Raw genomic sequence first — 57671 nt, forward strand, 5'->3', positions numbered from 1 at the left:
AGAGCCGCAATCATTCCGGAGACAATAAACGTAAACACCATATCCGGTCGCTGCATCACGTACTTGACGTAATACATGGTCGCCGACCCGCGTGTAACGACAGCCGTTAATAATAAAATGTTAAACACGAAGATGATTCGCCACTGGCTATTGCCGGCCAGCAGTTTGAGGTCTTTTACTAATGAGCCGGAGGTATCGTGCGGCGGGGTGAAGCGTTCGCGAGTGAGGAAAAAGCAGCTAAAGAAAAGCACGATGCCAAGTAGCCCCATCAGGCTCATGGCATAAAAATAGCCTTTCTGCGCATTCCCGCCCCCCAGATGAGCCACCAGCGGCAGCGCAATCACGGTGACAATCAGACCGCCGATAAACGATAACGCAAAGCGCCACGATTGCAGCGAATGCCGTTCGTGCGGGTCCATGGTCAGGGAGCCAGGCATCGCGCAGTACGGAACGTTAATCGCCGAATAGATAAAGCTCAGAATGGTGTAGGTCAGGCAGGCGTAAATGATTTTTCCGGTTTCGCCGACGTCCGGCACGTAGAAGGTGATGATGCAGCTGACCCCAAAAGGGATCGCAAACCACAGCAGCCAGGGACGAAAGCGTCCGTGACGAGTCTGGGTACGGTCCACCAGCGCACCGATGCAGGGATCGACCACGGCATCCACCACCCGCACGACTAAAAACATCGTGCCCATAATCGCGGCAGGCAGACCAAATACGTCGGTATAAAAATAGGCCAGAAACAGCGTGGCAGTTTGCCACACCAGCGCGCTGGCCATATCGCCAAGGCCGTAACCAATTTTATTTTTTATCGTCAATACAGAGGAGATAGTCATTATTATCCTTACACGCAAGATAGCGTTTATCACTAAGTCGTTAGTATCAGAATCCGATGACGCGGTATCAGTATTGAGAATGTCCGGCGAGGCAACAATTGTCGAAATTCACTGCGTGATTACGATATTTTGTTTTTTTCTGTTTATGTGACTGACTGCAAATATGCGGTTGAGCATCAGGAAAAGAAAATAAAAAAAATCCCCGTCATTACTGACGGGGATTTTGTGGTTTTAACGCCGGGCTTATTTATTCAGTTCAGCCAGGCCAAGCCAGGTTTGCACGACGGTGTCCGGGTTGAGGGACAGACTGTCGATCCCCTCATCCATCAGCCACGCGGCAAAATCTTCATGGTCTGACGGGCCCTGCCCGCAAATACCGACATATTTACCCTGTTTCTTCGCTGCGCGAATCGCCATCGACAGCAGCGCTTTCACCGCCTCGTTGCGCTCATCAAACAGCTCAGAAACCACGCCGGAATCGCGGTCGAGACCCAACGCCAGCTGCGTCATGTCGTTCGAACCGATAGAGAAGCCGTCAAAATACTCAAGGAACTGATCGGCCAGTAACGCATTCGATGGGATTTCGCACATCATAATGATTTTCAGGCCATTTTCACCGCGCTTAAGTCCCTGACGCTCCAGCTCTTCAACCACCGCTTTCGCCTGAGCAACGGTACGTACGAACGGCACCATGATCTCGACGTTGCTCAGCCCCATATCGTTACGCACGCGCTTAACCGCATCACACTCCAGGGCGAAGCAATCGCGGAAGCTGTCGGAGACGTAACGACCGGCGCCGCGGAAGCCAAGCATCGGGTTCTCTTCTTCCGGCTCATAACGCTCGCCGCCGACCAGGTTGGCGTATTCGTTAGATTTAAAGTCAGAGAGACGAACAATTACGCGCTTCGGATAGAACGCCGCGCCGAGGGTAGCGATCCCTTCGGTCAGGCGACCGACGTAGAACTCTCTCGGTGAGTCGTAGCCTTTCATCAGCTCGCGGATTTCGTTCTGCAGCGCAGGCTCCTGGTCATCAAACTCCAGCAGCGCGCGCGGGTGTACGCCAATCATCCGATTGATGATAAATTCCAGACGCGCCAGACCCACGCCTTCGTTCGGCAGACAGGCGAAATCGAATGCACGGTCCGGGTTACCGACGTTCATCATGATTTTCAGCGGCAGATCCGGCATTTCACCGACGCTGGAGCTCTTGATGCTGAAATCGAGCAGCTCGGCGTACACGTAGCCGGTATCACCTTCGGCGCAGGAGACGGTCACGTTCTGGTTTTCCTGAATGCGATCCGTCGCGTCGCCGCAACCAACCACCGCCGGGATCCCCAGCTCACGGGCAATAATCGCCGCGTGACAGGTACGCCCGCCACGGTTGGTGACGATCGCCGCAGCTTTCTTCATGATCGGTTCCCAGTCCGGGTCGGTCATGTCGGTCACCAGCACGTCGCCCGGCTCGATACGGTTCATTTCACTGATATCGTGAATCACCTTAACCGGACCCGCCCCGATGCGATGGCCGATGGCGCGGCCTTCAGCCACTACCTGACCTTGCGCATGCAGGGTATAGCGTTCCATCACCTGACCGCGGGAACGGACGGTTTCCGGACGCGCCTGCACGATAAACAGCTCACCGGTGTGGCCGTCTTTCGCCCATTCGATATCCATCGGACGGCCGTAGTGCTTCTCGATCTGTACCGCCTGGACGGCCAGCGCCTGCACTTCGTCATCGGTTAACGAGAAAATGTCGCGCTGTTCCTGCGGCACGTCTTCGATACGTACCTGCTTGCCATGCTCCTGGGTCGGCGCATAGATCATGCGGATCTTTTTCGACCCCATGGTGCGGCGCACGATCGCCGGGCGGCCAGCGGCCAGCGTCGGTTTGTGGACATAGAACTCATCCGGGTTCACCGCCCCCTGCACCACCATTTCGCCGAGGCCCCAGGCGGAGGTAATAAACACCACCTGGTCAAAACCGGACTCGGTATCGATGGAGAACATGACGCCGGATGAGGCGAGGTCGGAGCGCACCATCCGTTGAACCCCGGCGGATAACGCCACGCCGCGATGGTCATAACCCTGATGCACGCGATAGGAGATCGCGCGATCGTTAAACAGCGAAGCAAACACGTGCTTCACGGCGACGAGCACGGCATCAAAGCCCTGCACGTTGAGGAATGTCTCTTGCTGCCCGGCGAAGGAGGCGTCCGGCATATCTTCCGCGGTGGCGGAGGAGCGCACGGCAAAGGAGGCCTCGGCATTGTCAGCGGACAGCTGTCGATAAGCATCACGAATGGCGTCTTCCAGTTCGCTCTGGAACGGCGTGTCAATGATCCACTGACGGATCTGGGCGCCCGCTTTCGCTAATGCGGAAACGTCGTCAATGTCGGTTTCATCCAGCAGCTCATAGATGCGCTGGTTAACACCGCTTTGGTCCAGGAACTGATTAAAAGCATCAGCGGTGGTGGCAAAGCCGTTCGGTACGGAAACACCCATACCGGACAGATTCGTAATCATTTCACCAAGGGAGGCATTTTTGCCCCCAACTCTGTCTACATCATTCATGCCGAGTTGGTTATACCAAAGCACCAGCGGTGACGAGCCATTGTTGGACATCGAGACAATCCTTTTGTGATTTAATACCAGTGATAAAAAACTCACGATCAACTACGGGATTTATCCTGACATATTTATGCGGCTTAAAAAAACGGTGAATCGTTCAAGCAAATTATTTTTCCTGTTTTAGGACAGTTCCAGCAATATACCTAAGCCAATGATTCTGCTGAAATCTGCTGCAATTTGATACAGAATCCAGAAAGAACAGAAAACTGAACCATCCTTTTCATTAAAAATAAAAATACCGTTTCATTTTTAAAATGAGACAAGCCGAGGGGGGATATGCTTAAATTTAATATCTGCTTTCAGGTAATTAAACTCATTATACCGGATGGTCAAAAATGGAAAGTGCTGTAGATCGCCACGTATTTTATATTTCTGACGGTACTGCCATTACGGCAGAAGTGCTGGGGCATGCGGTGATGTCGCAATTTCCTGTTGCCATCAGCAGCTTTACCCTGCCGTTTGTCGAAAATGTCAGTCGCGCGCGGGCCGTCAAGGAGCAGATTGACACCATCTACCAGCAGACCGGCATCCGTCCGCTGGTGTTCTACTCCATCGTGATCCCGGAAATCCGCGATATCATCGTGCAAAGTGAGGGATTTTGTCAGGATATCGTGCAGGCGCTGGTGGCCCCGCTACAGCAAGAGTTGCGTCTCGACCCGACGCCCATCGCCCATCGGACCCACGGCCTGACGCCGGGTAACCTCAATAAATACGATGCCCGTATTGCGGCCATCGACTACACCCTCGCCCACGATGACGGTATTTCGTTGCGTAACCTCGATCAGGCACAGGTGATTCTGCTCGGGGTGTCCCGTTGCGGTAAAACCCCTACCAGCCTCTACCTGGCCATGCAGTACGGCATCCGCGCGGCGAACTATCCGTTTATCGCCGACGATATGGATAATTTAATCCTGCCGGCCTCCCTTAAGCCGTTGCAGCATAAGCTGTTCGGACTGACCATTAACCCGGAGCGCCTCGCCGCTATCCGCGAGGAACGTCGCGAAAACAGCCGCTATGCTTCGATGCGCCAGTGCCGGATGGAAGTCACCGAGGTGGAAGCGCTGTACCGCAAGAATAAAATTCCCTGCCTGAATAGTACCAATTATTCGGTTGAAGAAATTGCCACTAAAATCATGGACATCATGGGGCTGAATCGAAGAATGTACTAATGAGCTAGTGCATTGGATAAAATATGTTTATGCTATCACCCGTGGCCTATACAGGATCATGACCTGCTCTTGCAATAAGCAGAGATTGGTTTATCGTGATGCGCATCACTTCCCGGCATTTTCGCCGCGGAAGAAACAGATTTTTGAGACTCCAATGAATAAAACAGACGAATTGCGTACCGCGCGCATTGAAAGCCTGGTGACGCCCGCGGAACTGGCGCAGCGCCACCCGGTGTCTGCCGATGTTGCGGCGCACGTCGCCGCCTCCCGCCGTCGGATAGAAAAGATCCTTAATGGTGAAGATCGCCGCCTGCTGGTGATTATCGGCCCGTGCTCCATTCACGATACCGACGCGGCGATGGACTATGCCCGCCGCCTGCAGGAGATGCGTGAGCGTTACCAGCCGCAGCTGGAAATCGTGATGCGCACCTACTTTGAAAAACCGCGTACCGTGGTGGGCTGGAAAGGGTTAATTTCCGATCCTGACCTCAATGGCAGCTACCGGGTAAACCATGGTATCGAACTGGCACGCCAGCTGCTGCTGCAGGTGAACGAGCTGGGCGTCCCCACCGCAACCGAGTTTCTCGATATGGTGACCGGACAGTTTATTGCCGACCTGATTAGCTGGGGCGCCATCGGCGCGCGTACTACCGAAAGCCAGATCCACCGTGAAATGGCCTCGGCGCTCTCCTGCCCGGTAGGCTTCAAAAACGGTACCGATGGCAACACCCGCATCGCTGTTGACGCCATTCGCGCCTCCCGCGCCAGCCATATGTTCCTGTCGCCGGATAAACAGGGACAGATGACGATCTATCAGACCAGCGGCAACCCGTATGGCCATATCATCATGCGCGGCGGGAAACGGCCGAATTATCACGCGGAAGATCTTGCCGCGGCCTGCGAGGCGCTGCGCGAGTTTGCGCTTCCGGAACAGCTAGTGGTGGATTTCAGCCACGGCAACTGCCAGAAGCAGCACCGTCGTCAGCTGGAGGTGTGTGCCGATATCTGCCAGCAGATCCGTGCAGGCTCCACCGCCATTGCCGGCATCATGGCGGAAAGCTTCCTGCTGGAAGGGACCCAGAAGGTGGTTGCCGGTCAGCCGCTGACGCGTGGGCAGTCGATTACCGACCCTTGCCTGAGCTGGGAAGACAGCGAGCGACTGCTGGCCGAACTGGCCGCCGCTACCGCTACCCGCCTGTAGTTAGTGTATTGCCCTGTCTCTGCCACTCTGTGGCAGGGCTGTTTCATCCCTTCGTTGTACGCTATTCCCCCGCTAACACCCCCAAAATCCAGGGTTTTCACAAATAACGCTTGCCGTAAAAATTAACATTACTGATAATGATTATCATTGTTGCTTTTATTTTTATTTTGGTGCTATGACGCGAATGGATAACACTGCCACAGCAGAAAAAACAAAAGACAATGCCCCTTACCCCGTGCCGACGGATCGTAAGATAAACAGCCGCACCCTGCTCGGGCCGGAAGGCCGGGTGGTGATTGAACACGGCGGCCAGCACTATCTGCTGCGCCAGACCCATGCGGGCAAACTGATCCTCACCAAATAAGCCCTCTCCAGCCACCGGGCGGAGAAGGCACTTAGCGTGGCATCAGCTCGAGCAGCTGACCTCCAGATGCCTTCCCCAGTCGGGAGGACGATTAACATAATCGTCCTGGCGGTCGCTAAACGGCTGGGTTAATACCTGATGCAGACGCGCCAGTTCAGCCATATCGCCCTGCTCTGCTTGCTCAATGGCGCGCTGCGCCAGCCAGTTTCGCAACACCAGCGCCGGGTTGACGCTCTGCATCTGCTGCTGACGCTGAGCATCATCAATCTGCTCGTCACGCAAACGCGCACGATAGCGGTCGAACCAGCTATCAAAGGCTGCCCGGTCGATAAACTCGTCGCGCAGCGGCGATGCGGCACTGTGCTGCTCGCTGACGCTGAGCATCCGGAAGGTGCGGGTATAGTCGCTGCCTTCGTGGATCATCAGGGCAAACAGGCCATCCAGCAGGTCGTTATCGCCTTTCTGTTGGCTAAACAGGCCCAGTTTGTCGCGCATACGGCGGCCATATACCGTCAGCAAAGCATGCTGATAGCCATCTAATGCCGCATTCAGCGCCTCAACCGGAATAAACGGTGACAGCGACTGCGCCAGGCGCTGGAGGTTCCACAGGCCAACAGCCGGTTGATTTTCGAAGCTGTAGCGCCCCTGATAATCGGAGTGGTTGCAGATAAAGTCAGGTTTGAAGTCATCGAGGAAGCCATAAGGACCGTAGTCCATGGTCAGGCCAAGAATCGACATGTTATCGGTATTCATCACCCCATGGGCAAAGCCCACCGTCTGCCAGCTGGCGATCATCGTCGCCGTCCGCGTGACAACGTCACGGAACCACAGCACGTACTTATCCGCTTCATCGTTCAGTTCTGGCCAGTGGTGGCGGATCACATAATCCGCCAGCTGCTGGACCTTCTCCGGCTCGCGGCGGTAGTAGAAGTGCTCAAAATGGCCGAAACGCACGTGGCTCTCGGCAATACGCATCAGCATCGCCCCGCTCTCGAGGGTTTCACGTTGTACCGGGGTGTCGCTGGTGACCATGGCTAAGGCGCGGGTGGTCGGGATCCCTAACGCATGCATCGCTTCCGATGCCAGACTTTCACGAATCGTTGAACGCAGTACGGCCCGCCCGTCTCCCATTCGTGAATAAGGTGTCAGCCCGGCGCCTTTCAGATGCCAGTCTACGCGACGACCATCGGGCAATTGCTGCTCGCCGAGCAGGATCCCCCGGCCATCGCCCAGTTGCCCGGCCCAGCTGCCAAACTGGTGGCCGCTGTAGACCTGCGCCAGCGGCGACATGCCGGGCAGTAACGTTTCGCCGCCCCACACGCCAGCGCCCTGCGCCGGGTGGAACAGTGTGTCAGGGACGCCCAGGGTTTGCGCCAGCGCCGGGTTATGCCAGATAAGCCGGGCATTGTGCAGCGGTGTGGGCGCGAGCGCAGTATAGAAATCCGGCAGTTCATCACGCCAGTGGGTAGTAAAAGACAGGGTCATGGTTCCTCCTGTCTCCAGTGTAGTGCCTTCAACAAGGTATTAACACGGGTGAACCGCAGGGTTATCAACATAAAAAAAGGGAAGCCCGCGCTTCCCCTTTCATTGCATCTACAGTACCTACCCGATGCTATATTCTGCGCGCCTGCCAGAATTTCTTATTCCAGTAGACGTTATCCAGCGAAGAGCGTGTCACGCCCTGGCTGGTTGAGGCGTGGATAAACTGATTATCGGTATCGTAGATCCCTACGTGCAACCCGCTCTCACCGGACCCGGTTTTGAAGAACACCAGATCCCCCGGCAGCAGGTCGCTTTTATCAATTTTGGTGCCGACTTCCGCCTGTTCGCGCGTTTCGCGCGGCAGCTGCATCGAGAACTTGTCGCGGAAGGTCATCACCACGAAGCCGGAACAGTCCACGCCGCGCGGCGACATGCCGCCGTAGCGGTACGGTGCGCCACGCCAGTTGCGCAGCTGCTCGTTGAGGTTGGCGATAACGGTGATGGAATCTGCCAGCCGCGGATTCGGCGGCGGCGCCCGGTGGTGGCTACAGCCAGCCAGAAATAGCGCCGTCAATAAAATGAACCACAAACGCATCTCAGACGATTCCTCTGTTCCCTATGATTTCGTCAGGATAATTTAGCTGGTTTATCAATGCACTGGCAAGGTAGCATCGTGCTACTGTGATGCAACGAGCATAAAATGACCAGCAACCGCAATACGCTCAAAGGGAATGTCGTAAGCGGCGATTAAATTCTCTTCGGTTAATACCGCGCATGTATCGCCACAGGCGATCGCCTGCCCGCGACAGATCAGCCACGCCCGCTGCGCGTGCCGCAGGGTATGGTTTAGATCGTGACTGCTCATCACCACCGCTACGCCCGCCTCGCACAGCCCGGCCAGGACGCGATCGAGAGCCGCCTGTTGCGCGACGTCAAGGCTGTTCATCGGTTCATCCAGCAGCAGCAACTGCCCCGCCGGATTGGCTCGCGGATGAACCTGCAGGATCACCGCGGCCAGGCGCACGCGTTGCCACTCCCCGCCCGACAGCTGGCCGACCTGACGCCCGAGCTTGTCGCTCAGGCCCAGCTGCGCGGCCACCGTGCCGAGCAGTTCGTTTTGCACACCGTTTTGCAGATGCAGCGACAGATAATGCCAGACCGGCATGGCGAAAGGCGGCGCCTGATGCTGACTCAGATAGGCCCGGTGCCGGGAGAGTTCCTGCGCCGGCCACTGCGTCAGCGGGCGTTCATTGAAGAGAACCTGTCCGGGGCCGCTGCTCAGCCCCGCCATGCGCATCAGTAAGGTGCTTTTGCCAGCGCCGTTTGGCCCCACCAGATGCACCATTTCGCCCGGGCGGACCTGCGCGCTAAACGGCGCCAGCCGCCCGGCCTCTTCGACATCTGCAAGCTGCATCAAAAACGGCATTATTTCGCGAGCGCCCCTTTAATGGCGGCAACCAGCTGCGGATCGTCCGGGGTCATATCCGGCGAGAAGCGCTGGATAACCTGGCCATCTTTGCCGATCAGGAATTTTTCGAAATTCCACAAAATGTCGTTGCTGTTGACCGGCGCGCGGCCTTTGCTGGCCATTCGCTCGTAGAAACCGCTGCCTTCCGGCGCCACGGCCTGCGGCGCCGCATCGACCAGTTTCTGATACAGCGGGTGACGATGTTCGCCGTTGACATCAATTTTGCTGAACAGCGGGAAAGTCACGCCGTAGGTAGTGCTGCAGAAGGTTTTAATCTCGTCTTCGCTCCCCGGCTCCTGGCCCAGGAACTGGTTGCACGGGAAACCAAGCACGGTAAACCCGTCGTTTTCGAGATCCTTTTGCAAGGTTTCCAGCTGCTCATACTGCGGCGTCAGACCACATTTTGATGCTACGTTCACGATCAGCAGTACCTGACCCGCGTAGCCCGCCAATGTCGTTTTTTCGCCATCGATAGTGGTGACTTCCGTATTCAGAATATCGTGTTGCATAGCCTTCCCTCAGTCGATAAAACCGGTTGTTGTTTAAGGTGATCCCTATCTACTGTAGCGGATTCACAGCGCGCTATTGTACTTTGAATCCGCTATCGGTTACACCGCACCGGCCCTCTGGCAACATGAATTCCTCTCAATATGGTCGAAGGGCAATTCAGTGTAGAGTGTTAAATGGATGTAATAGCATTTTCTTATGGACTAATTTGAGAGAGTTTTTGAGATGAAAAAGTTGTTAAGTTCGGTGTTAATCGCCACATCGGTGGTGTTGTTATCGGCCTGCTCTCCTGACGATAACAACAAGGTGAAAGTTGCGATCAACACCGGCCCGGATGAAGCTATCTGGAAGGTGGTTGAGCAGGTTGCAAAGGAAAAATATAACCTCGATGTCGAGGTGATCTCCTTCAATGATTACGTGCTGCCTAACGAAGCGTTAAATAATAAAGACGTGGATGCTAACGCCTTCCAGACGCTGCCCTACCTTGAAGCACAGTCAAAAGAGCGTGGCTACAAGTTTGCTGTCGTCGGCAAGACCTTTGTCTTCCCGATCGCCGCCTACTCGCGCAAAATTAAAAACCTCAACGAGCTCCCGGATGGCGCGACGGTGTCCATCTCCAACGAAACCACTACGCTGGGCCGCAGCCTGCTGCTGTTACAGGCGCAGGGCTTAATTAAGCTCAAAGACGGCGTCGGCTATCTGCCAACCTCGCTGGATATCATCGACAACCCGAAACATTTAAAAATTGTTGAAGTGGACACCCCGCAGCTGACCCGCACGCTGGACGACCCGAACGTCGCGCTGTCGATTATCAACACCAACTTCTCGGCGCAGGCGGGGCTTTCGGCCGCCCGTGACGGCCTGTTTATGGAAGGACCGGACTCGCCGTATGTCAATGCTATCGTCGCTCGCGATGACAACAAAGACAGCAAGAAGATTCAGGAACTGACCGCAGCCTTCCAGACCAAAGAAGTCGCGGATAAAGCGATGGAAGTCTATAAAGGCGATGCCATCAAAGGTTGGTAATCCCTGTGCTGGCGCGGCGGCCTACGCTGCGCCAGCTTATTACTCAAGCGTTGTCGCTTAGTGCGAATGGACAGATTTCAGTAACAGCCAGATAAACACCGGCGCCCCCAGCGTCGCGGTGACCACCCCGATCGGCAGTTCCGCCGCCGACAGCGCCAGGCGGGCAATAATATCCGCCCCCAACAGCGCGCTGGCGCCGCCGAGCACGCAGGCAGGCAGCAGGACGCGGTGATCGCTTAATCCACAGAGCCGCAGAATATGAGGGATAACCAGGCCAATGAAGCCAATGGCCCCCGCCAGCGCCACGCTCACCCCCACCAGCCAGCCGGTCGCGACCACCAGCAGCCGCCGCCATAACCACAGCGGCAGACCCAGCTGACGGGCCGAGACTTCACCCAGCGCCAGAAGATTCAGCGCTTGCGACTGCAGGCATCCCCAGACCAGCACAGGCAGCAGCGCCAGCATCAGCCAGAGCTGCTGCCAGTCCACGCCGCCAAACCCGCCCATCATCCAGTACATCAGCTGACGCAGGTCGAAGGAGGTTGAAAAGTAGACCGCCCAGGTCATCAGCGCGCTACAGATGATCCCCAGCGCCACGCCCGCCAGCAGCAGACGGCTGGTTGAGAGATGGCGGCGGGCAAAACGCAGCAGAATAAAGGTGATCAGCAGCGCGCCGGCAATGGCGCATAGCCCCAGCGCCCAACCCGGCAGATAGCCTTTCCCCAGCAATACCGCGGCAATCAGCCCGACTCCGGCGCCGTTAGAGACCCCGAGCAGCCCCGGCTCCGCCAGCGGATTGTCGAAAAGCGCCTGCATAATGGCCCCGGAGAGCGCCAGCGCGCCGCCCACCAACAGCACCGCGACGGTGCGCGGCAGGCGAATCTGCCAGATAAACAGCTGCCCTTTGGCGCTGAACCACTCTTGCGGGCCGATCCATTGTTCTCCGGCGCAGAGGCTGACCACGACCATGGCGAGGAGCAACAGCAGTAAAGCGATAAGCCAGCGCCGGCTGCGGCGCTGTTGAATCTGAGCAAAGGTCAGCATAATTTCCGTGACGCAAGAAAGAGATGCCGTTGATTTTACGGTGGGGATCCGGGGGAGAAAAGCAAAACCTCCGTCGACAGCATTTATCGCGGAGGGTTCAGGAAGCGCGGCGCCAGAGATTCCGGGCACCGCGCGACGGCTGAAGAGCGCTTACACCAGCACCTGGAACAATAGCGCAAAGAGAATAATGTTGGCGATGACGATAGCCCAGCCGTTATAAAGCATATATTTGAGATGCGTCGACTGCGCCAGCCCCATCTGACCAAACATATCCGAGGACGGGAACGGGCCAAACCAGTCTACCTGCGATGAGGCCAGCAGCACCGCGGTGGTTCCCTGCGGCGGCACCCCGGCGGCCATCAGCATCGGGCCAAAAATTTTGTGGGTGAAGGTCATCTGCGCCACCGCTGCGCCAGGCACGTGGCCGATAATATTGAACGCAAAGATACAGAAGCACAGCCAGGCCGGCGAGATCCCCTCCAGCAGCGGCTGGGTATAATCCAGCAGGCCCTGATAGGCATGGAGCCCGTCCATCAGCTCAAGAATCGGGTTATACAGCCAGTAGAGGATAAACATCCACACCAGACGACCGCAGCCATGATACAGCGCCTGCAAAATCTGCGTGGGCCGCAGTCCCCCGACCAGCCCGGTGATCAGCGCCACCAGCAGCATCACAATAATCGCGAAGCTAAAGCCGGCTTTAATCACCACCCCAATCACCGCCATCACGATAATGGTTGCCGCAAAGGCCAGGGCGCTCAGCTTCTTGCGGCGAGACACCGCAGGGCTCTCTTCCTGCTGAACCTTTTCCGACAGGTCAACCTCATAACACAGTTTACCTTCGGTCATTTTCTGAATCCGCCCCGCCATCACCCAACCGGCCAGCAGGGTGACGGCGCTCATTGGCAGCCCGACATACAGCAGGTAATCCGGGTAGCTCAGCCCCCCGAGTTTAAGGATGGTCACGGTGCTGGGAGTAAACGGCCCGGTAAAAAGACCGATCGAACCGGCGGTCATCATCAGCGCGGCGACCGTCGGCGGCGTCAGCCTGACCGCAGCAGCAACGGGAATAATAACCGCCACAATGATCGCGTTTCCGCCGGCCATCGTGCCCAGCGCCCCGCAGATCAGGATCGACGAGATGACGATGCCAAATTTAACCCGGGTCTGGCTGGACAGGCCGATGCGATGCACCACAAATTTCACCAGTTCCACTGCCGCACCGGTGCGGGTGGCCACTTCGCCGACCCCGGCGCCGAGCATGATAATCAGACCAACGGTGGCGATAAAAGAACCGGTGGACTTCGCCAGCATCGTGCCCATTTCAGGCAGGCCGGTAGAGGTCATGATCATCGCGATAATAATGGAAGAGATCACCGCCAGCACAATATCCACGCCGACAATCGACAGCACCGCTAATGCAACCAGCGGCGTAAAACTCAGCAAGCCTAATTCCGCGACGGGCTGGTTGTGACACCAGAGCGCGGTCAATAAAAACACCCCTAACAGCAGGCCAATAAAAATATTTTTTCTGGTGATATTTTGTCTGGATATCGGGTTGCCAGAGAGCGTTGAGTCACTCATATAACTCCTTATTGCCAATCAAACCGGCCGTTATTTCAGGGCGGCGTTTTCGGACCTGCTCAGAAAATATCCCCCCTCGTTATCATTGTTGGCTCTGTCGCCTGAGGGGTGTGTAGGGTTTACAGATCATGTTCTGAGAATCGGATTATCCGCCTGACGGCGGCGCAGCCAGCGCAATATGTGAACGGTGCGCTGAACGCGGATTAAATTTATGTTAACTTACTGTTATTAGAAAATGACTTTTTATCTGATCTCTATAACCCTGAGTTAACTCGTCATGAAACTGCGTCACCTGGAAATCTTCCACGCCGTGATGACCTGCGGCACACTTTCTCGCGCGGCGGAATCGCTGAATATCTCTCAACCTGCCGCCAGCAAAGCGCTGAAAAACGCCGAGCAGAAGCTCGGTTTTCAACTCTTCCAGCGAGTTCGCGGTAAGCTGCTGCCGAGCAGCGAAGCGCTGACGCTGTTCGAAAAAGCCCAGAATATCTACCAGGATCTGGATAACCTGCGGCTGCTGGCCGATAACCTTGCCCGCGACCCGAGAGCGAAAATCAGCCTTGGCTGCCTGCCGAGTCTCGGCCTGAGTCTGGTTCCGGAACTGGTTACCGATTTCTATCAGCAAAACAGCAATCTGGTGATGACCCTCAGTACCGAACATACTGAGACCCTGGTCAAAAAACTGGACCTGCGCGAGATCGATCTGGCCCTGACGTTACAGCCTGTTCAGCAAGGGGAGATCACATCCACCGTGATTGCCGAGGTTCCGCTGGTCTATATCGACCGGGATTTCCGTCAGGGTGCGGTGGCGATTGATGAGATTGACCAGCAGCGCTGGATCTCGCCCGGCCCTCATTCGCTCTCCGCCGCCATCGCCACCCGCCGTGATTTTTTAACCACCCGCCTGAACGTGCAAACCTATTACATGGCCACCGAGTTCGTGAAACGCGGAATGGGATGCAGCATTACCGATATTTTTTCCGCCCGGCATAACCTCGACCCGGCGCTGATTCACCCTATCGAGCCGCCGATGCTGCTCCCCCTGTGCCTGCTGCGACGGGCGGATGTTTCGCTCAGTCCCATTAGCCAGAAACTGGTCGATTTTCTCTGCAAGCAACTTCGCCACCAGCTGCAGGAGATTAACCTGGAGTTATACCCTGAAAATAAAAAGTCAATTGCGCCACACCGGTAAATGCTTTGACATAAAGCGCAGGTATTTATCAGTGGCGGATATATCAGGATATGAAAAAGCGCATTGTCATTATCGGCGGCGGAGTGATTGGGCTGGCAACGGCCTATGAGTTAATTAAAGGCGGCCACCAGGTTCAATTGCTGGAGCGTCAGGCACAACCCGGTATGGCGACCAGTTTCGCCAATGGCGGACAGCTTAGCTACCGTTATGTGGCACCGCTGGCCGACCGCGGCGTTCCCCTGCAGGGAATAAAGTGGATGGGGAAAAGCGACTCTCCGCTGAATATGCGTTTGAAAATGGCGCCGGATCAATGGCGCTGGCTGCTGCAGTTTCTCCTCGCCTGTAACAGCCAGACCAATAAGGTCAACGGCGACCATATTCTGCGTCTGTCATTATTGAGCCGTCAGGTGATGCAGGAATGGCTGAATGAGGATAATCTGAGCGACTTTCACTGGCGACGTTCCGGGAAATTAATTGTTCATCGCCGGGCATATGATTTCAATAAAGCCGCAAAAGGTATCAACCCGCAATATCAGCAGGCGCTGAATGCCGATGAGTGTATTCAGCTTGAGCCGGCATTGAAATACATTCACTCCGCGCTGCAAGGCGGTATTTATTCCCCTGGCGATGAAACCGCCGACTGCCAAAAATTCTGTCAGGCGCTGCTTCGCAAGCTGAACGCCAGCCCCAGCTTTACGCTGACCAGCCATTGCGAAGTGCAGCAGTTGAATAAACAAGCCGGCCGCATTCACTCCGTCGACACCAGCCAGGGAATCATCGTCGGCGATGAGTACATCGTGGCGGCGGGTAACGGCAGCGCGCCCTTACTGGCAACGACCGGGGTGCGCGTGCCGCTGTGTGCGCTAAAAGGCTACAGTCTGACCCTGCCCTTCCCGACAGCGCCCGGTATCGCCCCGGACCTCAGCGTCACCGACTACGGCCATAAGGTGGTCTACGCTCGCCTGGGCGACCGCCTGCGCATTGCGGCGATGGTCGACATCGGCTACGACGGCGATGAACTGCGCCCGGAGCGGATCCAGGCGCTCAAAAAGATCGTCGCCCGTAGTTTTCCGGAGTTACAGGGTATTGAGGATGCTGAAGCCTGGTGCGGCATGCGCCCTTCAACACCGGCCGGGCCGCCGCTGCTTGGCCGTGCCGGCTATCAGAATCTGTGGATGAACCTCGGTCAGGGGAGCCTTGGCTTCACCCTGGCTGCCGGCAGCGCGGTAGTCCTTGCCGCCCTGCTCAATGATGATAACCCTGCAATTTCTTTAGCAGGCCTGACATGGGAACACGCCGTATGACCATCCAACGTAACCACCCGCAACCCCGTCTTTCCGCCAGCGTCGGGTATGGCGATCTGATTTTTTTATCCGGGCAAACCCCGATTAGCAGCGACCAGGATATCCGGCTGCAGACCCGGGAGGTGTTAGCGAAAGTTGATGCATTGCTGGCAGAGGCCGGGAGCGATAATCGCCACCTGCTTTCCGCGCAGGTGTGGCTAAAGAATATGGCGCAAGATTTTGCCGGATTTAATGAGGAGTGGGTTGCGTGGTTGCCGGAAGGTCACAGCCCGGCACGAGCGGCGGTGCAGGCCGAGATGGCGCGCCCGGACATTCTGGTCGAAGTGATGATAACGGCCGTAAAGTCTTAACGTTCAATACAAAAAATGCCAAAGAAAAAGGCCGCAGAAGCGGCCTTTTTAGTTAGTTCAGATTATTTTTCTCTGGGCGAAGCGTTTTCGACACGGCTTTTCAGTTTCTGACCGGGTCTGAAGGTCACCACACGCCGGGCTGTAATGGGAATATCTTCCCCCGTTTTCGGGTTACGACCCGGGCGTTGGTTTTTATCCCGCAAATCGAAGTTGCCGAACCCGGAGAGTTTAACCTGTTCTCCGTTTTCCAAAGCACGACGAACCTCTTCGAAAAACAACTCTACCAGTTCTTTGGCATCCCGCTTGCTAAGCCCAAGCTTATCAAACAGATATTCTGACATTTCAGCTTTTGTAAGCGCCATAGGTTCAATCCCTCAATGATGCCTGGAATCGCTCTTTTAATGCCTCTACACATTTGGCGACGGTAGCGGCAATCTCCTCTTCTTCGAGTGTACGGCTGGTATCCTGAAGGATTAGGCTAATCGCAAGGCTTTTACTGCCTTCCGCCACACCTTTACCGCGGTACACGTCAAATAAGTTTACGCCAACTACCTGATTTACGCCAACTTTCTTACACTCGGTCAAAACATCAGCTGCAGGTACGTTTTCAGCGACTACAACAGCGATATCACGGCGGTTCGCCGGGAAACGTGAAACCTCGCGCGCCTGAGGCACCACGCGGTCTGCGAGCTTGTTCCACTCCAGTTCGAAGGCTAAAGTGCGGCCGTTCAAATCCAGTTTACGTTCCAGCTCAGGGTGAACAACCCCAATGAAACCAATACGTTCACCTTTCAGATAAATCGCTGCTGACTGGCCCGGATGCAGGGCGCTGTGCGTTTCTGCACGGAACTCGATGTCGGCTAATTTACCGGTCAGGTCCAGAACGGATTCCAGATCGCCTTTTAAATCATAGAAATCGACGGTCTCTTTTGCCAGATTCCAGTGCTCATCATTGCGGTTACCGCAGATAACACCGCCCAGCATCACGTCCTGGCGAATCCCCAGCGGCGCCTGAGTATCAGGTACGAAGCGTAAACCGCTCTCAAAGATACGCACACGGCTTTGCTGACGGTTCTGGTTATACACAACCGTACCCAGCAAGCCGGTCAGCAGCGACAGGCGCATGGCCGACATTTCGCTGGAGATCGGGCTCGGCAGAATCAGCGCTTCTTCACCCGCGTGAACCAGTTGCTGTATTTTCGGATCAACGAAGCTGTAGGTGATCACTTCCTGATAGCCTTTGTCGTTGAGCATCGTTTTTACACGTTTCAGCGACAGATTGGCTTCACGGTGGGTGCCCATAATCAGCCCCGCCTGCACCGGCCGATCGGGAATATTGTTATAGCCGTAAACGCGGGCGACTTCTTCCACCAGATCTTCTTCGATTTCCATATCGAAACGCCAGCTCGGTGCCACCGCCTGCCATTCGCCATTACCTACCGTCACTTCGCAGCCCAGACGGGTAAGGATGTCGCTGACCTGCGCATCATCAATATGATGGCCAATCAGACGATCGAGCTTGCTACGGCGCAACGTGATGGTTGCAGCTTTCGGCAAGGTCGCTTCGTTGCTCACGTCGATGACCGGGCCGGCTTCGCCGCCGCAGATATCGATCAGCAGACGGGTTGCACGTTCCATCGCTTTGTATTGCAGCGCGGAATCAACGCCACGCTCATAGCGATGAGAGGCATCGGTGTGCAGGCCGTGACGACGTGCGCGACCAGTGATTGACAGCGGGCTGAAGAAAGCACATTCCAGCAGCACGTTCTGGGTTTCATCATTGACGCCAGAGTGTTCGCCGCCAAAGATGCCGCCCATTGCCAGCGCTTTGTGATGGTCGGCAATCACCAGGGTGTCGGTATCGAGTTTGGCTTCACTGCCATCCAGCAGAACCAGCTTCTCGCCCTCTTTCGCCATACGCACGACGATGCCGCCGTCAATACGGTCGCAGTCGAACGCGTGCATCGGCTGACCCAGCTCAAGCAGCACATAGTTGGTCACGTCAACGACCGCATCGATCGAACGAATGCCGCAGCGACGCAGCTTCTCTTTCATCCACAGCGGCGTCGGCGCTTTGACGTTGATGCCTTTGACCACTCGGCCCAGATAGCGCGGACAGGCGTCCGGCGCTTCAACGCTGATAGGCAGCGTATCGGCAATGGTCGCCGCGACCGGTGCGATCTCCGGCGCATTCAGCGGAGATTTGTTCAGCACCGCCACATCACGGGCCACGCCGATGATACCTAAGCAGTCAGCGCGGTTCGGGGTGACGCTGATTTCGATGGTGTTATCGTCCAGCTTCAGGTATTCACGGATATCGGTGCCAATCGGCGCATCCGCCGGCAGTTCGATAATACCGCTATGATCGTCGGAAACTCCGAGTTCGGAGAACGAGCACAGCATCCCTTCAGACGGCTCGCCACGCAGTTTAGCCGCTTTAATTTTGAAGTCGCCCGGCAGTACGGCACCGATCGTCGCGACCGCAACTTTCAGACCCTGACGGCAGTTTGGCGCGCCGCAGACGATGTCCAGCAGACGTTCGCCACCGACGTTGACTTTGGTCACCCGCAGTTTGTCAGCGTTCGGGTGCTGGCCGCACTCAACCACTTCGCCAACCACGACGCCATTAAACGCACCCGCCACCGGCTCAACACCGTCAACTTCCAGGCCAGCCATGGTGATCTGGTTCGCCAGCGCTTCGCTGTCGATCGCCGGGTTCACCCACTCGCGTAACCACAGTTCACTGAATTTCATTATTCTGTCCTGCCCTTATTTAAACTGTTTGAGGAAACGCAAATCGTTTTCGAAGAACGCACGTAAATCGGTCACGCCGTAGCGCAGCATCGTCAGACGCTCCATCCCCATCCCGAAGGCGAAGCCGGAATAGACTTCCGGGTCAATGCCGACATTACGCAGGACGTTCGGGTGCACCATGCCGCAGCCAAGCACTTCCAGCCACTTACCGTTTTTACCCATCACGTCAACTTCCGCGGACGGTTCGGTGAACGGGAAGTAGGACGGACGGAAACGAATCTGCAGATCTTCTTCAAAGAAGTTATTCAGGAAGTCGTGCAGCGTCCCTTTCAGGTTGGTGAAGTTGATGTTGGTGTCAACAATCAGGCCTTCCATCTGGTGGAACATTGGGGTGTGGGTCTGGTCGTAGTCGTTACGATAGACGCGGCCCGGGGCAATGATACGGATCGGCGGCTGCTGGTTTTCCATGGTGCGGATCTGCACGCCAGAGGTCTGGGTACGCAGCAGACGCGTGGCATCAAACCAGAAGGTGTCGTGATCGGCACGAGCCGGGTGGTGACCCGGAATATTCAGCGCATCAAAGTTGTGGTAATCATCTTCGATTTCCGGACCGGTCGCCACGGTAAAGCCCAGCTCACCGAAGAAGTTCTCGATACGGTCGATGGTGCGGGTTACCGGATGCAGGCCACCGTTTTCAATACGGCGCCCCGGTAAAGAGACGTCGATGGTCTCAGCGGCGAGGCGGGCGTTCAACGCGGCGCCTTCCAGGTCAGCTTTACGCGCGTTAAGCGCCTGCTGAACCTGCTCTTTCGCTTCGTTGATGACCGCGCCAGCAGCCGGACGCTCTTCTGGCGGCAGCTCACGCAGGGTGGTCATCTGAAGGGTCAGATGCCCTTTCTTACCCAGGTATTCCACGCGGACGTTGTCCAGCGCGGCAACATCTGATGCCTCATTAATGGCTGCCTTCGCACTGGCAACCAGCTCTGCGAGATGTGACATGGTTTTCCTCATTATGTCGGTGCAGACACCGGTTATGGTCATTATGTTGTTCTGACTATTTCGAGTTACAGGCAGCGCCGCGCATCACATGGCAAAAAGGTCTCTGTCGTCGCGGGCGCAAACTGACTAACGCCCCTGCAGCTTGAAATAGCATGAACGGGTTCATATACGAAAAAAGCCTCCACAGTGGGAGGCTTTCTGGCGCTGTTTTCCGTTTCATCTTTCACGCGCTAGCCTCCTGGATTCAGGTGCTAAAGTAAAAAAAGAAGCGGAAAATAGCAGCATTCATGCTTGCATTACCTTGTCAGGAACTAAACGTAAGAGCTGTATTGAAAAGCTTACAGCAATAAAAGTCAATCTTCTGATAGGGTTATGCCCGAAATAATTCTAAGACGGGCATAAACAAAAAGAGGGAGACAAGCTCCCTCTTTCAACTGGCTTATGCCAGAGCTGCTTTCGCTTTTTCGACCAGCGCGGTGAACGCTAATTTGTCGAATACGGCGATGTCAGCCAGGATCTTACGGTCGATTTCAACAGAGGCTTTTTTCAGGCCGTTGATGAATTTGCTGTAAGAAATACCGTTCTGACGTGCTGCTGCGTTGATACGCGCAATCCACAGTTGACGGAACTGACGCTTTTTCTGACGACGGTCACGATAAGCGTACTGACCAGCTTTGATAACAGCCTGGAAGGCAACGCGGTATACGCGAGAACGCGCACCGTAGTAGCCTTTAGCTTGTTTCAAAATTTTCTTGTGACGTGCACGGGCAACTACACCACGTTTTACGCGAGCCATATGTGCTCTCCTGTATCTATTCTAATTAAAAAGTTAAAAGGGTTAACGACTTATGCGTACGGCAGGCACGCGATTACCAGGCCCAGATCGCCTTTGGAAACCATGGCTTTCGGACGCAGGTGACGTTTACGCTTGGTAGCTTTTTTGGTCAGAATGTGACGCAGGTTAGCGTGCTTGTGCTTAAAACCACCTTTACCGGTTTTTTTGAAGCGCTTAGCAGCACCGCGTACGGTCTTAATTTTTGGCATTTTAATAACTTCCACTTCGCATTGTTAATAAACGAAACGTAGGCGAGCAACAACTGCGGAACCTAAAAGGCTCCACAGACATTGCTACTTGAAGGCCTTACTGTTTCTTCTTAGGAGCGAGCACCATGATCATCTGGCGGCCTTCGATCTTCGTTGGGAAGGATTCGACTACTGCCAGTTCACTCAGATCGTCACGGACGCGCGTAAGCACTTCCATACCGATCTGTTGGTGGGCCATCTCACGACCGCGGAAACGCAGCGTGATCTTGGCCTTATCGCCATCTTCCAGAAAGCGAATCAGGCTGCGGAGTTTTACCTGATAGTCGCCATCATCGGTACCAGGTCGGAATTTGATTTCCTTAACCTGGATAACTTTTTGCTTCTTCTTCTGTTCCTTAGAAGACTTACTCTTTTCATAAAGGAACTTGCCGTAGTCCATAATACGACAAACTGGCGGTTCGGCGTTAGGGCTGATTTCAACTAAATCTACTCCGGCCTCTTCAGCCTTTTCGATAGCTTCTCTCAGACTCACAATACCCAGCTGCTCACCTTCCAGACCTGTTAAGCGAACTTCCAGGGCGCGAATCTCGCCATTGATACGATTCGGACGTGCCGTTTGAACTCGTTTTCCGCCTTTAATACCTTATTCCTCCAGTTGTTGAAGACTGCGGCTGCGAATCTCTTGTTGCAGCTTTTCGATCACTTCGTTTACGTCCATGCTGCCGAGGTCTTTACCACGACGGGTACGCACCGCAACTTTGCCGGCTTCGACTTCTTTGTCGCCACAGACCAGCATATACGGGACACGACGTAAAGTGTGCTCGCGGATTTTAAAGCCAATCTTCTCATTTCTCAAGTCCGCTTTTACCCGAATACCCGCATTTTGTAGTTTACGGGTCAATTCGTTAACGTATTCAGACTGAGAATCAGTAATATTCATCACTACAACCTGCACCGGCGCAAGCCAGGTTGGGAAGAAGCCGGCGAACTCTTCGGTCAGGATGCCGATGAAGCGCTCCAGTGAACCAAGAATGGCACGGTGAATCATTACCGGGACCTGACGCTCGTTGCTTTCGCCAACATAAGAGGCGCTTAAACGCTGCGGCAGGGAGAAGTCCAGCTGTACAGTACCGCACTGCCATGCACGATCGAGGCAGTCATACAATGTAAATTCAATTTTCGGACCGTAGAACGCGCCTTCACCCAGTTGATATTCAAACGGGATATTGTTTTCTTCCAGCGCGACTGCCAGATCCGCCTCAGCACGATCCCAGGTCTCGTCACTACCGATACGTTTTTCCGGACGAGTTGAGAGTTTGACGACGATTTTCTCGAAGCCAAAAGTGCTGTACATATCGTAGACCATACGAATACAAGCGTTTACTTCATCACGTACCTGATCTTCAGTACAGAAGATGTGTGCATCATCCTGTGTGAAGCCACGTACGCGCATCAGGCCATGCAGTGCACCCGACGGCTCGTTTCGATGGCAGCTACCGAACTCTGCCATACGCAACGGCAGATCGCGGTACGATTTCAGACCCTGGTTAAAGATCTGGACGTGACCCGGGCAGTTCATCGGCTTGATGCAGTATTCACGGTTCTCGGAAGAGGTAGTGAACATCGCATCTTTGTAGTTGTCCCAGTGCCCGGTTTTTTCCCACAGCACGCGGTCCATCATGAACGGGCCTTTCACTTCCTGATACTGGTACTCTTTCAGTTTAGAACGAACGAAAGTTTCCAGTTCGCGGAAGATAGTCCAGCCGTCATTATGCCAGAACACCATTCCCGGAGCTTCTTCCTGCATATGATACAGGTCGAGCTGCTTACCGATCTTGCGGTGGTCACGCTTAGATGCTTCTTCCAGACGCAGCAGATGCGCGTTAAGCGCTTTTTTATCGGCCCATGCGGTGCCGTAAATACGCTGCAGCATCTTGTTGTTGCTATCGCCACGCCAGTACGCGCCTGCGGTTTTCATCAGTTTGAAGTGATGGCAGAAACGCATGTTCGGTACGTGCGGTCCACGGCACATATCGACATATTCTTCGTGATGGTACAAGCCAGGCTTGTCATCATGGGCGATGTTTTCATCAAGAATTGAAACCTTATAGGTTTCGCCACGCTTGACGAAGGTTTCACGCGCTTCGTGCCAGCTGACTTTCTTCTTGATGACGTCGTAGTTCTTTTCGGCGAGCTCGTGCATACGTTTTTCGAGCGCGTCGATATCTTCCTGGGTCAGCGTATGGTCGAGGTCGACATCATAATAGAAGCCGTTGTCGATAACCGGGCCGATGGCCATTTTGGTATTGGGCCACAGTTGCTTAATGGCGTGACCTAACAGATGCGCGCAGGAGTGACGAATGATCTCCAGACCATCTTCATCTTTAGCGGTGATGATAGAGAGGGTTGCATCGTTTTCGATAGGGTCGCAGGCATCAACCAGCTCACCATTAACACGTCCGGCGATAGTCGCTTTCGCGAGGCCTGGACCGATATCCAGAGCAACATCCAGCGGGCTGACTGCGTGGTCAAAATGGCGTTGGCTGCCATCAGGAAGCGTAATTACAGGCATTTCATGTCCTTATTTGCAGTGGTGCCCCGCACGAAAGAGCACATACAAAACAATATAATCATAATTATCAACAAGTTGTAGCACAGCTCCCGCTTCACTCTGCGAAATATGAGGACGCCCGTTTACCGAACCGTTCCCACCTGTAGCCGCCTGCTGATAACACCGACCTTTAGTCTACACATCATTTCTGCGGGTTAAAAGTCTGAACAGGATAAATGGTTGCAATGATTGATAAAACAAGGGGGGTGGATAAAAAGTTATGGGGTAATTCGTCAGGGGATAAACCATGAAACCACGCTGCCGTCATTAAAATAATCAGGCGTGGAATTCAGGAGAAAACATAAATAACTTTGAAGTAAAACTCGGGAAATAAACCGGTACATCTTTACCCGGCTTTATATTTCCTGAATTTAATATACGCGATGTACAGGCGAAATATCAGGACCACTCACCGGCAACAAGAGTATGCACATTAAAAGCATCATCCATAGTGTGACCGGTTGATTGTGAACCGGGAGCAATATTAGAACCCGCTTCGACATCCGTCGCTTTGGCAATGCCAATTTGTGTATGTTCGGTAGCGCCTGACGGTGGGACCTGATCGGCGGCGAATGCGCCAAACGACAGGGTGCACAGCACGGCAGCCGCCATTGCGATTTTGCTATTTTTCATGATGGTGGTTCTCTTATTTACTTAAGGTTTTTCGGCAAAGCGCTCGTCTCTGTCGATAAACCACAGTATAGATCCAGATCACAACTTTGTCCGAGCCAATATTTAGCTATTTGTGTCAAATTAACGTAAAACATGTCAGAAGGCGTGTCGAATTAAGCAATTGTGAAGGAAATATGGAGGCTATTTTCTTTTTATAAAAAACAAAACTGAAGACCAAAAATAATAATGTCACTTATTGCTAATTTCAAAACAATCAGGCCGGATTTACCGGCCTGAAATATATTACATTTTATAACCTAGCGACAGCGTGGTGCGACGATCGGTATGCTCTGGCGCCGATGCCGGCGGCTCGGAGTTCCAGGTCAGATTGTAGGCAACCCGCAGTGCGAAATGCGCATTGATTGCGACGTTTAATGCACTTTCCGAGTTCAGCGTCGTGTCCTGCGCGCCAAAGACCGATACACCCTGAGTGAACTTGGTGTTATCCGTCATCTGCCAGGCCCAGGTACCGGACGCATAGCCCAGCGGTTGGGTGTCGTTATCGCCGTCGGTATACTCGTCATAGCGTACGCCAGGACCGAATTCAAAACGCAGACTGTGGACCGGGCCGTTGAGGATCTGGCGACCGTAACCGGCGGTTAATACATCGCGCTGCTGATAACCGTTATAGCGGTCGGTCAACCAGCTGGCCTGGCCAAAGACATAGTTGCTGTCGGTCAGGTTGTAACGGCTACGGCCACCCACCGCATATTTCTCGGAAGAGCGCTGGTCGTTCGACGAGGTGTTGCTGGCATTACCCCACAGCGACCATGCCGTGGTGCTGCCGTACCAGGTGAGTGTTGAATCCGCAGTCATTGAAGAACTTTTCGTATTTCCGGACTGCGCCAGATAACCGGCGTTAACAGCACCTTCGAAAGGTTTTTTGGCAGTGGAAGGGTCATCCATAACAGTAAAAACGGAATCATCGGCCAGTGCGTGCATAGACGCAAAGAGCCCCCCCGCCAGCAATGCCGCTGCGGGTACTGTCATCAAAAGCTTCATTTAATTTAGAGTCCGTACAACAAAAAGAGAGACCCGTCGGGTCCCGGAAACTTTCGCAAGGATCGCTATACGCGTCATCCTTCAGGCTACTTCTTTGCTGGCGCCGCTAAGACTTCCTCTATCACAGCATGTGCTGTGCTCCCGGAGGTAAATCTTTCCTTGCCGCCTCGACGCATCTTGAATGATTTTTTGTATCTTGCAGGTCCAATGAAAGGCAAAGAATTATAAAAAAGCACGATTAACATAGCAATCAATTACTATTTCATTTTTTGAATAAGAGGGCTCTCAGAACAATCTTTATTTCATAATGATAAAAATAAATAGCGCTTTACAAAACACCACCTGCCACCGCTTCCCCTTCCAGACAAGAAGTGCCATGCTTAAAAGCACAGCAGCTAAATTCGTATCATGGAGGAATCTGGATGACCAAAATCTATACGCTTACGCTGGCCCCTTCGCTCGACAGCGCCACGCTGACCCCGCAAATCTATCCTGAAGGTAAACTTCGTTGCAGCGCGCCGGTTTTCGAACCCGGCGGCGGCGGTATTAATGTCGCGCGCGCCATCACCTTCCTTGGCGGTACGGCGACGGCGATTTATCCGGCCGGCGGCGCCACCGGGGAGCACCTCACCGCCCTGCTGGAAAGCGAACATGTCCCGGTGGACACCATCGACGCTCAGGACTGGACACGGCAAAACCTGCATGTGCACGTCAGCACCAGCGGCGAACAGTACCGTTTTGTCATGCCAGGTGCCGCCTTAACGGCAGAGGAATTCCAGCGGCTGGAAGAAAAAGTGCTGGCTATCGAACCGGGTTCGTTGCTGGTCGTCAGCGGCAGCCTTCCGCCGGGCATTAGCGTGGATGACCTGACCCAACTGGTCAAAAACGCGCAGCAGCACGGACTACGCTGCATTATTGACAGCTCCGGCGACGCGCTGGCGGCGGCATTGACCGTCGGCAATATCGAGCTGGTCAAACCCAACCAAAAAGAGCTCAGTGCTCTGGTCCAACGCGATCTCAGCCAGCCGGATGATGTGCGCCAGGCGGCGGAAGAGTTAATCCATTCGGGTAAAGCACGCCGGGTGGTGGTTTCTCTCGGTCCCCAGGGGGCGCTGGGCGTTGATGCCAGCGGTAGTGTTCATGTCGTTCCACCGCCGATGAAAAGTCAAAGCACCGTCGGCGCCGGTGACAGCATGGTCGGCGCCATGACCCTGCGCCTGGCTGAAAATGCCAGTCTGGAAGACATGGTCCGCTTCGGCGTCTCCGCCGGTAGCGCCGCCACCATCAATCAGGGCACCCGGTTGTGCTCGCTGGAAAACACGCAAAAAATCTACCGCTACCTCTGCGGTCGCTAATTCCCCTTCCCTCTGCTCACGCAGAGGGAGTCGCCAAATCATCATCTTGGTCTATGCTAAAAATTTCATGGATTACAACAGGGTGAAAAATGAGCACAGAAATTGTTACTCACGTCGCAACGGTTAACTTTCAGGAAGAGACGCTAACCGAAATTAACGAACTCAGTAATCACCTCACCCGTGCAGGATTCACACTCGTGCTCAATGATGAGAACGGCAAGGTTCATGAGCTGGGTACCAACACCTTCGGCATGATCTCAGCGCAGACGGCGGATGAAGTCAAAGCGTTGTGTGCCGGGCTGGCGGAAACCGCCCTCGGTCGTCCCGTTGACGTCACGGTCACCACATTTGATGCGTGGTTGAAAGCTCAATAAGTGCGATTAGCGCAGCGGAAAGCACCAGTTGTGCGTCAGTTCGAATTTTACACCGGGGTTATGAGCTAACCTTATGAAATGGTGGAAAACAAGGGGAGAGACAGCATGTGGCAAGCTATCAGTAATTTGTTAAGCGACTGGCACACTGAAGCAGCTGAAATCGAACTGCGCAATGAACTACCCGGTGGTGAGATTCATGCAGCCTGGCACCTGCGTTTCGGTGGGCGAGATTACTTTGTCAAATGTGATGAACGTGAGTTGCTGCCTATCTTTACCGCTGAAGCCGACCAGCTGGAGCTGTTGTCGCGCAGTCACACCGTTAGCGTCCCGCAGGTTTATGCCGTCGGCAGCGATCGCGATTACAGCTTTGTGGTGATGGAGTATCTGCCCCCTCGCCCGCTGGATGCGCACAACGCCTTTTTACTCGGGCAGCAAATTGCGCACCTGCATCAATGGAGCGATCAGCCGCAGTTCGGGCTGGATTTTGATAACGACCTTTCCACCACGCCGCAGCCCAACGCCTGGCAACGCCGCTGGTCGACGTTTTTTGCCGAACAGCGCATCGGCTGGCAACTGGAGCTGGCTGCCGAAAAAGGGCTCAACTTCGGCGACATCGATACGATTGTCGATCATGTGCAACAGCGCCTCAGCAATCACCAGCCTCAGCCGTCGCTGCTGCACGGCGATCTGTGGTCCGGTAACTGCGCGCTTGGGCCAAACGGCCCCTACATCTTCGACCCCGCCTGTTACTGGGGTGACAGAGAGTGCGACCTTGCCATGCTGCCGCTGCACCCGGAACAGCCGCCGCAAATCTACGACGGCTATCAGTCGGTTTCGCCGCTACCTTCCGGGTTCCTCGACCGCCAGCCGGTGTATCAGCTTTACACGCTGTTGAACCGGGCGATTTTGTTCGGCGGTCAGCACCTGGTGGTGGTGCAAAAAGCGCTGGATGACGTGCTACTGGAAAAGGCCCCATAGGGGCCTTATTACGGTTACTGATGACTGCGCGGTTAGCTGATTTCCACACCTTTCAGGCGGAATTTGATGGTCATCGTCACGCCGGAGCCCGGTTTGCCCGCCTCGTAGCGCCATTTACGCAACGCGTTTTTGACTTCACGTTCAAACATATTCGCCGGCTGTGCGGAGAGAATGACCACGTTATCAATCCGCCCGTCTGGCGTCACATCGAATTTAACGCGAACTGAACCTTCAATACGCAACGCCTGGGCACGTGCCGGGTATGCGGGTTGGTTGCGGCTCAATGCTCTCGGACCACTCGGCGTCGTCAGCGTTGGCTTCGCGTTCGCCGTGGCGGTGCTCGGCTGGGTACGCGCCGGTGCGGTATTCGTCGATTCAAACGGTGAGACCGCTTTCGGTTCCGCCGGCTTCACTTCGCGCTTCGGCTGCTCAACTTTTTTCTCTGGTTTTGGCTTCGGCTTCGGCTTTGGTTTTGGCTTCGGCTCGGGCTTATGGATAACCACCGGCGCTTCTTTCGGCGGCTCCGGCTCCGGCACCACTTCCGGTTCAGGCTCTGGCTCAACGACAGGTTCAGCCACCGGCTGCACTGCCTGAGGCGGTTCGAGATCCGCTGGCGCGACCATGGTTATCTCGATGGGCTGAGAGGGCGATGGCCTTTCAATAACCTGATGTACCGAGGTGTAAAGCAGCCCGGCTACAACGGCACCGTGGATAACCACGGACAGCAGCGTCGGCCACGGGAAGCGGCGAGGTAAATCAAGGGTCATTGCGCTCATAGTCGTTTCTGTTGAAAAATGATGGTCTGATTTTAAATGCAAATAGCAATCATATTCAATAAGCCGTGTTATCTGGCATCAATATTTGCCTCATTTTGTGGAAAAAAAACCTTGAGGCCAGACATTTTCGTGCTGACTCGCATCTTTGCATTGCAGTCAACGGTGGATTCACTTAACGTGATTCGCCAATTTATTGATAAGGAGCCTTGCCGTGCTTTACGTTATCTACGCTGAAGACATCGCCGATTCTCTGGAAAAACGCATGTCGGTTCGCCCTGCCCATCTGGCACGTTTACAATTATTACGTGATGAAGGTCGTCTGCTGACCGCCGGGCCAATGCCGGCAGTTGACAGTAATGAACCTGGCGCGGCTGGCTTTACCGGTTCAACGGTCATTGCAGAGTTTGAATCGCTGGAAGTGGCAAAAGCATGGGCAAATGATGACCCTTATAACGCCGCTGGGGTATATCAGAACGTGTCAGTAAAACCTTATAAGCAGGTTTTCTGAGACCGGTTGGGCGCTTAAAGAACAGAGGCACCGTAAACGGTGCCTTTCTTATCGGTATTCAGCTATCAGTAATCAGTGAAGACAAACAGCAGGGAGCCACGTTGTCGTTTCACCAACTCCTTTCTGATAGAAAGGATGCGCATGTTGCGGCGCGATTGGGCCTCCAGCCAGCGGGACTTACGGCGACTCACCTGTCTTAGCATACGCCAGCGCCCTACTTCCGTTCTACTACGCTTCATTGCTACTACTCTACAAGTGAAAAACAGTCCACATTATAAACCTATGAATCTGGCAGACCAACGCTTTCGCTGTGTTTTTATTTGCCAGATGCATGTTGATGCGTAAACTCATGACATAGAGTAATTCAAAAGGATTTTTCATCTATGACAACCTTTTACACGGTAGTGAACTGGCTGGTCATTCTTGGTTACTGGCTACTCATCGCCGGTGTAACGTTACGCATATTGATGAAACGGCGCGCCGTTCCCTCCGCAATGGCGTGGTTACTCATTATCTATATTCTGCCGCTGGTCGGGATTATCGCCTATCTCTCCTTCGGCGAACTGCATCTGGGCAAACGTCGGGCAGAGCGAGCCCGGGCAATGTGGCCCTCTACCGCCAAATGGCTTAACGACCTTAAAGCCTGCAAACATATCTTTGCCGATGATAACAGCCCGGTTGCGGAATCCTTGTTCCAGCTCTGCGAGCGCCGTCAAGGGATTGCCGGTGTTAAAGGTAACCAGCTCCAGCTGCTGACGGAGTCGGATGATGTCATGCAGGCGCTGATGCGCGATATTCAGCTGGCCCGGCACAACATTGAGATGGTGTTTTACATCTGGCAGCCTGGTGGCATGGCCGATAACGTTGCCGAATCGCTGATGGCCGCGGCACGACGCGGCGTTCATTGCCGCCTGATGCTGGATTCGGCCGGGAGCGTCGCCTTCTTCCGCAGCCCGTGGGCGGCGATGATGCGCAACGCCGGGATTGAAGTTGTCGAAGCGCTGAAGGTCAATCTGATGCGTGTGTTTCTGCGCCGCATGGACCTGCGCCAGCACCGCAAAATGGTCATGATTGATAACTATATTGCCTATACCGGCAGTATGAACATGGTCGATCCGCGTTTCTTTAAACAGGATTCCGGTGTAGGCCAGTGGATTGATTTGATGGCACGTATGGAAGGCCCGGTCGCCACCTCAATGGGCATCGTCTACTCCTGCGACTGGGAAATTGAGACCGGTAAGCGCATTCTTCCGCCGCCGCCGGACCTCAACATCATGCCTTTTGAAGAGGCCAGCGGCCATACCATCCACACTATCGCCTCGGGCCCGGGCTTCCCGGAAGACCTGATTCATCAGGCATTGCTGACCGCCGCCTATTCCGCCAAAGAACACCTGATCATGACCACGCCGTACTTCGTGCCCAGCGACGATCTGCTGCATGCGATCTGTACGGCAGCGCAGCGCGGGGTCGACGTCAGCATTATCCTGCCGCGGAAGAATGATTCGCTGCTGGTCGGCTGGGCCAGCCGGGCCTTCTTTACCGAGCTGCTGGCCGCCGGGGTAAAAATTTATCAGTTCGAAGGTGGCCTGCTGCATACTAAGAGTGTCCTGGTTGACGGCGAGCTTAGCCTGGTCGGCACGGTGAACCTCGATATGCGTAGCCTGTGGCTTAATTTCGAAATCACCCTGGTGATTGATGACGTCGGATTCGGCGGCGATCTGGCGGCCGTTCAGGATGATTATATTTCCCGCTCGCGCCTGCTGGATGCGAAGCTGTGGTTAAAACGTCCGCTGTGGCAACGGATCGCTGAGCGACTGTTTTACTTCTTCAGTCCGTTGCTGTAAAACGTGCCAATCAGATGTTTAACGGGTAGCAATCATGGATATGGATTTAAACAATCGCCTGACCGAAGACGAAACGCTTGAACAAGCGTATGACATCTTCCTGGAGCTGGCTGTCGACAACCTCGATCCGGCGGATGTCATTCTGTTCAACCTGCAGTTTGAAGAGCGCGGCGGCGCCGAGCTGTTTGACCCTGCGGCGGACTGGGAAGAGCATGTCGATTACGACCTGAACCCGGACTTCTTCGCCGAAGTGGTGATTGGCCTTGCCGATACCGATGGTGGCGAAATTAATGATATCTTCGCGCGCATTCTGCTGTGCCGTGAAAAAGATCATAAGCTGTGCCATATCCTGTGGCGTGAATAAGCGCCCCGCTCGCCGCACCAGCTAAAAAAATGGCAGCCGCTCATCAGACCGGCTGCCATTTTATTTTCACTCTCCCGTCACTCCGGCAGTTCACTCCCGCAGGCATTGCAATAACGTGCATTTTTATCATGCGCCGTGTGCTGACAGCTGGGGCACGTCCGACGAGCGCGACGCTCCTGCAACGAGCTGGTCATATGGGTGGTAATCAGCCCTGTCGGGATCGCAATAATCGAGTAGCCGATTAAGATTAGGATCGACGCCAGCACCCTTCCCATTGGGGTATGCGGGGTAATATCCCCATAGCCGACCGTTGTGATGGTGACGATTGCCCAGTACACCGACGCATTTAAGGTGGTGAAACCATATTCCGGGCCTTCAATCAGGTACATCAGCGATCCGAAAATCACCATCACGATCGCAATAAATGAATAGAACAGGATTAACTGATGGCGGGCGCTGACAACGGCCACCCAGAAAATATTCAGTGACGGCATAAACCGCAGCAGTTTGAGAATACGCAAACAGCGGATCGCCCGCATCGCTCGCCAGGCAAAAACATAATTAAGGCTCATTTCCGGCCACATCCACATAACATAGAGCGGCAGGATCGTGGCGAGATCGATGACGCCCCAAAAGCTAAAGATATAGCTCAGCGGTTTCGGCCAGGTGGCAATACGCAGGATATATTCCAGGGTAAAAACGACGGTAACAAAAATCTCGAGCCAGACAAAAATATGCCATTCATCAAAGGTCAGATGATATTGCGTGCCAAGACCAGACTCGATAAATATCACCAGCACGCTGAGCAGCGCAAACATGCCGCACAGGGCTTCAAAGCGGCGCCCGGAGCGTCGGGATTGATCGAAGAGTAAATGATACAGCCGCTGGCGGGCGGAATAAGCATGGACGGCCACGTTAACCTCTCAAAAAATAAGGGGCTGACCTACGTCAGCCCCTGAGATTATAACGGGTCTACCTTCAGACAGGAAACCGCATGACGGAAGCTTCCCTCCAGCACCGGTCGCGTTTTCGCACACTCCGGCCCGGCAATAGGACAGCGGGTACGGAACACGCATCCCGATGGCGGGTTAATCGGCGAGGGTAGCTCGCCCTCCAGCAGCTGGATGGTTTTATTCTTTTCCAGATCCGGGTCCGGAACCGGCACCGCGGACATCAGAGCCTTGGTATAAGGGTGCAGCGGATTATGGTACACCTCATCATAGGTGCCCAGCTCCACCGCGTGCCCGAGATACATCACCAGGACGCGATCGGAAATGTGCTTCACCACCGCCAGGTCATGGGCGATAAAGATCAGCGACAGGCCCATTTCCCGTTGTAGCTGCTGCAGCAGGTTGACTACCTGCGCCTGAATCGACACGTCCAGCGCCGATACCGGCTCATCACAGATAATCAGCTTCGGTTCCAGGATCAGCGCGCGGGCAATACCAATACGCTGGCACTGGCCGCCGGAGAACTCGTGCGGATAGCGGTTGATCAGGTTGGGTAACAGCCCCACCTTCATCATCATCGCCTTAACCTTGTCGCGCACTTCCTGACGCGTCATTTTCGGATGATAGGTACGCAGCGGCTCAGCAATAATCTCACCGATCGTCATACGCGGGTTCAGCGAGGCCAGTGGATCCTGGAAAATCATCTGGATATCGCTGCGCACCGCACGCCACTCTTCCTGTTTCATACCGAGCAAATCTTTGCCAAGCCAGGCCACTTTGCCATCGGTCGCTTTCACCAGGCCAATAATCGCCCGCGCAAAAGTCGATTTACCGCAGCCGGACTCGCCAACGACGCCCAGGGTTTCACCTTCGTACAGACGCAACGTGACGCCATCGACCGCTTTCAACGTTTTGGCCGGCTGCCAGAACCACTGTTTCCCGTCCTTGATATCGAAATGGACTTTCAGGTCGGCGATTTCGAGCAGGACTTTTCTTTGTTCGGTAATGGCATTCATAGCAGATCCCCTACTGGTTGAAAGCAGGCGCGCAGGCGGCCCGGTGCAAACTCCTCCAGCGGTGGAGCGCTATGGCAAATTTCCATCGCATGCGGGCAGCGCGGCTGGAACGGACAGCCTTTTGGCAGACGCAGCAGGTTGGGCGGGTTACCCGGTATGGTCAGCAGCGACTCGCCTTCGGCATCCAGGCGCGGCACCGCGTTCAGCAGGCCAATCGAGTACGGATGCGAAGGATGATAAAACACATCGCGCGCCATCCCATATTCCATGGTGCGTCCGGCGTACATCACCAGCACTTTGTCACAGATCCCAGCAACCACACCGAGATCGTGAGTAATCATGATGATCGCGGTATTGAACTCGCGCTTGAGCTCATTCAGCAGGGTCATGATCTGCGCCTGAACCGTCACATCCAGCGCGGTAGTCGGTTCATCGGCAATCAGCAGTTTTGGCCGACACAGCAACGCCATGGCAATCATCACGCGTTGACGCATCCCGCCGGAAAACTCGTGCGGGTACATTTTCATGCGCTTGCGCGCTTCCGGCATTTTGACCGCATCGAGCATCTTCACCGACTCTTCAAACGCTTCGGCTTTGCCCATACCTTTATGCAGCATCAACACTTCCATCAGCTGCTCCCCCACCCGCATGTAAGGGTTCAGGGAGGTCATCGGGTCCTGGAAGATCATTGAAATTTGTTCGGCACGCAGCTTATTCAGCTCGTGTTCCGGCAAATTAAGGATCTGGCGGCCGTTAAATAACGCCGAGCCGCCGATATTACCGTTAGAGGCCAGCAGGCCCATCAAGGCAAATGCGGTCTGCGATTTACCGGAGCCCGATTCACCGACAATGCCCAGAGTTTCCCCGGCACGCAGGTTAAAATTAAGGTCATTGACCGCCGTAACATCACCATCCGGTGTCTTAAACGTCACCCGGAGGTCTTTTACATCCAGCAGCAGGCCAGATTGTTGCTGCGCCTGCGGCGCTTTTGCCGTTTCAATTATGCTCATGACGGCGCTCCTTAACGGTCTTTCGGGTCGAGGGCATCACGCAGGCCATCGCCGATAAAGTTGAAACAGAACAGCGTTACCACCAGGAAACCGGCAGGGAACAGCAGCAGCCATGGCGACACTTCCATGGAGTTAGCACCATCACTGAGTAATGCGCCCCAACTGCTCAGCGGCTCCTGGGTTCCCAGACCAAGGAAGCTTAAGAAGGATTCAAACAGGATCATGCTCGGCACCAGCAGCGAGGCGTACACCACCACCACCCCCAGCACGTTCGGCACGATATGGCGAACCACAATATTAAAGGTGGATACCCCGCCAACCTGCGCTGCTTCGATAAACTCTTTACGCTTCAGGCTCAGCGTCTGGCCGCGCACGATACGCGCCATATCCAGCCAGGAGACCATCCCAATAGCCACGAAAATCAGCAGGATGTTCTGACCAAAGAAGGTGACCAGCAGGATAACGAAGAACATGAACGGGAAGGAGTTGAGGATCTCCAGCAGACGCATCATCACCGAATCCACTTTGCCGCCCAGGTAGCCGGAGAGCGAACCGTAGAGCGTCCCCAGCACCACCGCCACCAGCGCGGCAGCCACACCAACCATCAGCGAGATACGCCCACCGATCGCCACGCGAACCAGCAGGTCACGGCCGGAGGAGTCGGTGCCAAAGTAGTGGCCGGACTCCATCTCCGGTGCGCTGGACATCATGCCCCAGTCGGTATCAAAGTAGGAGAACTGGGATACCATCGGCGCAATGGTCACGAACAGCGCGATAATCACCAGCACAATCAGGCTGGCAACCGCGGCGCGGTTATGCATAAAGCGGCGGCGGGCGTCCTGCCACAGGCTACGCCCCTCAACTTCGAGCTTTTCACTGAAGTTTTCCAGCGCTTCGCTATTTTTCTTACTTAACATCATGGCGAACCCCGGCTTCAGTAGCGAATCTTCGGATCGATGACGGCATACAGCACGTCAACAATCGCGTTAAACAGAATAGTCAGCGCGCCGACCAGAATGGTCAGACTCAACACCAGCGAATAGTCGCGGTTCAACGCGCCATTCACGAACAGCTGACCAATTCCCGGAAGACCGTAGATCGTTTCGATGACCATTGAGCCGGTGATGATCCCAACAAACGCGGGCCCCATATAAGAAAGGACCGGCAACAGTGCAGGCTTCAGCGCATGGCGGAAGATAATCCGGCGCATCGGCAGCCCTTTCGCCCTGGCGGTACGGATGAAGTTAGAGTGCAGAACTTCAATCATTGAGCCACGGGTAATACGCGCGATACTGGCGATATAGGCTAACGACAGGGCCACCATCGGCAGGATCATAAATTTCAACGCCCCACCGTTCCAGCCTCCGCCGGGCAGCCAGTGCAAGGTGATGGCGAATATCATCACCAGCAGCGGCGCGACCACGAAACTGGGTATCACAACCCCGGTCATGGCCACCCCCATCACCGCATAATCCCACTTGGTGTTTTGTTTCAGTGCCGCAATCACCCCCGCCGTCACGCCGAGAATGACCGCTAACAAAAAGGCGGCAAGACCTAATTTGGCAGAGACCGGGAAGCTCGAGGCCACCAGATCGTTTACCGAATAGTCTTTGTATTTAAAAGAAGGACCGAAATCACCGTGCGCCAGTTGTTTCAGATAATGAAAATACTGGGTCATGATGGGGTCATTTAAATGGTATTTGGCTTCGATATTCGCCATGACTTCCGGCGGCAGCGTGCGTTCACCAGTGAATGGACTCCCCGGTGCAAGACGCATCATGAAGAAAGAAATAGTAATTAGAATGAATAGCGTCGGAATCGCTTCCAGACAGCGACGAAATATAAATTTTAACATTGCCCGTACCTTCTGGCCTGTGCCTATCGAGTGCGATGAATTCAGACACGGTGGGGCAAGCTGAGCCTGCCCCACGTATTGCCATTAATGTTTGATAATATACAGATTTTTAACGTAGATATTATCTAACGGGTCTTTACCGGTGTAGCCACCAACCCACGGTTTAACCAGACGGGCGTTGACATAATAGAACACCGGTACGATCACAGAGTCTTTATCCAGCTGTTGTTCCGATTGCGCGTACAGGTCTGCACGTTTCGCATCATCAGTGGTCTGCAGGGTTGCAGCGATGATCTTATCGAAGGCCGGGCTCTTATAATGAGAGGTGTTGTTTGAGCTGTCGCTCAACATGGTATTAAGGAAGGAAGTCGGTTCGTTGTAATCTGCACACCAGCCGGCACGCGCCACATCGAAGGTCCCCTGATGACGATTATCGAGGAAGGTTTTCCATTCCTGATTTTCCAGCTTCACGTTGGCACCCAGATTTTTCTTCCAGATGGAGGCAACGGCAATCGCCAGTTTTTTATGCAAATCAGAGGTGTTATACAGCAGATTAAAGGTCAGCGGTTTATCAGCGGTATATCCCGCTTCAGCCAGCAGTTTTTTCGCTTCTTCGTTACGCTTGTCCTGAGTCCAGTTGAACCACTCTGGTTTAACAACTTTCATTCCATCGGTATATGGCGGCGTATAGCTATAAGCCGGCAGGTCGCCCTGGTTTTTCACTTTATTGACAATGATGTCGCGATCCAGCGCCATTTTAAGGGCGGTACGAACACGCACGTCGGTAAACGGTGCTTTCTGGTTATTAATTTCGTAGTAATAGGTGCACAGATACGGATCGACGTGAACTTCTTTCGGGATCTCTTTCTTCAGTTTCTGGAACAGTTCAATCGGCATGTTGTTATAGGTCATGTCGATTTCGCCGCTGCGATAACGGTTAACGTCAGTCACTTCCGAAGAAATCGGCAGGTAGGTAACCTGATTAACGACCGTTTTTGCGTTATCCCAGTAGTTGGTATTACGCTCAAGCACAATACGCTCGTTCACCACCCAGTCTTTCAGTTTATAAGCGCCGTTGGTGACGATATTGGCAGGCTGGGTCCACTTCTCACCGTATTTTTCAATAGCGGCTTTAGGGACCGGAGAAACTGATGGGTGAACCAGCAGTTTATAGAAATAAGGAACCGGTTCGCTCAGCGTGACTTCGAAGGTTTTATCATCGATGGCTTTCACGCCCAGGTCGCTGGTCGGTTTTTTGCCGGCGATAATCTCATCGACATTCAGCACGTGGCCATATTGCAGGTAGCTGGCGTAAGGGGAAGCGGTTTTTGGATCAGCCAGGCGCTGCCAGCTGTAAACGAAATCTTGTGCGGTGACCGGCGAACCGTCGGACCATTTTGCATCTTTGCGAATATGGAACGTCCAGACTTTAAAATCTTTATTATCCCAGGACTCCGCCACGCCAGGAATTGGATGGCCTTCTACATCGCCGATCACTAATCCTTCAAACAAATCGCGGTTAATGTTGGATTCCGGCACGCCTTCAATTTTATGCGGATCCAGCGATTGCACTTCTGCGCCGTTATTACGAACCAGCGTTTGCTTGTCCGCCAGCTGCACTCCAGCAGGTACATCTGCCGCCATGGCAACATTGGCGGTAATTAGCGCAGAGAGAACCCCTGCAGCTACCAGACTTTTTTTGGTGATGATGGTCATTGTGTTGTTACTCCATTCATTATAATTACTGGCTATTTAACCAGCCTGTTTTTTTCCCCTTGCGGGATTCTGTACAGTGCAGGAGTTTTTGCTGCTGTCAGACTTTACTGCTTGCTATCACCGACTTATTTATTACGGCCGCTCAAACGGCAGCCTTAGCGTCGATTCTTTCACCCGCTTATTCAGGGTGGCCGCAATGAGTTAATTAATAATGATTCTCATTTACGTATATTTTTGAGCGAAGGATCAGGCCGGAAAATATCAAAAGGCCATCACCACCGCCAATGCAATTTGCAAATATGTTACCGAATTCTCTTTTATCTTTTTTCTTACCCTGCCGCCCTGTCCTGCTTTCAAAACCCTGGCAGAGTAAAGCACTTATATTTCATACAGATAAATTTTCAGCCTTCGCTCAGAGCCCCGGCAACGTGGCGATGATGCTTTTTTGTACGAAAATTTAACAATCGATTATTTTTTAGCACATTCATCTGCTCTGATAGTGAAATTACTAATATCATTTCAATTATCCAACGGCAAGCACCAGAGAATGATGTGAAGAAAATAACAGTTGTTACGAAGAGGATAAAGCGAGGAAAACAGAGAATAAATTCGATAACCACATGATAATAAAAGATAAAAACAAATATTGCGGAAAAGTATTTTACGCGCCCATATCAGCTATATTGATATGTTTTGCTAATAATTAAAAAAGGCGGAGCGCTGGGCTCCGCCGGATGTCAGTCGGCTTACCCCACCAGACCCGGAAACAGGGCTTTAATACCGGTGACGATAAACTCAATACCCAGCGCCATCAGCAACAGACCCATAATACGGGTGATGACGTTGATTCCCGTCTGCCCGAGCAGGCGAACCAGCCATGGCGCCATGCGGAAAATACCCCAACAGCACAGCGCAAACAGCGCAATCGCGACCGAGAAACCAAACAGGTGCGCCACGGTGTGATAGCGAGTCCCCCAGACGATGGTCGAACTGATCGCCCCTGGCCCGGCCATTAACGGCAATGCCAGCGGCACAACGCCAATGCTTTCACGAATCGCGGTTTCTGATTTTTCCTGCTTGTTTTGTTTATCCTCGCCCAGTTTGCCGCTGATCATCGACATCGCGATGGTCACCACCAGGATCCCGCCGGCAATACGGAATGAATCAATAGAAATGCCGAAGACCTGCAATATGGCGTCGCCGAGGAACAGTGAAGTCCACAAAATGATGGCGACGGAAAGGTTTGCCGTCAGGTTGGTTTTATTGCGGATCGCCGCCGTCTGGTAGCTGGTCATACTAATGAAGACGGGAATGATGCCGACCGGGTTTACCAGCGCAAATAACCCGATGAAAAACTTGAAGTAAGCTGAAAAATCAAACAACGGTTGGATCACAGTGCGCTCCGCAGCATCATTAATAATGGCTGTTGACAGTTAGTCACATAAAATATTCGCGCAGAAGATACGCTTTTTGGCAGCATAATTCATCTCAAATGTGCGTATAACTGTGACAAAACCGGATGTTATATATTTGTTTCCGCCATGCTACTTACTCACTTATTTTGCATAATTATTATTACACTTGATTTGACCGGTCAATAAACAGCCAGCTGAAAGGTGTCAGCTTCACGTAAACTTGATCTAAATCACGTAAATCGTACTCAGAAGTGAGTAACCTTGTTCACACCAAAGAGTGCAAAACAGCGGTACCTGAGAGGCAACACCGACAAGCTTATTTAGTAAATCAATGAAGCCAGCAGCGTCTAAATCGCCCCCTTAACATTTAGATGCAAGCTGTTAACAGGCTGACTATACTGTCGAATCGAGCTACTGATTTACTAAAAAAGTTTAACATTATCAGGAGAGCATTATGGCTGTTACTAATGTCGCTGAACTTAACGCACTCGTAGAGCGCGTAAAAAAAGCCCAGCGTGAATATGCCAGTTTCACTCAAGAACAAGTTGATAAGATCTTCCGTGCTGCCGCTTTGGCTGCCGCAGATGCTCGAATCCCTCTCGCTAAAATGGCCGTTGCCGAATCCGGCATGGGCATTATCGAAGACAAGGTCATCAAAAACCACTTCGCTTCCGAATACATCTATAACGCATATAAAGATGAAAAGACCTGCGGTGTTCTCTCTGAAGACGACACTTTCGGTACTATCACCATCGCCGAACCAATCGGTATTATCTGCGGTATCGTTCCGACGACTAACCCGACTTCCACAGCAATCTTTAAATCACTGATTAGCCTGAAGACGCGTAACGCGATCATCTTCTCCCCACATCCGCGTGCTAAAGATGCAACCAACAAAGCCGCTGATATCGTGCTGCAGGCTGCTATCGCCGCTGGCGCACCGAAAGATCTGATCGGTTGGATCGACCAGCCTTCCGTTGAACTGTCTAACGCGCTGATGCATCACCCGGACATTAACCTGATCCTCGCGACCGGTGGTCCAGGCATGGTTAAAGCAGCATACAGCTCCGGTAAACCTGCTATCGGTGTTGGTGCAGGTAACACGCCGGTTGTTATCGACGAAACCGCTGATATCAAACGTGCCGTAGCTTCTGTACTGATGTCTAAAACCTTCGATAACGGCGTTATCTGTGCTTCTGAACAGTCCGTTGTAGTCGTTGACTCCGTATATGACGCCGTTCGCGAGCGTTTCGCCAGCCATGGCGGCTACATGCTGCAGGGCAAAGAGCTGAAAGCAGTTCAGGACATCATCCTGAAAAATGGCGCACTGAACGCCGCTATCGTTGGTCAGCCGGCAGCCAAAATTGCTGAACTGGCAGGCTTCACCGTTCCGGCTACCACCAAGATCCTGATTGGTGAAGTAACCGACGTTGATGAAAGCGAACCGTTTGCTCACGAAAAACTGTCTCCGACGCTGGCAATGTACCGCGCGAAGAACTTCGAAGACGCTGTTGATAAAGCTGAAAAACTGGTTGCGATGGGCGGTATCGGTCATACCTCTTGCCTGTACACCGACCAGGATAACCAGCCGGCTCGCGTGACCTACTTCGGTCAGATGATGAAAACCGCACGTATCCTGATTAACACCCCGGCATCTCAGGGTGGTATCGGTGACCTGTATAACTTCAAGCTTGCACCTTCCCTGACTCTGGGTTGTGGTTCCTGGGGTGGTAACTCCATCTCTGAAAACGTTGGTCCGAAACACCTGATCAACAAGAAAACCGTTGCTAAGCGAGCTGAAAACATGTTGTGGCACAAACTTCCGAAATCTATCTACTTCCGTCGTGGCTCACTGCCAATCGCACTGGATGAAGTGATTACTGATGGTCACAAACGCGCGCTGATCGTGACTGACCGCTTCCTGTTCAACAACGGCTATGCTGACCAGATCACCTCTGTGCTGAAAGCATCTGGCGTTGAAACCGAAGTCTTCTTTGAAGTTGAAGCTGACCCGACACTGACCGTTGTCCGTAAAGGTGCCGACCTGGCGAACTCCTTCAAACCTGACGTTATCATCGCCCTGGGCGGTGGTTCCCCGATGGATGCGGCCAAAATTATGTGGGTGATGTACGAGCACCCGGAAACCCACTTCGAAGACCTGGCGCTGCGCTTTATGGACATCCGTAAACGTATCTACAAGTTCCCGAAAATGGGCGTTAAAGCAAAAATGATCGCGGTCACCACCACTTCCGGTACCGGTTCTGAAGTCACTCCGTTTGCGGTCGTTACCGACGATGCAACCGGTCAGAAATATCCGCTGGCAGACTACGCGCTGACTCCGGATGTGGCGATTGTTGATGCTAACCTCGTCATGGATATGCCGAAATCACTGTGTGCATTCGGTGGTCTCGATGCGGTGACTCACGCCCTGGAAGCTTACGTTTCCGTACTGGCTTCTGAGTTCTCCGACGGTCAGGCTCTGCAGGCTCTGAAACTGCTGAAAGAGTACCTGCCAGCGTCTTACCACGAAGGTTCTAAGAACCCGGTAGCACGTGAGAAAGTACACAGTGCAGCGACTATCGCCGGTATCGCGTTTGCTAACGCCTTCCTGGGTGTATGTCACTCCATGGCACACAAACTGGGTTCTCAGTTCCACATTCCGCACGGTCTGGCTAACGCCCTGCTGATCAGCAACGTTATCCGTTACAACGCGAACGATAACCCGACCAAGCAGACTGCATTCAGCCAGTACGACCGTCCGCAGGCACGTCGTCGTTACGCTGAAATTGCTGACCACCTGGGCCTGAGCGCACCTGGCGACCGTACCGCAGCGAAAATTGAAAAACTGCTGGCATGGCTGGAAAGCATTAAAGCTGAACTGGGTATTCCTAAATCTATCCGTGAAGCTGGCGTGCAGGAAGCTGACTTCCTGGCCCACGTTGACAAGCTGTCTGAAGATGCCTTCGATGACCAGTGCACCGGCGCTAACCCGCGTTACCCACTGATCTCCGAGCTGAAACAGATTCTGCTGGATACCTACTACGGTAACGAGTTCAGCGAAGGTGAAGCGGCTGCGAAGAAAGAAACCGCAGCAGCGCCGAAAGCCGATAAAAAAGCGAAAAAATCCGCTTAATCGACCCGGTTAACACCGCTACAAGCCTCATCTTCGGATGGGGCTTTTTTTATGCTTCGCCTTGCCGAATATGCCCCGCCTCGACGCTGAATAACACAGACTCACTTTCCTGAGTGATGTTCTGCAACAGGATCGACTCCCTCGCCGGGACAGGCTCGGGTGAAGCCATTATCATGGGTGCTCTGTACAATAAGAAGTGCGTCTATGAGACGGAGAGATAATCGACGATGGCAGGCAGGAACGGAACACAGGCGCCGTCGCTGCGCGCCTGTGCGGTTATTATCGCAGCAGCCTTAGCCGCCGCGAGATTTACTCTGTACCAGCGTGAGGGAACCCTCGCTCAACGCTTCTTTATAATGCTTACGGCAAACGGAAACATAACGTTCATTCCCGCCAATCACCACCTGTTCACCTTCATTGTAAGGCCGTCCTTCTTGATCGAGACGCAGCACCATACTGGCCTTACGGCCGCAGAAACAGATCGTTTTTAATTCAACCAGCTTATCGGACCAGGCTAATAAATACTGGCTGCCGATAAACAGTTCGCCGCGAAAATCAGTCCGCAATCCGTAGCACAACACCGGAATATCCAGTTGATCGACAACTTCAGATAATTCATGTACCTGCTCACGGGTAAGGAACTGGCTTTCATCCACCAGAACGCAGTGAACAGGCTGCTTCGCGTGTTCGCTGGCAATATCGGTGAAGAGCGATGTCTGAGGGTTAAACAGCCGGGCTGGCGACGAGAGACCGATTCGTGAGCTGACTTTTCCAGAACCAAAACGGTTATCAATTTCGGCGGTATAAACCAGGGCGCGCATGCCACGTTCCTGGTAATTGTATGACGACTGCAACAAGGCCGTCGACTTACCTGCATTCATTGCAGAATAGTAAAAATAAAGTTGAGCCATTGGCTGCCTAACCCCAATCAGTATGTTTTATCGCGGCGGGATTGTAGCATATTTTCTACTGTTATCGGTCTTTTCAGCATCACCGTTGCGCTGAATGTGAGCCTGCCGGCATCCTGATAGATTAAGGATTTTTAATGAATATTGCCGGCGATCATTTGCTCAACCCGGACGCCATCGCCGCTAATGATTGTCCTTTCGTGCGAATCATCCGATTTCGCAGGTAGCGATAACGCGATTTCCTCACGCATTATATTAACGATTACCCCAACTAATACGCTATTACTCAAGAGGGATATTTATCCCTGCAAAGTATAATTTTACTCCCGGACCATCGAGAAAAGCATACTATCTCAGGGTTTTAGCTAAGGTTTTACCCTGAGCTATAAGCGAAAAAGATGTGAACTCGCACGAGAAATTTAACTTAAATTAATTAATTATCGAGACAAATAACAAGTAATTTTGAATTACTTACATTCTACCCTATTGCACATCTGATTATATCGCTCTATTATTACTTCAACAAACCACCCCACAATATAAGTTTGAGATTACTACAATGAGCGAAGCACTTAAAATTTTGAACAACATCCGTACTCTTCGTGCGCAGGCGAGAGAATGCACCCTTGAAACGCTAGAAGAAATGCTGGAAAAATTAGAAGTTGTTGTTAACGAACGCCGCGAAGAAGAAAGCGCTGCAGCTGCAGAAATTGAAGAGCGTACTCGTAAACTTCAACAATACCGTGAAATGCTGATTGCTGATGGTATTGACCCGAATGAACTGCTGAGCACCATGGCAGCGGTTAAAGCGGGTACTAAAGCTAAGCGTGCTGCACGCCCGGCTAAATACAGCTACGTTGATGAGAACGGCGAAACCAAAACCTGGACCGGCCAGGGCCGTACCCCGGCAGTGATCAAAAAAGCAATGGACGAGCAGGGTAAAACCCTGGACGACTTCCTGCTGTAATTGAAGATCGTATTTGAAGAATCCCGCTTCGGCGGGATTTTTTTTGTCTCGCGGATGCCACCGGTAATCTCAGGGTATAAAAAAACCGGAAAGCGAACTCGCCTCCCGGTTATCTGCTCAGTAGAAAACGATTACTTAGCTACAGCGTTTTCCAGCCAGGCTTTAAAATCCTCGCCCAGGGTTTTATGACGAATGCCATATTCCACAAACGCCTGCATATAACCCAGTTTATTACCGCAGTCGTGGCTCTTGCCTTTCATGTGATAGGCTTCAACGGTTTCTTTGGCGATCAGCATATCGATCGCATCGGTCAGCTGAATTTCATCCCCGGCTCCCGGAGGGGTTTTAGCCAGCAGCGGCCAAATATCCGCGCTCAGTACATAACGGCCTACCACTGCAAGGTTAGACGGCGCCACATCGGCTTTTGGTTTTTCAACCACGCCAACCATCGGCACGCTTTCACCCGGTTGCAGAGATTCGCCTTTGCAGTCAACAACGCCGTATGCCGTGACATCAGCAACTGGCTCAACCATAATCTGGCTGGATCCGGTTTCATCGAAACGGGAGATCATTTCAGCCAGGTTATCACGGGAAAGATCGGATTCAAATTCATCCAGAATAACGTCAGGCAGAATAACCGCAACCGGCTCATCACCGACGACCGGATGTGCGCACAGCACCGCATGACCCAGCCCTTTCGCCAGACCCTGGCGAACCTGCATAATGGTCACGTGCGGCGGACAAATAGATTGAACCTCTTCCAGCAGCTGGCGTTTTACACGTTTTTCCAGCATCGCTTCCAGTTCAAAACTGGTATCGAAATGGTTTTCAATAGAGTTTTTCGAAGAGTGAGTGACCAGAACAATTTCAGTAATCCCAGCCGCAATACACTCATTTACAACATATTGAATTAAAGGCTTATCTACCAGTGGCAGCATTTCTTTCGGAATAGCTTTAGTAGCGGGTAGCATCCTGGTGCCTAATCCCGCAACCGGGATAACAGCTTTTCTTACTTTAGAATTAATGGCAGCCATTGAAATCTCCTGGACTGTTCGTTTTTTAAACTTTTCGTTAATAATAACGGTATGAGTATATCAGTCCGCTCAGGCAAACCTGGTCAGAAAGGTTTGGATTCCCTCGAATTAGGACTATTACTTATAAACTTCAATGATAGTACCACCGCAAAAGATTGGCCGGTAATCCCATCAGATTAAAAAAATACACAATTGTTCATTCCGCAGACAACATCAGGCGTAAACGCCCCCCTGCCCCCCAAATTTGGCACTGCCACGATATGCAGCGTTGGCTAATTTGGTTGAGATAAGCATTGCCCAGCGTCCCCAACGGGACACCGTTACTGATCTGAATTTGATGTTCCCCGGTATTCAGTGTGCCATTCAGCCCCGCAGACACCAGAATCAAATTTTTCAAACCACTGTGGTAATACCCCACCAGCAATGGAAATTGTCCGGGCAGGTTCGCCTGACGCAGTAATTGGTTGACCTGTTTTAACAGGCTGCCCATTTCCGGCAAACGTTGTCCCTGATGAGCAAGTTGCTCCTGCAGTAAGCCATTAAACAGCGCCCGCAGCAGCAACGCCGCGAGGACACCATTATCACCTGCTCGTGTGACATCCAGACAGTAGAAAGCCAGATCGTTTTCAGATAATGGGGCAATATCCAGCACCAGACCGGGTCGGTCTGCCGATACCAGCTGGCGATAGTGAATACGACACTTCGATATCTCCTGTTGAACCGGCGGCTGGAGCTCCTGCAATAACCGTGATGCTGCGGTCGGATCGCTCACCAGCGCATCCCAGTCTTCAAACAAACGCTCTTCTTCTTCAACCCGCGAGCTGAACATATTGGGGTACAGGCAGGCATACACCGTTTCCCGCAGGCGATTGAAATCTTTCACCGGCTTTAACAGCACATCCTGAACACCCAGCCGCAGCGCTTTGGCGATATCAGCCATGTTTTCCGTTGCCGATATCATCAGAATCGGTAATTGCTCGCCCCGGTTACGCAGATGCTCAACCAGTTCAAGACCGTTCATGCGCGGCATGGAGATGTCACAAATCATCAGGTCGGGCTTTGACTCGGCCATTTTCTGGAGCGCATCAACGCCATCCTCCGCCTGCACCGTTGCGGCGCCCAGTGAGGTTAGCCAGGAGTGCAAGAGTGAGCGGAAAACGGCTTCGTCTTCAACTATCAGAATCAGTTTTCCCGCCAATGGCTGCGTCATGATCTCTCCTCTGACTGACGATGACTAAATAGTGGCATGCAATTCACACTATCGCCTGTCAGAATTTACTTAAGTCTAAGTCAAATGGTGTCACACCGCAGTGGGAACCAGGGGTAATAATTCATCCATTTTCTTTTCAACAGACAAATATCCGGCAGCAATCGCTTCACCGGCGCGATGAAAATCAAGCGTGGAGATTTGCGGACAGAATGGTTGCAGCAGAATGTCGGGTGGATCGCCCGCCATACGATTGCGTTTCAGGCGATTTTCCAGCACCTGAATAGAGGTGGACATGATTTCCATGGCGGTCGGGGTCGCGGCGCGACGGGAGGTCATTCCGCTAAGGCGTGCACGAATGCGCGCATGCCAGGAGAAATCCTTGTCGTCTTCCAGCTGCGGCTTTTCGAGTGACCACATATCTTGCTGCATCAGATGCGCGTCGTGCTGTAGGTCGACGGCAATCACGATATCAGCGCCCAGCGCCCGGGCCAGGGAGACCGGTACGGGATTGACCACCGCGCCGTCCACCAGCCAGTAGCCATTATGCATCACCGGAGACATCAGGCCCGGCATACTGCAGGAGGCGCGCACCGCCTGGTGCAAATCGCCCTCGGTGAACCACAGCTCACGGCCGGTGCTTAAGTTGGTCGCCACCGCAGCAAAGCGACGGTCGCAGAGCTCGATCTCGGAAACAGGCATGACACGTCGGAACTGATTGAATACGCGTTCACCGCGCAGCAGGCCACCGCGACGCCAGGACAGATCCATCAGCCGCAGTACATCCCAGTTATTAAAGGAACAGACCCATTTCTCCAGCGCCGGAAGACGGTTGCAGGCATACGCGGCGCCCACCAGCGCACCAATGGAGCATCCTGCGACGATATCGACTTCAATACCCGCGCGCTGCAGTGCCTTAATGACACCAATATGCGACCATCCACGGGCCGCTCCTGCGCCTAACGCCAGACCAATCTTAAGCTTTCTCATTATTCCCGATATACTTCCTTCCGCTGCGAACATAGCATCATTGCTACAGCTCAGTTAACATAAAACAGGTTGGCGCCACTGCGCCGTGAATTTTTTCCATGGAGGCCGATTTGTCGCCATTATGCCCTTGTGGCAGCGCTCAGGAGTATAGCTCATGTTGTCAGCGATATCTGACCGGCTCACTGCTTGCGCCAGAGCCATCACACTTGATGCGCTCCCGATACAGTGCGTTTGTCATGAAGGATGCCGATTACCTGATCAAAACCTGGCACCCGTCCTGCCAGCCGCAGCTGTTCCGTGCCGATCTGGAAAAGGGCTTCGGCAAAACACACTGGCAAGGCTTAACGGTATTCGCTGCCGATGAAGGCAGCCATCCCGACGAGGGCTTTGTCAGTTTCGTCGCTCGGTTTGATGAAGATAACCGCCCCGGCGCCATAATTGAACGTTCCAGATTCTTAAAAGAAAAGGGACAGTGGTACTATATCGACGGTACACGACCACTGTTTGGTCGTAACGACCCCTGCCCTTGTGGTTCAGGTAAAAAATTTAAAAAATGCTGTGGCCAGTAATACGGCACCGGCAATAGCAAACACTACAGGATTTTCCTCGCGATGCATTCATTACAACGTAAAGTACTACGCACCATTTGCCCTGATCAGAAAGGACTCATCGCGCGTATCACGAACATTTGCTACAAGCACGAACTGAACATTGTTCAGAATAACGAGTTCGTCGATCACCGCACCGGCCGCTTCTTTATGCGTACCGAGCTGGAAGGGATTTTTAATGATGCCATTTTACTGGCAGATCTCGACAGCGCGCTGCCGGAAGGTTCCATTCGCGAGCTGACCCCAGCCGGCCGCCGCCGGGTCGTCATTCTGGTGACCAAAGAGGCACATTGCCTGGGCGATCTGTTGATGAAGGCCAACTATGGCGGCCTGGATGTCGAAATCGCCGCCGTCATCGGCAACCATGAAACGCTGCGTACGCTGGTTGAGCGTTTTGACATTCCGTTCCAGCTGGTAAGCCACGAAGGCCTGACCCGCGAAGAGCACGACAAGCAGATGGGCGACGCCATTGAGTCTTATGCTCCGGACTACGTGGTGCTGGCGAAATATATGCGGGTGCTGACGCCGGAATTTGTTTCCCGCTTCCCGAACCAGATTATCAATATCCACCACTCCTTCCTGCCGGCCTTTATCGGCGCCCGTCCTTATCATCAGGCTTATGAGCGTGGTGTAAAAATCATCGGTGCGACCGCCCACTACGTCAACGACAACCTGGACGAAGGCCCGATCATTATGCAGGACGTGATTCACGTCGATCACACCTATACCGCTGAAGATATGATGCGCGCAGGGCGCGATGTTGAAAAGAATGTGTTGAGCCGCGCGCTCTATAAGGTTCTGGCCCAGCGCGTGTTCGTCTACGGCAACCGAACGATTATTCTTTAATCAATAGTAAAATGAACTGGTTAGCTTTACGCCTTTGCGCATAAATTTCAGGCAACCAGTTTATTTTTCTCAACGGAAAGCTTTACAGGGGCGCGTCATTTGATATGATGCGCCCCGCTTCCCCAGAAGGAAGCAGGCCAGTAATAAGCATTACCCCGTGGTGGGGTTCCCGAGCGGCCAAAGGGAGCAGACTGTAAATCTGCCGTCATCGACTTCGAAGGTTCGAATCCTTCCCCCACCACCATCTCAAAGCATTACCTCTACAATATGAATTACCCCTGGCGGGGTTCCCGAGCGGCCAAAGGGAGCAGACTGTAAATCTGCCGTCATCGACTTCGAAGGTTCGAATCCTTCCCCCGCCACCATCACTTCCTTGCACTCCCCCAGCTAAACCAAACACTAAAGCTTTATATTCTGCCCATGCAGGGAAGGATGAGAAGCTTCGACTAAGGTTCGATTCGAGCGCCAGCGAGAAAGCGTTGCCGCAGGCAACGACCCGAATGGCGAGGCGCAGCCGAGTCATCCTTCCCCCGCCACCATCACTTCCTTGCACTACCCCAGCTAAACCAAACACTAAAGCTTTATATTCTGCCCATGCAGGGAAGGATGAGAAGCTTCGACTAAGGTTCGATTCGAGCGCCAGCGAGAAAGCGTTGCCGCAGGCAACGACCCGAAGGGCGAGGCGCAGCCGAGTCATCCTTCCCCCGCCACCATCACTTCCTTGCACTACCCCAGCTAAACCAAACACTAAAGCTTTATATTCTGCCCATGCAGGGAAGGATGAGAAGCTTCGACTAAGGTTCGATTCGAGCGCCAGCGAGAAAGCGTTGCCGCAGGCAACGACCCGAAGGGCGAGGCGCAGCCGAGTCATCCTTCCCCCGCCACCATCTATTTATAAATAACTTAAACCAAATCAATCCTCCGAATCACTTATTATTCCGTACAGGGAAGGATGAGAAGCTTCGACTAAGGTTCGATTCGAGCGCCAGCGAGAAAGCGTTGCCGTAGGCAACGACCCGAAGCGTGTAGCGCTAAGTCATCCTCCCTCATTTCCCCAGCTCTGTTTTGTATTTCTGCCATAGGTATCCCGGCGGGGGGGGGGGGGGGGGGGGGGGAAAAAAAAAGAGAAAGAAGGAAGGCGCGAAGGCCCCGCCCCCCCCTTTTTTTTTTTCCTCCCCCACTTAGCCCCCGCGGGGGGCGGCGCGGCCCCGAAAAACAAACCATGCTCCGCGCCCCCGGCCGCGCGCCCCCCGCCGCCGGGAAAGCACCGGTATTCAGGTATAAAAAAACCCCACCGAAGTAGGGTTTAGCATCATACAAAATAGTATCAGCGACGAGCGCGAACAATCTGGTATTTGCGGGTCAGGTACTCCACCGGCACGCTCCAGATATGCACCAGACGCGAGAACGGGAACAGCACAAACAGCGTCATACCGAGCACCAGGTGCATGCGGAAGATAAACGCCACGCCGTCGAGGTGTGCCGACGCACCACCGTGGAAGGTCACCACCGACTGCGCCCAGCCGACCAGCTTCATCATTTCACTGCCGTCCATATGCTGAGCCGAGAACGGAATCGTCAGCAGACCCAGCGTACACTGGATAACCAGCACCGACATCACCAGAATGTCTGCCCCGGTCGTGGTGGCACGAATGCGCGGATTGAACAGGCGGCGTTTGAGCAGCAAAATACCGCCGACCAGACACATCAGCCCCGCCGCACCGCCGCCAAACATCGCCATCTTCTGCTTCACTTCAAGCGGCAGCCAGGCTTCATACATCCAGTGCGGAGTCAGCATCCCAAAAGCATGACCCGCAATTACGCCGAGGATCCCAATATGGAACAGGTTCGACGCCAGGTTCATCCCTTTTCTATCCAGCATCTGGCTGGAGGCGGCACGCCAGGTATATTGCCCGTAGTCGTAACGCAGCCAGCTCCCCACAAGGAATACGGCCCCGGCAATATACGGATAGATGTCAAAGAAGAACATATTCAGGAAGTGCATTATTGCTGTCCTCCGTTAGAGATATTCAAATATTGCGGGGCAACGGCTCCGGCAAAACGACGCTGGTGAGCGGCGATATCTGATTCAGCGCAGCCCTGATCGGCAAAGAATTTCACCTGTTCTTCTTCCCACACCGCATCCAGCGCCTGCGGCGTATCATCGCGGGCCTCATCGGCAATTTTCTCCGCCACCTGCTGACTGTCTACCTGGGTGTTGGCCAGCGTCAGCAGCAGTTCAAACAGCACCGCATAATGGCTTTCACGCTGCCGCAGACGGGCGCTGAGCAGACCGAGGATCGGCGCCACATCCTGCAGCCCGGCAATGGCTTCGTCCGCAGGCAGCTGTGCAAGATACTCCAGATACAGCGGGAGATGGTCCGGCAGCTCGCGGCTGTCGAGGGCCAGGCCGTGGCGCTCATACTGCGCCATCAGGTCCACCATCGCCTGACCACGATCGCGGGATTCACCGTGAACATGTTCAAACAACAGCAGAGACGTTGCCCGGCCGCGATCGAACAGTTCGCTGTAATACGCCTGCGCGTCCAGCGGATCCTGGGCGGTCAAATCACGCAGGAAAACGCCCAGTTGCTGGGCATCCTCTTTGCTCAGCGTTTCCGAGGACGCCAGCGCCTCGAACAGCTCCTGCTGATGTTGCCACAGGGCAGCATCCGGGTACTCCAGCAGGCGCGACACAATGACGAGTTCAATCATGAGTGCGGCTCCGTTTTGCTGGTGACATTGATGGCATCGATGCGACGGCTGTTGAACAGATTGAACTTGCTGTCTGAACCATGGCAGCCATCACCAAAGGTAAAGCCGCAGCCACGCTGTTCCGGGAAAGCATCGCGAGCCTGCTCACGATGGCTGCTCGGGACCACGAAGCGATCTTCGTAGTTTGCAATCGCCAGGTAGCGGTACATCTCCTGCGCCTGCGCTTCGGTCAGACCGACCTCTTCCAGCGCACGAGTATCAACCACGCCATCCACGCTTTCTGCACGTTTAAAGTGACGCATGGCCAGCATGCGTTTCAGCGCCAGCAGTACCGGCTGGGTATCCCCGGCGGTCAGCAGGTTAGCCAGGTACTGGACCGGAATACGCAGACTTTCAACATCCGGCAGGATCCCGTTACTGCCCAGCTCGCCGGCATCGGCCGCAGACTGAATCGGTGACAGCGGCGGCACGTACCAGACCATCGGCAGCGTGCGATATTCCGGGTGCAGCGGCAGCGCCAGCTTCCAGTCCATCGCCATTTTGTACACCGGCGACTGCTGCGCAGCTTCAATTACGCCCTGCGGAACGCCATCTTTCAGCGCCTGCTCGATGACTTTCGGGTCGTTCGGGTTGAGGAACACGTCCAGCTGACGCTGATACAGATCCTGCTCGTTCTCGGTGCTGGCGGCATTTTCAATCGCATCAGCGTCATACAGCAGCACGCCGAGGTAGCGAATACGTCCGACGCAGGTTTCAGAACAGACGGTCGGCATCCCGGATTCGATACGCGGATAACAGAAGATGCACTTCTCGGACTTACCGCTCTTCCAGTTGAAGTAGATCTTTTTGTACGGGCAGCCGGTAATACACATCCGCCAGCCGCGGCACTTATCCTGATCGATCAGCACGATGCCATCTTCTTCACGCTTATAGATGGCGCCGCTCGGGCAGGTCGCTACACAGGCCGGGTTCAGGCAGTGTTCGCACAGGCGCGGCAAATACATCATGAAGGTGTTTTCGAACTGGCCGTACATCGCCTTCTGCATGTTGTCGAAATTGCGGTCCCTGGACAGCTTTTCAAACTCACCGCCAAGGTCATCTTCCCAGTTCGGACCGCTGGTGATCTTGTCCATCCGTTGCCCGGTGATCAGCGAACGCGGGCGGGCGATCGGCTGATGTTTGCTCTCCGGTGCGGCATGCAGGTTCTGGTAGTCGAAATCAAAAGGCTCGTAGTAATCATCGATGCCCGGCAGATGCGGGTTGGCGAAGATTTTACCCAGCAGCATTGCACGGTTGCCCATGCGCGGCTGCAGTTTGCCGTTGATTTTACGGATCCAGCCGCCTTTCCATTTCTCCTGGTTTTCCCAGTCGTTCGGGAAACCAACGCCAGGCTTGGTTTCGACGTTATTGAACCAGGCGTACTCCGTCCCTTCGCGACTGGTCCAGACGTTTTTACAGGTGACTGAGCAGGTATGACAGCCGATGCATTTATCGAGATTCAGCACCATGCCGACTTGTGAACGAATTTTCATTTTACGCTCTCCTGTACCTGGTCATTACCTTCACCATCCAGCCAGTTAATATTCTTCATCTTGCGTACCACCACGAACTCATCGCGGTTAGAGCCCACGGTGCCGTAATAGTTAAAGCCGTAAGCCAGCTGCGCGTAGCCGCCGATCATATGGGTCGGCTTCGGCGTAATGCGCGTCACCGAGTTATGGATCCCGCCGCGTTGGCCGGTAATTTCCGAGCCTGGCAGATTCACAATACGTTCCTGGGCGTGGTACATCATGGTCATCCCCGCCGGTACACGCTGGCTGACGACCGCACGTGCGGTCAGCGCCCCGTTGCTGTTGAAGACTTCAATCCAGTCGTTATCCTCAATGCCCAGCTCTTTGGCATCGGCTTCGCTCATCCAGACGATCGGGCCGCCGCGTGACAGGGTCAGCATCAGCAGGTTGTCGCTGTAGGTCGAGTGGATACCCCATTTCTGGTGCGGCGTCAGGAAGTTCAGCGCCTTCTCCGGGTTGCCGTTAGACTTCTCGCCCATCACCGCTTTCACCGAACGGGTATCGATCGGCGGACGGTACACCAGCAGGCTCTCACCGAAATCACGCATCCACTGATGGTCCTGATACAAGGACTGGCGACCGGACAGGGTCCGCCACGGAATCAGCTCGTGCACGTTGGTATAGCCGGCGTTATAGGAAACATGTTCATCTTCAAGGCCAGACCAGGTCGGGCTGGAGATGATTTTGCGCGGCTGGGCCTGAATATCGCGGAAACGAATTTTCTCGTCTTCTTTATTCAGTGCCAGATGGGTATGGTCGCGACCGGTAAACTCACTGAGCGCAGCCCAGGCTTTCACCGCGACCTGACCGTTGGTTTCTGGGGCCAGCGTCAGGATCATCTCGGCGGCATCAATCGCCGTATTCAGCATCGGCTGACCTTTAGCCGGACCGTCGGCCTTGGTGTAATTCAGCTTACGCAGCAGGTCCATCTCGCTCTGGGTATTCCAGGCGATGCCCTTACCGCCGTTACCGATCTTCTCCATCAGCGGGCCGATAGAGGTAAAGCGCTCATAGGTCGCCGGGTAGTCACGTTCTACCGGAATAATGTGCGGCGCGGTTTTGCCTGGGATCAGGTCGCACTCGCCTTTTTTCCAGTCCTTGACGTCGAGCGGCTGCGCCATTTCAGCGGCGGAGTCATGCTGAATCGGCAGCGTGACCACATCGGTCTCTTTGCCAAGATGGCCCACGCAGACTTCGGAGAATTTCTTCGCGATGCCTTTGTAGATTTCCCAGTCGCTTTTTGATTCCCACGCCGGGTCGACGGCGGCAGACAGCGGATGAATAAAGGGATGCATATCCGAAGTATTCATGTCGTCTTTTTCGTACCAGGTCGCCGTCGGCAGCACGATGTCGGAATACAGGCAGGTGCTCGACAGACGGAAGTCCAGCGTCACCACCAGATCCAGCTTGCCGTCGAGACCGTTATCGTGCCACTCCACCTCTTCTGGCTTCACGCCGCCCTGCTTGCCGAGATCCAGTCCCTGAATACCGTGCTCGGTACCCAGCAGATACTTCAGCATGTATTCGTGGCCTTTACCGGAAGAGCCCAGCAGGTTAGAGCGCCAGATAAACAGGTTACGCGGGTGGTTCTTGCCGTTTTCAGGTTGTTCGGCGGCAAAACGAATCGTGCCGTCTTTCAGTGCCTTAACGGTGTAATCGACAGGCGTCATCCCGGCCTGTTTCGCGGCGTCAGCAATGCGCAGCGGGTTGGTGCCCAGCTGCGGCGCTGATGGCAGCCAGCCCATACGTTCTGCACGGACGTTAAAGTCCAGCAGATGGCCGCTATAGCGCGATTTATCCGCCAGCGGCGACAGCAGCTCCTGAGCGGTTACCGACTCGTAGCGCCACTGGCTGGAGTGATTATAGAAGTACGACGTACTGTTCATATGACGCGCCGGACGCTGCCAGTCGAGAGCAAACGCCAGCGGCTGCCAGCCGGTCTGCGGACGCAGTTTTTCCTGGCCGACATAGTGCGCCCAGCCGCCGCCACTCTGACCCACGCAGCCGCAGAAAATCAGCATGTTGATCAGGCCGCGATAGTTCATATCGAGGTGATACCAGTGGTTCAGACCGGCACCGACGATAATCATGGAACGCCCGTGGGTCTTATCGGCATTATCGGCAAATTCGCGAGCGGTACGGATAATCTGCGTCCGGGAAACACCGGTGATTTTCTCAGCCCAGGCCGGGGTGTAGGCCTTGACGTCATCGTAGCTGCTGGCGCAGTTTTCATCGCCGAGACCGCGATCCAGGCCATAGTTCGCCAGGGTCAGGTCATACACGGTGGTGACCAGCGCGCTGGTACCATCGGCCATCTGCAGGCGTTTCACCGGCAGCTTGTGCAGCAGCACGTTTTCCAGTTCTACTTTATTGAAATGCTCGGTGCCGTCGCCGCCAAAATACGGGAAGCCCACATTCGCAATATCGTCATGGCCGCCCAGCAGGCTCAGACGCAGCGCGACCTCTTCGCCAGTGCCGCCATCACGCTGCTCAAGGTTCCACTTACCTTTATCACCCCAGCGGAAGCCGATTGAACCGTTCGGCACGGTCATTTCGCCCTTTTCATCAAAGGCAACGGTCTTCCACTCCGGGTTCTGCTGCTGGCCCAACGCATCGACCAGATCCGCCGCGCGCAGCATACGGCCCGCCGCGTAGTAACCGTCACGCTCTTCGAGCATCACCAGCATCGGCATATCGGTGTAACGACGGACATAATCGGTGAAGTACTGGCTCGGCTGATCGAGATGGAATTCGCGCAGCATAACGTGGCCCATCGCCAGCGCCATTGCCGCATCGGTGCCCTGCTTCGGCGCCAGCCACAGATCGCACAGCTTGGCGATTTCGGCGTAATCCGGAGTGATGGCGACGGTTTTGGTCCCTTTGTAGCGCACTTCCGTAAAGAAGTGAGCATCCGGGGTACGGGTCTGCGGCACGTTGGAGCCCCAGGCGATGATATAGCTGGAGTTATACCAGTCGGCCGATTCCGGGACGTCGGTCTGCTCGCCCCAGGTCTGCGGGGAAGCCGGCGGCAGATCGCAGTACCAGTCGTAGAAGCTCAGGCAGGTCCCGCCAATCAGTGACAGATAGCGCGCGCCGGAAGCATACGACACCATCGACATCGCCGGGATCGGCGAGAATCCCGCCACGCGGTCAGGACCATAGGTTTTCACGGTATAGACATTGGAAGCGGCAATCAGCTCGTTCACTTCCTGCCATGAGGAGCGCACGAAGCCACCGCGACCACGCGCCTGTTTGAAACTTTTGGCTTTATCGGCATCTTCAATAATCGATGCCCAGGCATCCACCGGATCGCGATGCTGAACCTTCGCTTCACGCCACATTTTCATCAGGCGTTTACGCATCAGCGGATACTTAAGACGGTTGGCGCTGTAGAGATACCAGGAGTAGCTGGCGCCGCGTGGGCAGCCGCGTGGCTCATGGTTTGGCATATCCGGGCGGGTACGCGGATAGTCGGTTTGCTGGGTTTCCCAGGTCACCAGACCATTTTTGACATAAATCTTCCAGCTACAAGAGCCGGTGCAGTTAACCCCGTGAGTGGAGCGCACAACTTTGTCATGCTGCCAGCGCTGGCGGTATCCCTCCTCCCAGTCCCGGTTAGTGTGTAGAAGCTGGCCGTGGCCATCGGCAAAGGTTTCACCCTTCTGTTTGAAGTAGCGAAACCGGTCCAGGAACTTACTCATCGGGTTTCTCCTGTATGGAGCCTGGCGGCTCTCTGATAAATCGACATTGCTGGAATGCCAGCGAAGGTAACGCTCTGAAAGCGGGAGAGAATTGATAACGATCAAGACCAAATGGCTTAAAAATCGGCCACAACCCGGCAAATACTCCGGAAGTGGTAGCTTTTTCTATTTTTCATCCGTTTGTTTTAAAAGGGTTTTATTGCAAAATCACCGCCAGCCGCACCATTCCGCTATGACGCTGGGTATTAAGGGGTAGAGCGGAGTAAGCCGGCCAGTTGCAGCGCAGATATGCCGTCAGACGATGGCACAAAAAAAGGGCGCAATTTGCATTGCGCCCTGAGTTCGATTTCGGTGCGGCTTAAGACTTTTGCTTACGTCCGTAAACTGCCCAGGTGATGATCACGCAGGCCACGTAGAAGACGAAGAAGATCTTCATCGCGCCAGCCGGCGAACCGGTCAGCTCCAGCGAAATCCCAAATGCTTTCGGGATAAAGAAGCCGCCGATGGCGCCAATCGCCGAGATAAAGCCCAGCGCCGCTGCGGTATCGGTTGCCGCCTCACGCATGGCCTGCTCTTCGCTCCCGCCCTGCGCT

The 57671-nt window shown here is 54.0% G+C and carries 53 protein-coding genes, 2 tRNA genes, 4 other RNA genes and 1 other annotated feature (2 of these 60 cut by a window edge); of the genes, 23 read left to right on the forward strand and 36 right to left on the reverse strand.

Going from position 1 to position 57671, the window contains the following annotated elements; translation table 11 throughout:
• Window positions 1–836: the 5' portion of an MFS transporter gene (locus tag EDF82_RS06285; protein WP_123754708.1), read on the reverse strand. The gene continues 562 nt to the left of window position 1, outside the view; the window shows 836 of its 1398 coding nt (coding positions 1–836); its start codon is at window positions 834–836; its stop codon lies off the left edge, out of view.
• 243 nt (window positions 837–1079) lie between these two features.
• Window positions 1080–3458, reverse strand: coding sequence for a phosphoenolpyruvate synthase (ppsA, locus tag EDF82_RS06290; RefSeq protein ID WP_123754709.1), 2379 nt, complete (start codon window positions 3456–3458; stop codon window positions 1080–1082).
• 341 nt (window positions 3459–3799) lie between these two features.
• On the opposite strand from ppsA, the gene EDF82_RS06295 reads away from it, so the two are divergent.
• The 3 genes from EDF82_RS06295 to hemP all read left to right on the forward strand — a co-directional run bounded on the left by EDF82_RS06295 (window position 3800) and on the right by hemP (window position 6198).
• Entirely contained in the window at window positions 3800–4633 is an 834-nt protein-coding gene (locus tag EDF82_RS06295; protein ID WP_123754710.1) for a pyruvate, water dikinase regulatory protein, read from the forward strand.
• 154 nt (window positions 4634–4787) lie between these two features.
• Window positions 4788–5834 carry a 3-deoxy-7-phosphoheptulonate synthase AroH gene (gene aroH, locus EDF82_RS06300; RefSeq protein WP_123755496.1) on the forward strand — a complete coding sequence of 349 codons (1047 nt, stop codon included), beginning with the start codon at window positions 4788–4790 and terminating at the stop codon, window positions 5832–5834.
• 184 nt (window positions 5835–6018) lie between these two features.
• Window positions 6019–6198 carry a hemin uptake protein HemP gene (hemP, locus tag EDF82_RS06305; protein WP_174509949.1) on the forward strand — a complete coding sequence of 60 codons (180 nt, stop codon included), beginning with the start codon at window positions 6019–6021 and terminating at the stop codon, window positions 6196–6198.
• Window positions 6199–6240: 42 nt separating this feature from the next.
• On the opposite strand, the gene selO is transcribed toward hemP, so the two are convergent.
• The 4 genes from selO to EDF82_RS06325 all read right to left on the reverse strand — a co-directional run bounded on the left by selO (window position 6241) and on the right by EDF82_RS06325 (window position 9657).
• The gene (selO, locus tag EDF82_RS06310) at window positions 6241–7683 is read right to left on the reverse strand and encodes a protein adenylyltransferase SelO (protein ID WP_123754712.1); all 1443 of its coding nucleotides are present in this window, start codon (window positions 7681–7683) and stop codon (window positions 6241–6243) included.
• A gap of 127 nt (window positions 7684–7810) precedes the next feature.
• Window positions 7811–8275, reverse strand: coding sequence for a C40 family peptidase (locus EDF82_RS06315; RefSeq protein WP_123754713.1), 465 nt, complete (start codon window positions 8273–8275; stop codon window positions 7811–7813).
• Between the two features lie 81 nt (window positions 8276–8356).
• Window positions 8357–9106, reverse strand: a complete 750-nt coding sequence (btuD, locus tag EDF82_RS06320; RefSeq protein WP_123754714.1) for a vitamin B12 ABC transporter ATP-binding protein BtuD — start codon at window positions 9104–9106, stop codon at window positions 8357–8359.
• Window positions 9106–9657 carry a glutathione peroxidase gene (locus tag EDF82_RS06325; RefSeq protein ID WP_123754715.1) on the reverse strand — a complete coding sequence of 184 codons (552 nt, stop codon included), beginning with the start codon at window positions 9655–9657 and terminating at the stop codon, window positions 9106–9108. The genes btuD and EDF82_RS06325 overlap by 1 nt, the downstream gene beginning before the upstream one ends.
• Before the next feature lie 223 nt (window positions 9658–9880).
• Here EDF82_RS06325 and EDF82_RS06330 point away from each other — a divergent pair, with 223 nt between their 5' ends.
• Window positions 9881–10681: a MetQ/NlpA family ABC transporter substrate-binding protein gene (locus EDF82_RS06330; protein ID WP_123754716.1), complete on the forward strand. Its 801-nt coding sequence runs from the start codon at window positions 9881–9883 to the stop codon at window positions 10679–10681.
• Between the two features lie 57 nt (window positions 10682–10738).
• On the opposite strand, the gene btuC is transcribed toward EDF82_RS06330, so the two are convergent.
• Together btuC and EDF82_RS06340 are read right to left on the reverse strand one after the other, a co-directional pair.
• Window positions 10739–11725 (reverse strand): vitamin B12 ABC transporter permease BtuC, encoded by a 987-nt coding sequence (gene btuC, locus EDF82_RS06335; protein ID WP_123754717.1) that lies wholly within the window; start codon window positions 11723–11725, stop codon window positions 10739–10741.
• 150 nt (window positions 11726–11875) lie between these two features.
• On the reverse strand, window positions 11876–13309 hold the full coding sequence (locus EDF82_RS06340) for a gluconate:proton symporter (protein ID WP_123754718.1): 1434 nt from the start codon (window positions 13307–13309) through the stop codon (window positions 11876–11878).
• 277 nt (window positions 13310–13586) lie between these two features.
• Between EDF82_RS06340 and EDF82_RS06345 the strand changes: the two genes are divergently transcribed.
• From EDF82_RS06345 to EDF82_RS06355, 3 genes are read left to right on the forward strand one after another with little or no spacing between them, the layout of a single operon-like run.
• Window positions 13587–14501 carry a LysR family transcriptional regulator gene (locus tag EDF82_RS06345; protein WP_123754719.1) on the forward strand — a complete coding sequence of 305 codons (915 nt, stop codon included), beginning with the start codon at window positions 13587–13589 and terminating at the stop codon, window positions 14499–14501.
• Window positions 14502–14551: 50 nt separating this feature from the next.
• Window positions 14552–15805 (forward strand): D-amino acid dehydrogenase, encoded by a 1254-nt coding sequence (locus EDF82_RS06350; protein WP_123754720.1) that lies wholly within the window; start codon window positions 14552–14554, stop codon window positions 15803–15805.
• Window positions 15802–16155, forward strand: coding sequence for a RidA family protein (locus tag EDF82_RS06355; RefSeq protein ID WP_123754721.1), 354 nt, complete (start codon window positions 15802–15804; stop codon window positions 16153–16155). Before EDF82_RS06350 ends, EDF82_RS06355 begins: the two co-directional genes overlap by 4 nt.
• 62 nt (window positions 16156–16217) lie before the next feature.
• Here the strand turns inward: EDF82_RS06355 and ihfA are convergent, their stop codons facing one another.
• From ihfA to EDF82_RS06405, 10 genes are all read right to left on the reverse strand, one after another.
• Window positions 16218–16517: an integration host factor subunit alpha gene (ihfA, locus tag EDF82_RS06360; RefSeq protein WP_004851790.1), complete on the reverse strand. Its 300-nt coding sequence runs from the start codon at window positions 16515–16517 to the stop codon at window positions 16218–16220.
• 4 nt (window positions 16518–16521) lie between these two features.
• Window positions 16522–18909 carry a phenylalanine--tRNA ligase subunit beta gene (gene pheT / locus EDF82_RS06365; protein WP_123754722.1) on the reverse strand — a complete coding sequence of 796 codons (2388 nt, stop codon included), beginning with the start codon at window positions 18907–18909 and terminating at the stop codon, window positions 16522–16524.
• A 15-nt stretch (window positions 18910–18924) separates the two neighbouring features.
• A complete protein-coding gene (gene pheS, locus EDF82_RS06370; RefSeq protein WP_032687130.1) occupies window positions 18925–19908 on the reverse strand; it encodes a phenylalanine--tRNA ligase subunit alpha in 984 nt (327 codons plus the stop codon).
• A gap of 168 nt (window positions 19909–20076) precedes the next feature.
• Window positions 20077–20202 (reverse strand) — a sequence feature (Phe leader region).
• Window positions 20153–20197, reverse strand: a complete 45-nt coding sequence (gene pheM, locus EDF82_RS06375) for a pheST operon leader peptide PheM (protein WP_001386830.1) — start codon at window positions 20195–20197, stop codon at window positions 20153–20155. It overlaps the preceding feature by 45 nt.
• Before the next feature lie 145 nt (window positions 20203–20347).
• Entirely contained in the window at window positions 20348–20704 is a 357-nt protein-coding gene (rplT, locus tag EDF82_RS06380) for a 50S ribosomal protein L20 (protein WP_004102963.1), read from the reverse strand.
• Window positions 20705–20754: 50 nt separating this feature from the next.
• A complete protein-coding gene (gene rpmI, locus EDF82_RS06385; protein WP_001124225.1) occupies window positions 20755–20952 on the reverse strand; it encodes a 50S ribosomal protein L35 in 198 nt (65 codons plus the stop codon).
• 97 nt (window positions 20953–21049) lie between these two features.
• On the reverse strand, window positions 21050–21592 hold the full coding sequence (infC, locus tag EDF82_RS06390) for a translation initiation factor IF-3 (protein ID WP_123754723.1): 543 nt from the start codon (window positions 21590–21592) through the stop codon (window positions 21050–21052).
• Between the two features lie 3 nt (window positions 21593–21595).
• Window positions 21596–23524 (reverse strand): threonine--tRNA ligase, encoded by a 1929-nt coding sequence (gene thrS / locus EDF82_RS06395; protein ID WP_123754724.1) that lies wholly within the window; start codon window positions 23522–23524, stop codon window positions 21596–21598.
• A gap of 438 nt (window positions 23525–23962) precedes the next feature.
• Window positions 23963–24196, reverse strand: a complete 234-nt coding sequence (locus EDF82_RS06400) for a hypothetical protein (protein WP_123754725.1) — start codon at window positions 24194–24196, stop codon at window positions 23963–23965.
• Window positions 24197–24478: 282 nt separating this feature from the next.
• Entirely contained in the window at window positions 24479–25237 is a 759-nt protein-coding gene (locus EDF82_RS06405; protein WP_123754726.1) for a YdiY family protein, read from the reverse strand.
• A 422-nt stretch (window positions 25238–25659) separates the two neighbouring features.
• Between EDF82_RS06405 and pfkB the strand changes: the two genes are divergently transcribed.
• The 3 genes from pfkB to EDF82_RS06420 all read left to right on the forward strand — a co-directional run bounded on the left by pfkB (window position 25660) and on the right by EDF82_RS06420 (window position 27944).
• A complete protein-coding gene (pfkB, locus tag EDF82_RS06410) occupies window positions 25660–26592 on the forward strand; it encodes a 6-phosphofructokinase II (RefSeq protein ID WP_123754727.1) in 933 nt (310 codons plus the stop codon).
• Between the two features lie 89 nt (window positions 26593–26681).
• Window positions 26682–26966, forward strand: a complete 285-nt coding sequence (ghoS, locus tag EDF82_RS06415) for a type V toxin-antitoxin system endoribonuclease antitoxin GhoS (protein WP_123754728.1) — start codon at window positions 26682–26684, stop codon at window positions 26964–26966.
• A 105-nt stretch (window positions 26967–27071) separates the two neighbouring features.
• Complete coding sequence (locus EDF82_RS06420; protein WP_123754729.1) at window positions 27072–27944, forward strand: fructosamine kinase family protein; 873 nt, start codon at window positions 27072–27074, stop codon at window positions 27942–27944.
• 32 nt (window positions 27945–27976) lie between these two features.
• On the opposite strand, the gene tonB is transcribed toward EDF82_RS06420, so the two are convergent.
• Window positions 27977–28720, reverse strand: coding sequence for a TonB system transport protein TonB (gene tonB / locus EDF82_RS06425; RefSeq protein ID WP_123754730.1), 744 nt, complete (start codon window positions 28718–28720; stop codon window positions 27977–27979).
• 211 nt (window positions 28721–28931) lie between these two features.
• Between tonB and EDF82_RS06430 the strand changes: the two genes are divergently transcribed.
• Window positions 28932–29228 (forward strand): YciI family protein, encoded by a 297-nt coding sequence (locus EDF82_RS06430; RefSeq protein WP_123754731.1) that lies wholly within the window; start codon window positions 28932–28934, stop codon window positions 29226–29228.
• A gap of 65 nt (window positions 29229–29293) precedes the next feature.
• On the opposite strand, the gene EDF82_RS06435 is transcribed toward EDF82_RS06430, so the two are convergent.
• Window positions 29294–29467 carry a YciY family protein gene (locus EDF82_RS06435; RefSeq protein ID WP_123754732.1) on the reverse strand — a complete coding sequence of 58 codons (174 nt, stop codon included), beginning with the start codon at window positions 29465–29467 and terminating at the stop codon, window positions 29294–29296.
• A 144-nt stretch (window positions 29468–29611) separates the two neighbouring features.
• On the opposite strand from EDF82_RS06435, the gene cls reads away from it, so the two are divergent.
• Together cls and EDF82_RS06445 are read left to right on the forward strand one after the other, a co-directional pair.
• Window positions 29612–31072: a cardiolipin synthase gene (cls, locus tag EDF82_RS06440; protein WP_123754733.1), complete on the forward strand. Its 1461-nt coding sequence runs from the start codon at window positions 29612–29614 to the stop codon at window positions 31070–31072.
• A 34-nt stretch (window positions 31073–31106) separates the two neighbouring features.
• Window positions 31107–31436 carry an HI1450 family dsDNA-mimic protein gene (locus EDF82_RS06445; protein ID WP_123754734.1) on the forward strand — a complete coding sequence of 110 codons (330 nt, stop codon included), beginning with the start codon at window positions 31107–31109 and terminating at the stop codon, window positions 31434–31436.
• 77 nt (window positions 31437–31513) lie between these two features.
• Here EDF82_RS06445 and EDF82_RS06450 read toward each other — a convergent pair whose 3' ends face one another.
• The 7 genes from EDF82_RS06450 to EDF82_RS06485 all read right to left on the reverse strand — a co-directional run bounded on the left by EDF82_RS06450 (window position 31514) and on the right by EDF82_RS06485 (window position 39377).
• The gene (locus tag EDF82_RS06450; RefSeq protein WP_123754735.1) at window positions 31514–32350 is read right to left on the reverse strand and encodes an ion transporter; all 837 of its coding nucleotides are present in this window, start codon (window positions 32348–32350) and stop codon (window positions 31514–31516) included.
• A gap of 47 nt (window positions 32351–32397) precedes the next feature.
• Window positions 32398–33402, reverse strand: coding sequence for a murein tripeptide/oligopeptide ABC transporter ATP-binding protein OppF (gene oppF, locus EDF82_RS06455; RefSeq protein ID WP_123754736.1), 1005 nt, complete (start codon window positions 33400–33402; stop codon window positions 32398–32400).
• Complete coding sequence (locus tag EDF82_RS06460; protein WP_123754737.1) at window positions 33399–34412, reverse strand: ABC transporter ATP-binding protein; 1014 nt, start codon at window positions 34410–34412, stop codon at window positions 33399–33401. Before EDF82_RS06460 ends, oppF begins: the two co-directional genes overlap by 4 nt.
• 11 nt (window positions 34413–34423) lie before the next feature.
• Entirely contained in the window at window positions 34424–35332 is a 909-nt protein-coding gene (gene oppC / locus EDF82_RS06465; protein ID WP_123754738.1) for an oligopeptide ABC transporter permease OppC, read from the reverse strand.
• Between the two features lie 14 nt (window positions 35333–35346).
• Window positions 35347–36267: an oligopeptide ABC transporter permease OppB gene (gene oppB / locus EDF82_RS06470; protein WP_123754739.1), complete on the reverse strand. Its 921-nt coding sequence runs from the start codon at window positions 36265–36267 to the stop codon at window positions 35347–35349.
• A gap of 84 nt (window positions 36268–36351) precedes the next feature.
• Window positions 36352–37983: an oligopeptide ABC transporter substrate-binding protein OppA gene (gene oppA, locus EDF82_RS06475; RefSeq protein ID WP_123754740.1), complete on the reverse strand. Its 1632-nt coding sequence runs from the start codon at window positions 37981–37983 to the stop codon at window positions 36352–36354.
• Window positions 37984–38729: 746 nt separating this feature from the next.
• On the reverse strand, window positions 38730–39377 hold the full coding sequence (locus EDF82_RS06485; protein WP_123754742.1) for a YchE family NAAT transporter: 648 nt from the start codon (window positions 39375–39377) through the stop codon (window positions 38730–38732).
• Window positions 39378–39852: 475 nt separating this feature from the next.
• Here EDF82_RS06485 and adhE point away from each other — a divergent pair, with 475 nt between their 5' ends.
• Entirely contained in the window at window positions 39853–42531 is a 2679-nt protein-coding gene (gene adhE / locus EDF82_RS06490) for a bifunctional acetaldehyde-CoA/alcohol dehydrogenase (RefSeq protein WP_123754743.1), read from the forward strand.
• Window positions 42532–42824: 293 nt separating this feature from the next.
• On the opposite strand, the gene tdk is transcribed toward adhE, so the two are convergent.
• Window positions 42825–43442 (reverse strand): thymidine kinase, encoded by a 618-nt coding sequence (gene tdk, locus EDF82_RS06495; protein WP_123754744.1) that lies wholly within the window; start codon window positions 43440–43442, stop codon window positions 42825–42827.
• Window positions 43443–43998: 556 nt separating this feature from the next.
• On the opposite strand from tdk, the gene hns reads away from it, so the two are divergent.
• Complete coding sequence (gene hns / locus EDF82_RS06500; RefSeq protein ID WP_004863421.1) at window positions 43999–44406, forward strand: histone-like nucleoid-structuring protein H-NS; 408 nt, start codon at window positions 43999–44001, stop codon at window positions 44404–44406.
• A 131-nt stretch (window positions 44407–44537) separates the two neighbouring features.
• Here hns and galU read toward each other — a convergent pair whose 3' ends face one another.
• From galU to rssA, 3 genes are all read right to left on the reverse strand, one after another.
• Complete coding sequence (galU, locus tag EDF82_RS06505) at window positions 44538–45440, reverse strand: UTP--glucose-1-phosphate uridylyltransferase GalU (RefSeq protein WP_123754745.1); 903 nt, start codon at window positions 45438–45440, stop codon at window positions 44538–44540.
• A 196-nt stretch (window positions 45441–45636) separates the two neighbouring features.
• The gene (rssB, locus tag EDF82_RS06510) at window positions 45637–46650 is read right to left on the reverse strand and encodes a two-component system response regulator RssB (RefSeq protein WP_123754746.1); all 1014 of its coding nucleotides are present in this window, start codon (window positions 46648–46650) and stop codon (window positions 45637–45639) included.
• A 90-nt stretch (window positions 46651–46740) separates the two neighbouring features.
• Window positions 46741–47637 (reverse strand): patatin-like phospholipase RssA, encoded by an 897-nt coding sequence (gene rssA / locus EDF82_RS06515; protein WP_123754747.1) that lies wholly within the window; start codon window positions 47635–47637, stop codon window positions 46741–46743.
• A 110-nt stretch (window positions 47638–47747) separates the two neighbouring features.
• On the opposite strand from rssA, the gene EDF82_RS06520 reads away from it, so the two are divergent.
• From EDF82_RS06520 to EDF82_RS06555, 8 genes are all read left to right on the forward strand, one after another.
• Window positions 47748–48206 (forward strand): YchJ family protein, encoded by a 459-nt coding sequence (locus EDF82_RS06520; RefSeq protein ID WP_123755497.1) that lies wholly within the window; start codon window positions 47748–47750, stop codon window positions 48204–48206.
• A 42-nt stretch (window positions 48207–48248) separates the two neighbouring features.
• Window positions 48249–49091: a formyltetrahydrofolate deformylase gene (gene purU / locus EDF82_RS06525; RefSeq protein ID WP_123754748.1), complete on the forward strand. Its 843-nt coding sequence runs from the start codon at window positions 48249–48251 to the stop codon at window positions 49089–49091.
• 159 nt (window positions 49092–49250) lie between these two features.
• A tRNA-Tyr gene (locus tag EDF82_RS06530) sits at window positions 49251–49335 on the forward strand.
• A 36-nt stretch (window positions 49336–49371) separates the two neighbouring features.
• A tRNA-Tyr gene (locus EDF82_RS06535) sits at window positions 49372–49456 on the forward strand.
• 46 nt (window positions 49457–49502) lie between these two features.
• Window positions 49503–49630, forward strand: a non-coding RNA gene (locus EDF82_RS06540) — RtT sRNA.
• A gap of 46 nt (window positions 49631–49676) precedes the next feature.
• Window positions 49677–49804, forward strand: a non-coding RNA gene (locus EDF82_RS06545) — RtT sRNA.
• Between the two features lie 46 nt (window positions 49805–49850).
• Window positions 49851–49978, forward strand: a non-coding RNA gene (locus tag EDF82_RS06550) — RtT sRNA.
• 44 nt (window positions 49979–50022) lie between these two features.
• A non-coding RNA gene (locus EDF82_RS06555) (RtT sRNA) lies at window positions 50023–50147 on the forward strand.
• A 271-nt stretch (window positions 50148–50418) separates the two neighbouring features.
• Here EDF82_RS06555 and narI read toward each other — a convergent pair.
• From narI to EDF82_RS06580, 5 genes are all read right to left on the reverse strand, one after another.
• Window positions 50419–51096, reverse strand: a complete 678-nt coding sequence (gene narI, locus EDF82_RS06560) for a respiratory nitrate reductase subunit gamma (protein ID WP_123754749.1) — start codon at window positions 51094–51096, stop codon at window positions 50419–50421.
• The gene (narJ, locus tag EDF82_RS06565; protein ID WP_123754750.1) at window positions 51096–51806 is read right to left on the reverse strand and encodes a nitrate reductase molybdenum cofactor assembly chaperone; all 711 of its coding nucleotides are present in this window, start codon (window positions 51804–51806) and stop codon (window positions 51096–51098) included. Before narJ ends, narI begins: the two co-directional genes overlap by 1 nt.
• The gene (narH, locus tag EDF82_RS06570) at window positions 51803–53338 is read right to left on the reverse strand and encodes a nitrate reductase subunit beta (RefSeq protein ID WP_123754751.1); all 1536 of its coding nucleotides are present in this window, start codon (window positions 53336–53338) and stop codon (window positions 51803–51805) included. The genes narJ and narH overlap by 4 nt, the downstream gene beginning before the upstream one ends.
• On the reverse strand, window positions 53335–57078 hold the full coding sequence (locus EDF82_RS06575; RefSeq protein ID WP_123754752.1) for a nitrate reductase subunit alpha: 3744 nt from the start codon (window positions 57076–57078) through the stop codon (window positions 53335–53337). Before EDF82_RS06575 ends, narH begins: the two co-directional genes overlap by 4 nt.
• Window positions 57079–57436: 358 nt before the next feature.
• Window positions 57437–57671, reverse strand: the 3' end of a protein-coding gene (locus tag EDF82_RS06580) for a NarK family nitrate/nitrite MFS transporter (RefSeq protein ID WP_123754753.1). Its footprint extends 1157 nt past the window's final position; 235 of the gene's 1392 nt are visible here — the last part of the coding sequence; its start codon lies beyond the right edge, outside the window — the gene reads right to left on this strand; it ends in the stop codon at window positions 57437–57439.

Origin of the sequence: Klebsiella sp. BIGb0399 (genome assembly GCF_003752615.1) — a bacterium.
GTDB classification, from domain to species: domain Bacteria; phylum Pseudomonadota; class Gammaproteobacteria; order Enterobacterales; family Enterobacteriaceae; genus Klebsiella; species Klebsiella lignicola.

Excerpts from the sequence above, each read along its gene's own strand:
- ppsA (WP_123754709.1), bottom strand. The coding sequence starts at position 3,458 with ATGTCCAACAATGGCTCGTCACCGCTGGTGCTTTGGTATAACCAACTC.
- EDF82_RS06295 (WP_123754710.1), top strand. The coding sequence starts at position 3,800 with ATGGAAAGTGCTGTAGATCGCCACGTATTTTATATTTCTGACGGTACT.
- aroH (WP_123755496.1), top strand. The coding sequence starts at position 4,788 with ATGAATAAAACAGACGAATTGCGTACCGCGCGCATTGAAAGCCTGGTG.
- hemP (WP_174509949.1), top strand. The coding sequence starts at position 6,019 with ATGGATAACACTGCCACAGCAGAAAAAACAAAAGACAATGCCCCTTAC.
- selO (WP_123754712.1), bottom strand. The coding sequence starts at position 7,683 with ATGACCCTGTCTTTTACTACCCACTGGCGTGATGAACTGCCGGATTTC.
- EDF82_RS06315 (WP_123754713.1), bottom strand. The coding sequence starts at position 8,275 with ATGCGTTTGTGGTTCATTTTATTGACGGCGCTATTTCTGGCTGGCTGT.
- btuD (WP_123754714.1), bottom strand. The coding sequence starts at position 9,106 with ATGCCGTTTTTGATGCAGCTTGCAGATGTCGAAGAGGCCGGGCGGCTG.
- EDF82_RS06325 (WP_123754715.1), bottom strand. The coding sequence starts at position 9,657 with ATGCAACACGATATTCTGAATACGGAAGTCACCACTATCGATGGCGAA.
- EDF82_RS06330 (WP_123754716.1), top strand. The coding sequence starts at position 9,881 with ATGAAAAAGTTGTTAAGTTCGGTGTTAATCGCCACATCGGTGGTGTTG.
- btuC (WP_123754717.1), bottom strand. The coding sequence starts at position 11,725 with ATGCTGACCTTTGCTCAGATTCAACAGCGCCGCAGCCGGCGCTGGCTT.
- EDF82_RS06340 (WP_123754718.1), bottom strand. The coding sequence starts at position 13,309 with ATGAGTGACTCAACGCTCTCTGGCAACCCGATATCCAGACAAAATATC.
- EDF82_RS06345 (WP_123754719.1), top strand. The coding sequence starts at position 13,587 with ATGAAACTGCGTCACCTGGAAATCTTCCACGCCGTGATGACCTGCGGC.
- EDF82_RS06350 (WP_123754720.1), top strand. The coding sequence starts at position 14,552 with ATGAAAAAGCGCATTGTCATTATCGGCGGCGGAGTGATTGGGCTGGCA.
- EDF82_RS06355 (WP_123754721.1), top strand. The coding sequence starts at position 15,802 with ATGACCATCCAACGTAACCACCCGCAACCCCGTCTTTCCGCCAGCGTC.
- ihfA (WP_004851790.1), bottom strand. The coding sequence starts at position 16,517 with ATGGCGCTTACAAAAGCTGAAATGTCAGAATATCTGTTTGATAAGCTT.
- pheT (WP_123754722.1), bottom strand. The coding sequence starts at position 18,909 with ATGAAATTCAGTGAACTGTGGTTACGCGAGTGGGTGAACCCGGCGATC.
- pheS (WP_032687130.1), bottom strand. The coding sequence starts at position 19,908 with ATGTCACATCTCGCAGAGCTGGTTGCCAGTGCGAAGGCAGCCATTAAT.
- rplT (WP_004102963.1), bottom strand. The coding sequence starts at position 20,704 with ATGGCTCGCGTAAAACGTGGTGTAGTTGCCCGTGCACGTCACAAGAAA.
- rpmI (WP_001124225.1), bottom strand. The coding sequence starts at position 20,952 with ATGCCAAAAATTAAGACCGTACGCGGTGCTGCTAAGCGCTTCAAAAAA.
- thrS (WP_123754724.1), bottom strand. The coding sequence starts at position 23,524 with ATGCCTGTAATTACGCTTCCTGATGGCAGCCAACGCCATTTTGACCAC.
- EDF82_RS06400 (WP_123754725.1), bottom strand. The coding sequence starts at position 24,196 with ATGAAAAATAGCAAAATCGCAATGGCGGCTGCCGTGCTGTGCACCCTG.
- EDF82_RS06405 (WP_123754726.1), bottom strand. The coding sequence starts at position 25,237 with ATGAAGCTTTTGATGACAGTACCCGCAGCGGCATTGCTGGCGGGGGGG.
- pfkB (WP_123754727.1), top strand. The coding sequence starts at position 25,660 with ATGACCAAAATCTATACGCTTACGCTGGCCCCTTCGCTCGACAGCGCC.
- ghoS (WP_123754728.1), top strand. The coding sequence starts at position 26,682 with ATGAGCACAGAAATTGTTACTCACGTCGCAACGGTTAACTTTCAGGAA.
- EDF82_RS06420 (WP_123754729.1), top strand. The coding sequence starts at position 27,072 with ATGTGGCAAGCTATCAGTAATTTGTTAAGCGACTGGCACACTGAAGCA.
- tonB (WP_123754730.1), bottom strand. The coding sequence starts at position 28,720 with ATGAGCGCAATGACCCTTGATTTACCTCGCCGCTTCCCGTGGCCGACG.
- EDF82_RS06435 (WP_123754732.1), bottom strand. The coding sequence starts at position 29,467 with ATGAAGCGTAGTAGAACGGAAGTAGGGCGCTGGCGTATGCTAAGACAG.
- cls (WP_123754733.1), top strand. The coding sequence starts at position 29,612 with ATGACAACCTTTTACACGGTAGTGAACTGGCTGGTCATTCTTGGTTAC.
- EDF82_RS06445 (WP_123754734.1), top strand. The coding sequence starts at position 31,107 with ATGGATATGGATTTAAACAATCGCCTGACCGAAGACGAAACGCTTGAA.
- oppF (WP_123754736.1), bottom strand. The coding sequence starts at position 33,402 with ATGAATGCCATTACCGAACAAAGAAAAGTCCTGCTCGAAATCGCCGAC.
- EDF82_RS06460 (WP_123754737.1), bottom strand. The coding sequence starts at position 34,412 with ATGAGCATAATTGAAACGGCAAAAGCGCCGCAGGCGCAGCAACAATCT.
- oppC (WP_123754738.1), bottom strand. The coding sequence starts at position 35,332 with ATGATGTTAAGTAAGAAAAATAGCGAAGCGCTGGAAAACTTCAGTGAA.
- oppB (WP_123754739.1), bottom strand. The coding sequence starts at position 36,267 with ATGTTAAAATTTATATTTCGTCGCTGTCTGGAAGCGATTCCGACGCTA.
- oppA (WP_123754740.1), bottom strand. The coding sequence starts at position 37,983 with ATGACCATCATCACCAAAAAAAGTCTGGTAGCTGCAGGGGTTCTCTCT.
- adhE (WP_123754743.1), top strand. The coding sequence starts at position 39,853 with ATGGCTGTTACTAATGTCGCTGAACTTAACGCACTCGTAGAGCGCGTA.
- tdk (WP_123754744.1), bottom strand. The coding sequence starts at position 43,442 with ATGGCTCAACTTTATTTTTACTATTCTGCAATGAATGCAGGTAAGTCG.
- hns (WP_004863421.1), top strand. The coding sequence starts at position 43,999 with ATGAGCGAAGCACTTAAAATTTTGAACAACATCCGTACTCTTCGTGCG.
- galU (WP_123754745.1), bottom strand. The coding sequence starts at position 45,440 with ATGGCTGCCATTAATTCTAAAGTAAGAAAAGCTGTTATCCCGGTTGCG.
- rssB (WP_123754746.1), bottom strand. The coding sequence starts at position 46,650 with ATGACGCAGCCATTGGCGGGAAAACTGATTCTGATAGTTGAAGACGAA.
- rssA (WP_123754747.1), bottom strand. The coding sequence starts at position 47,637 with ATGAGAAAGCTTAAGATTGGTCTGGCGTTAGGCGCAGGAGCGGCCCGT.
- purU (WP_123754748.1), top strand. The coding sequence starts at position 48,249 with ATGCATTCATTACAACGTAAAGTACTACGCACCATTTGCCCTGATCAG.
- narI (WP_123754749.1), bottom strand. The coding sequence starts at position 51,096 with ATGCACTTCCTGAATATGTTCTTCTTTGACATCTATCCGTATATTGCC.
- narJ (WP_123754750.1), bottom strand. The coding sequence starts at position 51,806 with ATGATTGAACTCGTCATTGTGTCGCGCCTGCTGGAGTACCCGGATGCT.
- narH (WP_123754751.1), bottom strand. The coding sequence starts at position 53,338 with ATGAAAATTCGTTCACAAGTCGGCATGGTGCTGAATCTCGATAAATGC.
- EDF82_RS06575 (WP_123754752.1), bottom strand. The coding sequence starts at position 57,078 with ATGAGTAAGTTCCTGGACCGGTTTCGCTACTTCAAACAGAAGGGTGAA.